At 58.2% G+C, this 54,957-nt stretch carries 60 protein-coding genes, 1 tRNA gene and 2 pseudogenes (1 of these 63 only partly in view); 38 read left to right on the plus strand and 25 right to left on the minus strand.

What is annotated here, in order from left to right:
* Positions 1–98 precede the first annotated feature (98 nt).
* From ACGLHT_RS23770 to ACGLHT_RS23785, 4 genes are all read left to right on the plus strand, one after another.
* Positions 99–1,253, plus strand: coding sequence for a tyrosine-type recombinase/integrase (locus ACGLHT_RS23770; protein ID WP_274120986.1), 1,155 nt, complete (start codon positions 99–101; stop codon positions 1,251–1,253).
* A 10-nt stretch (positions 1,254–1,263) separates the two neighbouring features.
* Entirely contained in the window at positions 1,264–2,871 is a 1,608-nt protein-coding gene (locus tag ACGLHT_RS23775; RefSeq protein WP_070087031.1) for a hypothetical protein, read from the plus strand.
* 98 nt (positions 2,872–2,969) lie between these two features.
* Positions 2,970–4,709 (plus strand): tyrosine-type recombinase/integrase, encoded by a 1,740-nt coding sequence (locus ACGLHT_RS23780; protein ID WP_223271185.1) that lies wholly within the window; start codon positions 2,970–2,972, stop codon positions 4,707–4,709.
* Complete coding sequence (locus tag ACGLHT_RS23785; protein ID WP_079384160.1) at positions 4,702–5,118, plus strand: TetR family transcriptional regulator; 417 nt, start codon at positions 4,702–4,704, stop codon at positions 5,116–5,118. Before ACGLHT_RS23780 ends, ACGLHT_RS23785 begins: the two co-directional genes overlap by 8 nt.
* Before the next feature lie 89 nt (positions 5,119–5,207).
* Here ACGLHT_RS23785 and ACGLHT_RS23790 read toward each other — a convergent pair whose 3' ends face one another.
* From ACGLHT_RS23790 to ACGLHT_RS23805, 4 genes are read right to left on the minus strand one after another with little or no spacing between them, the layout of a single operon-like run.
* Entirely contained in the window at positions 5,208–6,170 is a 963-nt protein-coding gene (locus tag ACGLHT_RS23790; protein ID WP_028692954.1) for an SdiA-regulated domain-containing protein, read from the minus strand.
* 45 nt (positions 6,171–6,215) lie between these two features.
* Positions 6,216–6,569 carry a TraR/DksA C4-type zinc finger protein gene (locus tag ACGLHT_RS23795; protein ID WP_028692953.1) on the minus strand — a complete coding sequence of 118 codons (354 nt, stop codon included), beginning with the start codon at positions 6,567–6,569 and terminating at the stop codon, positions 6,216–6,218.
* 5 nt (positions 6,570–6,574) lie between these two features.
* A complete protein-coding gene (locus ACGLHT_RS23800; RefSeq protein ID WP_028692952.1) occupies positions 6,575–7,426 on the minus strand; it encodes a universal stress protein in 852 nt (283 codons plus the stop codon).
* Between the two features lie 14 nt (positions 7,427–7,440).
* On the minus strand, positions 7,441–8,928 hold the full coding sequence (locus ACGLHT_RS23805) for a SulP family inorganic anion transporter (RefSeq protein WP_028692951.1): 1,488 nt from the start codon (positions 8,926–8,928) through the stop codon (positions 7,441–7,443).
* Between the two features lie 448 nt (positions 8,929–9,376).
* Between ACGLHT_RS23805 and umuC the strand changes: the two are divergent.
* From umuC to ACGLHT_RS23920, 23 genes and pseudogenes are all read left to right on the plus strand, one after another.
* Positions 9,377–10,544 (plus strand): annotated as a pseudogene (umuC, locus tag ACGLHT_RS23810) (translesion error-prone DNA polymerase V subunit UmuC); the annotation flags it as partial.
* 121 nt (positions 10,545–10,665) lie between these two features.
* A pseudogene (locus tag ACGLHT_RS23815) lies at positions 10,666–10,755 on the plus strand (SEC-C metal-binding domain-containing protein); the annotation flags it as partial.
* Between the two features lie 1,292 nt (positions 10,756–12,047).
* Entirely contained in the window at positions 12,048–12,743 is a 696-nt protein-coding gene (locus ACGLHT_RS23820; protein ID WP_028690565.1) for a hypothetical protein, read from the plus strand.
* Positions 12,744–12,753: 10 nt separating this feature from the next.
* Complete coding sequence (locus ACGLHT_RS23825) at positions 12,754–13,512, plus strand: TIGR03759 family integrating conjugative element protein (RefSeq protein WP_023628657.1); 759 nt, start codon at positions 12,754–12,756, stop codon at positions 13,510–13,512.
* On the plus strand, positions 13,497–14,057 hold the full coding sequence (locus ACGLHT_RS23830) for a hypothetical protein (protein WP_023628658.1): 561 nt from the start codon (positions 13,497–13,499) through the stop codon (positions 14,055–14,057). The genes ACGLHT_RS23825 and ACGLHT_RS23830 overlap by 16 nt, the downstream gene beginning before the upstream one ends.
* Positions 14,054–14,584 carry an integrating conjugative element protein gene (locus ACGLHT_RS23835; RefSeq protein WP_051555665.1) on the plus strand — a complete coding sequence of 177 codons (531 nt, stop codon included), beginning with the start codon at positions 14,054–14,056 and terminating at the stop codon, positions 14,582–14,584. The genes ACGLHT_RS23830 and ACGLHT_RS23835 overlap by 4 nt, the downstream gene beginning before the upstream one ends.
* A gap of 83 nt (positions 14,585–14,667) precedes the next feature.
* The gene (locus tag ACGLHT_RS23840) at positions 14,668–14,838 is read left to right on the plus strand and encodes a hypothetical protein (RefSeq protein WP_152955717.1); all 171 of its coding nucleotides are present in this window, start codon (positions 14,668–14,670) and stop codon (positions 14,836–14,838) included.
* Position 14,839: 1 nt separating this feature from the next.
* Entirely contained in the window at positions 14,840–17,056 is a 2,217-nt protein-coding gene (traD, locus tag ACGLHT_RS23845; RefSeq protein ID WP_028690567.1) for a type IV conjugative transfer system coupling protein TraD, read from the plus strand.
* Positions 17,057–17,066: 10 nt separating this feature from the next.
* On the plus strand, positions 17,067–17,816 hold the full coding sequence (locus ACGLHT_RS23850) for a TIGR03747 family integrating conjugative element membrane protein (protein WP_023628661.1): 750 nt from the start codon (positions 17,067–17,069) through the stop codon (positions 17,814–17,816).
* A gap of 11 nt (positions 17,817–17,827) precedes the next feature.
* Positions 17,828–19,297: a UvrD-helicase domain-containing protein gene (locus ACGLHT_RS23855; RefSeq protein ID WP_023628662.1), complete on the plus strand. Its 1,470-nt coding sequence runs from the start codon at positions 17,828–17,830 to the stop codon at positions 19,295–19,297.
* 18 nt (positions 19,298–19,315) lie between these two features.
* Entirely contained in the window at positions 19,316–19,624 is a 309-nt protein-coding gene (locus tag ACGLHT_RS23860) for a hypothetical protein (RefSeq protein ID WP_023628663.1), read from the plus strand.
* Positions 19,625–20,127: 503 nt separating this feature from the next.
* Positions 20,128–20,445, plus strand: coding sequence for an RAQPRD family integrative conjugative element protein (locus ACGLHT_RS23865; RefSeq protein ID WP_028690570.1), 318 nt, complete (start codon positions 20,128–20,130; stop codon positions 20,443–20,445).
* 2 nt (positions 20,446–20,447) lie between these two features.
* On the plus strand, positions 20,448–20,681 hold the full coding sequence (locus tag ACGLHT_RS23870) for a TIGR03758 family integrating conjugative element protein (protein ID WP_371040110.1): 234 nt from the start codon (positions 20,448–20,450) through the stop codon (positions 20,679–20,681).
* Positions 20,682–20,747: 66 nt separating this feature from the next.
* The gene (locus ACGLHT_RS23875) at positions 20,748–21,047 is read left to right on the plus strand and encodes a TIGR03745 family integrating conjugative element membrane protein (RefSeq protein WP_230852930.1); all 300 of its coding nucleotides are present in this window, start codon (positions 20,748–20,750) and stop codon (positions 21,045–21,047) included.
* 13 nt (positions 21,048–21,060) lie between these two features.
* Complete coding sequence (locus ACGLHT_RS23880) at positions 21,061–21,444, plus strand: TIGR03750 family conjugal transfer protein (protein WP_023628668.1); 384 nt, start codon at positions 21,061–21,063, stop codon at positions 21,442–21,444.
* Positions 21,445–21,452: 8 nt separating this feature from the next.
* Entirely contained in the window at positions 21,453–22,103 is a 651-nt protein-coding gene (locus tag ACGLHT_RS23885) for a PFL_4703 family integrating conjugative element protein (protein ID WP_023628669.1), read from the plus strand.
* Entirely contained in the window at positions 22,100–22,996 is an 897-nt protein-coding gene (locus ACGLHT_RS23890) for a TIGR03749 family integrating conjugative element protein (protein WP_023628670.1), read from the plus strand. The genes ACGLHT_RS23885 and ACGLHT_RS23890 overlap by 4 nt, the downstream gene beginning before the upstream one ends.
* The gene (locus ACGLHT_RS23895; RefSeq protein WP_023628671.1) at positions 22,977–24,476 is read left to right on the plus strand and encodes a TIGR03752 family integrating conjugative element protein; all 1,500 of its coding nucleotides are present in this window, start codon (positions 22,977–22,979) and stop codon (positions 24,474–24,476) included. The genes ACGLHT_RS23890 and ACGLHT_RS23895 overlap by 20 nt, the downstream gene beginning before the upstream one ends.
* Entirely contained in the window at positions 24,454–24,903 is a 450-nt protein-coding gene (locus ACGLHT_RS23900; RefSeq protein ID WP_023628672.1) for a TIGR03751 family conjugal transfer lipoprotein, read from the plus strand. The genes ACGLHT_RS23895 and ACGLHT_RS23900 overlap by 23 nt, the downstream gene beginning before the upstream one ends.
* Positions 24,903–27,896: a conjugative transfer ATPase gene (locus ACGLHT_RS23905; RefSeq protein ID WP_371858383.1), complete on the plus strand. Its 2,994-nt coding sequence runs from the start codon at positions 24,903–24,905 to the stop codon at positions 27,894–27,896. The genes ACGLHT_RS23900 and ACGLHT_RS23905 overlap by 1 nt, the downstream gene beginning before the upstream one ends.
* Entirely contained in the window at positions 27,893–28,198 is a 306-nt protein-coding gene (locus tag ACGLHT_RS23910; RefSeq protein WP_023628673.1) for a hypothetical protein, read from the plus strand. The genes ACGLHT_RS23905 and ACGLHT_RS23910 overlap by 4 nt, the downstream gene beginning before the upstream one ends.
* Positions 28,191–28,835 carry a thioredoxin domain-containing protein gene (locus ACGLHT_RS23915; RefSeq protein WP_052062247.1) on the plus strand — a complete coding sequence of 215 codons (645 nt, stop codon included), beginning with the start codon at positions 28,191–28,193 and terminating at the stop codon, positions 28,833–28,835. The genes ACGLHT_RS23910 and ACGLHT_RS23915 overlap by 8 nt, the downstream gene beginning before the upstream one ends.
* A gap of 8 nt (positions 28,836–28,843) precedes the next feature.
* Positions 28,844–29,167 carry a hypothetical protein gene (locus ACGLHT_RS23920; protein WP_023628675.1) on the plus strand — a complete coding sequence of 108 codons (324 nt, stop codon included), beginning with the start codon at positions 28,844–28,846 and terminating at the stop codon, positions 29,165–29,167.
* Positions 29,168–29,483: 316 nt separating this feature from the next.
* On the opposite strand, the gene ACGLHT_RS23925 is transcribed toward ACGLHT_RS23920, so the two are convergent.
* Positions 29,484–29,708, minus strand: a complete 225-nt coding sequence (locus tag ACGLHT_RS23925; protein WP_038705586.1) for a hypothetical protein — start codon at positions 29,706–29,708, stop codon at positions 29,484–29,486.
* 67 nt (positions 29,709–29,775) lie between these two features.
* A complete protein-coding gene (locus tag ACGLHT_RS23930; RefSeq protein ID WP_023628677.1) occupies positions 29,776–30,057 on the minus strand; it encodes a hypothetical protein in 282 nt (93 codons plus the stop codon).
* A 192-nt stretch (positions 30,058–30,249) separates the two neighbouring features.
* Between ACGLHT_RS23930 and ACGLHT_RS23935 the strand changes: the two genes are divergently transcribed.
* From ACGLHT_RS23935 to ACGLHT_RS23955, 5 genes are read left to right on the plus strand one after another with little or no spacing between them, the layout of a single operon-like run.
* Entirely contained in the window at positions 30,250–30,669 is a 420-nt protein-coding gene (locus ACGLHT_RS23935) for a TIGR03757 family integrating conjugative element protein (protein ID WP_023628678.1), read from the plus strand.
* Positions 30,669–31,604, plus strand: coding sequence for a TIGR03756 family integrating conjugative element protein (locus ACGLHT_RS23940; protein ID WP_038707443.1), 936 nt, complete (start codon positions 30,669–30,671; stop codon positions 31,602–31,604). Before ACGLHT_RS23935 ends, ACGLHT_RS23940 begins: the two co-directional genes overlap by 1 nt.
* Positions 31,605–31,624: 20 nt before the next feature.
* Positions 31,625–32,986 carry an integrating conjugative element protein gene (locus ACGLHT_RS23945; RefSeq protein ID WP_023628680.1) on the plus strand — a complete coding sequence of 454 codons (1,362 nt, stop codon included), beginning with the start codon at positions 31,625–31,627 and terminating at the stop codon, positions 32,984–32,986.
* Positions 32,987–32,988: 2 nt separating this feature from the next.
* Positions 32,989–33,345: a hypothetical protein gene (locus ACGLHT_RS23950; RefSeq protein WP_023628681.1), complete on the plus strand. Its 357-nt coding sequence runs from the start codon at positions 32,989–32,991 to the stop codon at positions 33,343–33,345.
* Positions 33,342–34,871, plus strand: a complete 1,530-nt coding sequence (locus tag ACGLHT_RS23955) for a conjugal transfer protein TraG N-terminal domain-containing protein (RefSeq protein ID WP_023628682.1) — start codon at positions 33,342–33,344, stop codon at positions 34,869–34,871. Before ACGLHT_RS23950 ends, ACGLHT_RS23955 begins: the two co-directional genes overlap by 4 nt.
* 39 nt (positions 34,872–34,910) lie before the next feature.
* On the opposite strand, the gene ACGLHT_RS23960 is transcribed toward ACGLHT_RS23955, so the two are convergent.
* On the minus strand, positions 34,911–35,261 hold the full coding sequence (locus ACGLHT_RS23960; protein WP_023628683.1) for a hypothetical protein: 351 nt from the start codon (positions 35,259–35,261) through the stop codon (positions 34,911–34,913).
* A gap of 113 nt (positions 35,262–35,374) precedes the next feature.
* Between ACGLHT_RS23960 and ACGLHT_RS23965 the strand changes: the two genes are divergently transcribed.
* From ACGLHT_RS23965 to xerC, 5 genes are all read left to right on the plus strand, one after another.
* Complete coding sequence (locus tag ACGLHT_RS23965; protein WP_070086529.1) at positions 35,375–35,656, plus strand: type II toxin-antitoxin system ParD family antitoxin; 282 nt, start codon at positions 35,375–35,377, stop codon at positions 35,654–35,656.
* Positions 35,657–35,660: 4 nt separating this feature from the next.
* On the plus strand, positions 35,661–36,014 hold the full coding sequence (locus ACGLHT_RS23970; RefSeq protein WP_023628685.1) for a type II toxin-antitoxin system RelE/ParE family toxin: 354 nt from the start codon (positions 35,661–35,663) through the stop codon (positions 36,012–36,014).
* A 113-nt stretch (positions 36,015–36,127) separates the two neighbouring features.
* A complete protein-coding gene (locus tag ACGLHT_RS23975) occupies positions 36,128–37,075 on the plus strand; it encodes a hypothetical protein (protein WP_023628686.1) in 948 nt (315 codons plus the stop codon).
* Positions 37,076–37,169: 94 nt separating this feature from the next.
* The gene (gene mobH / locus ACGLHT_RS23980) at positions 37,170–39,065 is read left to right on the plus strand and encodes a MobH family relaxase (RefSeq protein WP_028690576.1); all 1,896 of its coding nucleotides are present in this window, start codon (positions 37,170–37,172) and stop codon (positions 39,063–39,065) included.
* The gene (gene xerC, locus ACGLHT_RS23985; RefSeq protein ID WP_023628688.1) at positions 39,062–40,315 is read left to right on the plus strand and encodes a tyrosine recombinase XerC; all 1,254 of its coding nucleotides are present in this window, start codon (positions 39,062–39,064) and stop codon (positions 40,313–40,315) included. The genes mobH and xerC overlap by 4 nt, the downstream gene beginning before the upstream one ends.
* 338 nt (positions 40,316–40,653) lie before the next feature.
* Here xerC and ACGLHT_RS23990 read toward each other — a convergent pair.
* From ACGLHT_RS23990 to ACGLHT_RS24075, 18 genes are all read right to left on the minus strand, one after another.
* Positions 40,654–40,729 (minus strand) — tRNA-Lys (locus ACGLHT_RS23990).
* A gap of 60 nt (positions 40,730–40,789) precedes the next feature.
* The gene (queC, locus tag ACGLHT_RS23995; RefSeq protein ID WP_013973801.1) at positions 40,790–41,464 is read right to left on the minus strand and encodes a 7-cyano-7-deazaguanine synthase QueC; all 675 of its coding nucleotides are present in this window, start codon (positions 41,462–41,464) and stop codon (positions 40,790–40,792) included.
* A 17-nt stretch (positions 41,465–41,481) separates the two neighbouring features.
* Positions 41,482–42,129: a 7-carboxy-7-deazaguanine synthase QueE gene (gene queE, locus ACGLHT_RS24000; protein ID WP_015271468.1), complete on the minus strand. Its 648-nt coding sequence runs from the start codon at positions 42,127–42,129 to the stop codon at positions 41,482–41,484.
* A gap of 160 nt (positions 42,130–42,289) precedes the next feature.
* Positions 42,290–43,096, minus strand: a complete 807-nt coding sequence (gene ybgF, locus ACGLHT_RS24005) for a tol-pal system protein YbgF (RefSeq protein ID WP_004375252.1) — start codon at positions 43,094–43,096, stop codon at positions 42,290–42,292.
* A 6-nt stretch (positions 43,097–43,102) separates the two neighbouring features.
* Positions 43,103–43,603 (minus strand): peptidoglycan-associated lipoprotein Pal, encoded by a 501-nt coding sequence (gene pal, locus ACGLHT_RS24010; RefSeq protein WP_003254755.1) that lies wholly within the window; start codon positions 43,601–43,603, stop codon positions 43,103–43,105.
* Between the two features lie 53 nt (positions 43,604–43,656).
* Entirely contained in the window at positions 43,657–44,928 is a 1,272-nt protein-coding gene (gene tolB / locus ACGLHT_RS24015) for a Tol-Pal system beta propeller repeat protein TolB (RefSeq protein ID WP_038408273.1), read from the minus strand.
* 26 nt (positions 44,929–44,954) lie between these two features.
* Entirely contained in the window at positions 44,955–46,052 is a 1,098-nt protein-coding gene (gene tolA / locus ACGLHT_RS24020; RefSeq protein WP_038408274.1) for a cell envelope integrity protein TolA, read from the minus strand.
* The gene (gene tolR, locus ACGLHT_RS24025; protein ID WP_003254760.1) at positions 46,052–46,504 is read right to left on the minus strand and encodes a protein TolR; all 453 of its coding nucleotides are present in this window, start codon (positions 46,502–46,504) and stop codon (positions 46,052–46,054) included. The genes tolA and tolR overlap by 1 nt, the downstream gene beginning before the upstream one ends.
* Before the next feature lie 14 nt (positions 46,505–46,518).
* The gene (gene tolQ / locus ACGLHT_RS24030; protein WP_015271471.1) at positions 46,519–47,214 is read right to left on the minus strand and encodes a protein TolQ; all 696 of its coding nucleotides are present in this window, start codon (positions 47,212–47,214) and stop codon (positions 46,519–46,521) included.
* Positions 47,215–47,216: 2 nt separating this feature from the next.
* Complete coding sequence (gene ybgC, locus ACGLHT_RS24035; protein ID WP_015271472.1) at positions 47,217–47,669, minus strand: tol-pal system-associated acyl-CoA thioesterase; 453 nt, start codon at positions 47,667–47,669, stop codon at positions 47,217–47,219.
* Between the two features lie 125 nt (positions 47,670–47,794).
* Complete coding sequence (ruvB, locus tag ACGLHT_RS24040; RefSeq protein ID WP_137164654.1) at positions 47,795–48,841, minus strand: Holliday junction branch migration DNA helicase RuvB; 1,047 nt, start codon at positions 48,839–48,841, stop codon at positions 47,795–47,797.
* Positions 48,838–49,455 carry a Holliday junction branch migration protein RuvA gene (gene ruvA / locus ACGLHT_RS24045; protein WP_015271473.1) on the minus strand — a complete coding sequence of 206 codons (618 nt, stop codon included), beginning with the start codon at positions 49,453–49,455 and terminating at the stop codon, positions 48,838–48,840. The genes ruvB and ruvA overlap by 4 nt, the downstream gene beginning before the upstream one ends.
* 109 nt (positions 49,456–49,564) lie before the next feature.
* Complete coding sequence (ruvC, locus tag ACGLHT_RS24050) at positions 49,565–50,089, minus strand: crossover junction endodeoxyribonuclease RuvC (protein ID WP_274120980.1); 525 nt, start codon at positions 50,087–50,089, stop codon at positions 49,565–49,567.
* A gap of 185 nt (positions 50,090–50,274) precedes the next feature.
* Positions 50,275–51,021, minus strand: a complete 747-nt coding sequence (locus tag ACGLHT_RS24055) for a YebC/PmpR family DNA-binding transcriptional regulator (RefSeq protein WP_013973810.1) — start codon at positions 51,019–51,021, stop codon at positions 50,275–50,277.
* 114 nt (positions 51,022–51,135) lie between these two features.
* A complete protein-coding gene (gene aspS / locus ACGLHT_RS24060; RefSeq protein WP_025340263.1) occupies positions 51,136–52,911 on the minus strand; it encodes an aspartate--tRNA ligase in 1,776 nt (591 codons plus the stop codon).
* Positions 52,912–53,006: 95 nt separating this feature from the next.
* The gene (locus ACGLHT_RS24065) at positions 53,007–53,228 is read right to left on the minus strand and encodes an FmdB family zinc ribbon protein (protein ID WP_003254776.1); all 222 of its coding nucleotides are present in this window, start codon (positions 53,226–53,228) and stop codon (positions 53,007–53,009) included.
* Between the two features lie 92 nt (positions 53,229–53,320).
* The gene (locus ACGLHT_RS24070; protein WP_274120979.1) at positions 53,321–53,650 is read right to left on the minus strand and encodes a ribbon-helix-helix domain-containing protein; all 330 of its coding nucleotides are present in this window, start codon (positions 53,648–53,650) and stop codon (positions 53,321–53,323) included.
* A 239-nt stretch (positions 53,651–53,889) separates the two neighbouring features.
* Entirely contained in the window at positions 53,890–54,363 is a 474-nt protein-coding gene (locus tag ACGLHT_RS24075; protein ID WP_025340264.1) for a Dps family protein, read from the minus strand.
* 279 nt (positions 54,364–54,642) lie between these two features.
* Between ACGLHT_RS24075 and ACGLHT_RS24080 the strand changes: the two genes are divergently transcribed.
* A protein-coding gene (locus ACGLHT_RS24080; RefSeq protein WP_025340265.1) for a cold shock domain-containing protein crosses the window boundary here: on the plus strand, positions 54,643–54,957 show its 5' portion. The gene runs 279 nt beyond the window's last position; only the first 315 of its 594 coding nucleotides appear in the window; its start codon is at positions 54,643–54,645; its stop codon lies beyond the right edge, outside the window.

A 54,957-nucleotide genomic window follows, 5' to 3' on the forward strand; every position in this document is an offset into this window, starting at 1 on the left:
GCTCGCGGCGGCCAAAAACGGAGAACTGAGCGGGTTACCTGGTCGATTTTGATCGACGGCCCGCTTTCAAAAGCAGCGAGGGCTGAAGTCGACCGGAAATACAGGGTTACTTCAGACCTTCCCTAGCATTAGCAGGTCGATCCTTTGAAGGCTTTCCGTTGCTGATTGGGTCAGAGGGATGGCCAGTCGAGCCAGCTCAATCCTTCCTTTGGCACACGCTTATCGAGTCAGGTGAGGCCCTAAGCGATTTGACTTGGGAAGCCTATGGACGGCGTCTGTATGATTACTTTGCCTTCCTGGAAGCCAATGGATTGGGCTGGGACGAGGAAAGCCCGGCTCACGGTCTGAGTGCTCTGTCGAGGTACAGGGATTGGTCGAGCGGAGAATTAGCACTTGATCCCGGCACGGTGAACAATCGTCTGGCCTTGATCGTGAGGTTCTACCGATGGGCTAAGCAGCGCAACCTGATAACTGTGCTGCCCTTCGGTGAGAAAAGGGTAAGAGTTGCCCAACATTCCGGTCTTCTCAGTCATATCGCTCTGCCCGGAGCCGAGAGCACGAAAGTTTCGGTGATGGTTCGCGACCGAAAGCGCTTGACCAAATTCCTGACCAAGGATCAAGTCAAGGTATGCCTTGCCCTGGATACCGATCCAAGCCACCAGATATTGTTCCACCTCATGGTGCGTACCGGCCTTCGCTCCTGTGAAGCGAGGTCTTTTCCTCTCAAATATGTGTTCAACCCCAGGTTGAAGAAGGGACTGCGCCCAAGGCAAATGATCAGTGTTGCTCTTGATCCTTCAGACATGCATATCAAGTACGACCGGCCTAGAACTATCGACGTGCCATGGTCGTTGATGGAGAGCATGTGGTCTTACTCCCTTCACCAACGAGAGGTTCGTAAGTCCAATGGTGATGGACGTGTTACCGCGCTGCTGCTGACTAATGAAGGCAGGCATTATTCAAAAGATTCCGTAGTGGACGTTATGAAGTCCTATGAAAGAAAGTGCGGTTTCTATGTTCGGGCCCACATGCTACGCCACACCTATGGGACTTATACCTTGCTTGCTCTTCGAAAAAGCAAAGAGTTTGAAGGTGAGCCATTGTTGTATGTCCGAGATAGGCTGGGGCATTCAGATGTGCAAACAACTATGATCTATTTGCATCTCATAAACCAGCTTGAAGCCCAATCCGTCCTTGCTCACGAGGACGAAATTGACATGATGTTTATGACTGATTCGGTTTCGCGTATTTGAGGTAGCACCATTGGCTCGGCAAAAAAGCTACAAGGCGGTTATGCGGTCGGTTACAAAAGGATTCGAGGCTGTCGAAGATGATATCAAGATTGACCTGCCGAGAAACCCGAGAAACCACAGGCAACTCGATCATACGAAATATTTAGGCTTGGGCTTCGACGCTTGGGCAATTCAAAGTCTTCACGTTATCAAAGCTTTGCTACAAGGAGGAAACTTCTCAGTGACGACCTTGATTGGTTACTCTACGAACGGGCTGAGATTTTTTATAAATTTCTTGAGTGGAGGTTCGGTCAAGTCGCCACCTGCAACGCCAAACAGTCTTACCAAAAGCCACTTGGATCGATACATCTCTTGGCTGAGGCTAAAATACCCTAACGGCTCGACAGCCAAGAATTACTATACTAGCTTCAAGTCGTTAGTTGTTGTTTTGGCTGAATATGGATTTATTGAAGTTAATCTTGACGATCTTTTGCCCCTCAATCCATTTCCTAATAATTCGCAGAGCACTAAAGATGCAGATCCGCTCACCTTGGGTGAAATGCAAAGGCTGATTGGCGCTTTGAAGTCAGATCTTATTGCCATCCATAAGGGTACATTCCTTGGAAATGGCGCGGAGGCGATGGCTGTATTGCTACTAATTACTGCGGCAAGGTCTGGAATCAATACTACGCCGCTCTTGGAGATGAAAAGGGATGCCCTACAGCCTCACCCATTTATTCCTAATCTCAGGTTGATTACTACCGTCAAACGTCGAGGTAAAGGCGCACAGAGCAAAACAATCCGTCAGACTAATCTGCTAGATGAGTACAGTGCTATTCCCCTGGATGGGGTGGCAGTCCTCAATAAGGCGCTGGAGATTTCTAAGCCACTCGTAGCACTGGCACCTGATGAAATATCTTCATGTGTGTGGTTATATCGCTCGGGCCAGCCTGGCCGCTCGAACGACATCGTTACCCTTACACCCGGTGCTTTATATGTCACGGCAAAAAGCATTTGTGAGCGTCATGCGCTTCAGGATGATCAAGGCAATCGGCTAAATGTCACGCTTAGTCGGCTGCGAAAGACTATGGAAAGCCGTTTGTGGAAACTGAGCGGTGGCGACATTATAGAAGTTTCCTCCGTTATGGGTCATACCCCTGGTGTCGCCGATAATCACTATTTGAAAATCAACGATGAGATCAAGGTCGACGGGGCGACATTTGTTGGGGAGGCTTTTCCGGACAAACTACGTGGCATAAACGTTATACCAACCCCACCAGGCGGCTGCAAAGATAGCCTTTACGGTAGTCTGGCACCAAAGGATGGCGTCAATCATTGTTCTGAATTCATCCACTGCCTCGGTTGCCCTAGCTATGCAATTGTAGGCACCTTGGAGGACTTATACCGGCTGTTCAGCTACCAACAATTCTTGTATGCAGAAGTCGAATACTTTCTCACGGACGAGTGGGGCGCATGGCGCAAGCGTCAGTTTGACTATATTCGATTGATAGATGATTTCACCCAGAAGTTTGATCTTGCATTGGTTTCGCAAGCAAGGGCTCAGGCTGAGTCATCTCCGCACTTGTTCTGGGCTAAAAAAATCGAGTTCATGAAGAAAAAATTGGGCGGCGAAATTTGAGCATAAGAACCACGAATGCGGTGTTAAAGGCATATGATGTCCTCATCGCACAGCCAGTTTCAGCGAATGGTCTAAGTCCCGCAGAGCGGGATGCAATCGTGATCAGCGCTATCGTTAATGAAGATGGAGAAACCTTCGTTCTTAGCAGGTTTGGCGATGCACAGTGGGATCTTCGCCCGTTTTTTGATCAGGCCAATATTGCTCATTCTTATAAATTCATCAACTGGGATATGGGCATGCCTCGGGCGCTTATTGATGACTGCAAAGCTGTTGCTTATGCTTGGTTTAAAAGAGGAATGCCTAGATCCAAACCTCCTATCGCACGGGGCATTACTACTTTCGCCGTCGTCAGCGTGATGCCTTTTGTTCGCTGGTTAAACAATCTAGGAGTTTCAAGCTTTGCAGATGTCCGTCCGATCCATGTCAGCAATTACGTTCATCATTGCAAATATGAATTGAAGTTAAGGCCTCTCCCGCTGTATGGGCGATTACGGGTTATTGATTTTCTTTGGGTGTTTTCTGTCGACACGATGTTTCCCATTCAGAGTTATCCTTGGGGTAATTCGACATTGTGGCGGATTTGTGGGGTCGCGAATGTAAAAGGGTTGGGTGCTGCCACTAAAAACGTCGGGCGAACAGATATCATTCCTCATGATGAACAATCTAGGATTTTCAACTATTGCGAAAGCATTGTCCGGGAGATGAAGGCCGAATTGGCAGTCAATGGTATTGGATATCATCCTAGTGATGAACGGATGGCAATTCGTTGCAGAGATGCTGTTCTGTATATAGTTTCAATCACTAGCGGCATGCGCAATGACGAGGCAATTGGAATTGAGGTTGGCGCTTGGCGCAAAGAGTTAAGAAATGGAATTAATTTTTGCTGGGTGACCACAGTCGAGCACAAGACAGGTAAAGGCCAAGTCGAATATCTTGTGCCAGAACTAACGATTGAAGCTTTAAGTCTTTTGGCAAAATATTCAGCACCCATCAGAAAAGAGCTGGATGAAGAGATTAGACAGCTTGCAAGCAATCGGGATTTTTCGTATTCAACTGAACATCTCCTTAGGCTCGAAAAAGCCCGAAAAGACGCGAATAAACTATTTTTGGGACGAAACACACAAGGAGGGAAAGTTCAGGAAAGCCATCATGTTGAGGCTCTCAGCGGGCAAGCATCCAATGCTGCGTTTGACCGTATAGCTAAAGCCGCTGGAAGCGATTGGCCGTTGAGGACGCATCAATGCAGGCGAACATATGCAAGATGCTTTGTAGAATCCCGTATGGGCCGCACTTCATTGATCTACCTCAAATGGCAGTTCAAACACAGCAGCATGAGTATGACCCAACTCTATGCATCCAATCCGCAGCAAGACCTGACTCTCTTTGATGAGATCTTCCAGCAGATGACAGAGTTTAAAATTGACCTGATCGAATCATGGCTCGATGATCAGCCACTGGCAGGGGGCGCTGGCGAAAAGATTGTGGAATTGCGGGCAATTCCAATCAAGGATAGAGCTGCTTTGCTTGCCCAGACCGCCCCACATGCCAACATTCGTGCGACTGGACACGGCTGGTGCATCGCCACAGAGCGGGGCTGCGGAGGTGCTGGTCTATACGAAGCCACACGGTGTCCAGGGTGCAAAAATTCGGTGATCGATGAAGTCTTCGCCAGCACTTGGCAGGACATCTACATTCAACAGCGAGAGCTGATAAAAATTGAGGATGCAGGCCCGGCTGTTAGGCAGCGCGCAGAACGCGACTTGCAGGTTGCACTAGATGTAATTACCAGCCTTGGCCTTTCTCCAGTTGAGGAAATGGAGGAGGCGGCAAATGACTAGACAGGCGGTGGGCCCTGACTCTCCTATTCGCTCCAGGTCGAAGACACTCGCCGCGCTCAACAAGGTCGTCGACGATCTCATTGCTGGTGACGGAAAGCTTTCCATCACATCCGTTGCCCGTGCCGCAGGTGTGACTCCGGGACTCATCCATAACACTTACCCAAGCATAGCGGAAAGGATTCGCAACATCGTTGGCAAGTCGGTGCGAGCCCAGCGAGACTCTAAGCATCAAGCGTTGATGAGCGAGAAAGAAAAGAACAGGGTGCTCCGTGCAGAGAATGATCAGCTTTTAGCGGAGGTAGCTCGGCTGGCTTCGGTTAACCAGCGACTAATATTCGAGATGATTCAGCTGAAGGCGGTTGCCAACGGTAAGGTCACCGCACTCCCTCTGAAACCAGGGCCCAACTAGGCCCTGATGGGGAACCCGCAGAATTCGTAAAAATCGCACGCTAACAGTTCAAGCGTCCCGGCCACGCCTGACTGTAGCTTGTTGACTGGTCAGTCTGTCTCGCGGGTAAAGCGATAGAACAAGTTCGGCTCGCTGACCACGTACAAATACCCTTCATCGTCGATGGTTACGCCTTCGGCTTGGGGTATGCCTTTCAGCAAACCAGCAAACCCCCTCGCCAAGGAGCGGAAACTCACCACCTTGCCCTCATCGGTGATTTCAATCAGCAGTTTCGACTCGTCGCTGAGCAATATCAGGTGGCCACTCTGTTGATCGAAGACGACCGAAGACAAGTCAGTGGCAAATACCTTGTCCTTTACCAAGTTGGACAGGTCGCGCACGTGCAGGGAAAAACCTCCTGCCAGGCTGGCACGAAGGCCGCCCACTTCCAGCAATTGGCGAGGGTCACGCTCCTTGGTCACAAACAAGCGATCACCTTTCAGGTCGTAGGCGAGCCCTTCAAGGCCTTTGTTGTCCGCCTTGCCAAGTGCCAAGGTCAGAGCTGGATACTGGTCTCGGCTCAATGAGCGACCGGGAGAAAGCTTACTGCCTTCGGCGAGGGGGACATCCACGATAACAAGGCTCTGCCGGCGCTCCTCGGCGATTACCAGTTGGCCGTTGCCGGCATAGGACACCGCCTCCACATCGTGGAAACCGTCCAGGCTATAGCGCCTTTCCACGTCACCGTCACGACTGAGGGCCAATAGTTCGTTTGGGCCGTTGGTAACCGCCCATAGCAGGTTCAGGTCAGGGTCGAAGGTCAGGCCCGAAAGGTTGTTGTCCACACCGGGAACCGGCTTAGCATCGAGCTCAACCCGATAGTCAGGCAGCCACACAGAGCGCTCCTGCCAATCGTCGGTGTGCCAGTGGGTCTTGATCCAGAAGTACAACCGATCATCAAGGTGATGGGTGCGGACTTGGAATACGGTAAGCAATACAAAGCACAGCAGTGCCCACATCCAGGCACTTGTTTTCTGTGTTCGGCCCAACCAGTTTTTAGCCATCAAATACATTAGAAGCCTCGTTAATTGGGACTGACGTCACGAGCTGTCATGGTTTCAATCCGACTCGGCGCGGCTCGCACAGGTGATGCACAACGGCGTGGCCGGATCGAATTCCAGGCGGCCCGAGGCGATCAACTCGCCGCATTGGTTACACCAGCCATACTCGCCCTCGTGCCAACGCTTGAGGGCCAGCTGGAGGCGGACGCGTTCATGCTGCGCCCGACTGCGGATGGCATCGTTCATCGCTTGCTGCTGGAGTGCGTCCATCCTCGACAGACGCCCTACCTTGCTTTGATCCAACTCCACCGATTGCGAGCGAGACTCAGCGTCTTCCAGCAACCGATCCAGCTCGGCAGCCCGCTGTTCCAGTAGGGTCTTGAAATGGGCAAGATCGAGGGCGTCGTCCATGGCCGTTAGCGCAGCAGCAACAGTGGGCCAGTGGTGGTGCGCAGCATGCTGGTCGTGGTGCTGCCGACCAGAAACTGACGGATGCGCGAATGACCGTAGGCCCCCATCACCAGCAGGTCGATGCCGTGCTCTTTCTGATAGGCGTGCAAGGTAGGCTCTATCTCGCCGTTCAGGGTCTCGGCGCGAACAGTGAATCCGACGTTGAGCAGCACTTTCTGCGCCCAGTCCAGCTGCGCGGACGATTCGTCGTTCACTGGCCCAACCATCACCAGGTGGATCGGCAGCCCCTTCAGCAGGGGGCTGGCCGCCAGCATCTCCACACCCTTGCGGGTAGTAGCGCTGCCATCGAAGGCCAGCATCGCGCTCTCGGGCTTTTGGAAGTTGGCCGGGGTGACCAGGATTGGCCGGTGCATGATACGAATCACGCTCTCCAGCTGGCTTCCGACATGCTGACTCAGACCGCCGCTAGACTCGCCTTGGCGACCGATGACCAATAGGCGCGTTTCGCTTTCCAGCTCTTGCAGGTTTTCCAGCAGATCGCCATGACGTTGCTTGGACTCCGGCGCGGTCACACCATCCGTCATGGCCCGCTCTTTCGCGGCCGTTAACATGATCCGCCCCTGCTCCAGGGCCAACTTACCGCGCTGTTCATCCAGGGAAGCAAGCTCATCGAGCAGATGCTCGCGGCTGCCAAGGCCGATATTGCCACTCAAGTCGGCCGCAACTGGGTACTGGCGCTGATCCAGCACATGCAAGAAGGTCAGCGGGGCTTCCAGGCTCAGACTGGCCCAGGCTGCGTAGTCGCACACAGCTGGAGCCGAGGTGGAACCGTCGATACAGGCAATTACTTGGGTCATCGTTGTTCTCCTTCTCAGTGGCCCATGAGTTGATCAATGGCGTCGGGTTTATCGTGAACTCCGAATCGATCCACGATAGTGGCGCTCGCTTCGTTGAGACCTAACACTTCAACTTCGGTGCCTTCGCGGCGGAACTTGATAACCACCTTGTCCAGGGCAGCAACTGCGGTGATATCCCAGAAGTGGGCGCGATTCAGGTCGATGGTTACCTTGTTCAGGGCTTCTTTGAAGTCGAAGGCCGCGACGAACTTGTCTGCCGAGCTGAAGAACACCTGGCCAGTGACGTTATAGCTACGATGCTCGCCGGATTCGTCCAGCGAAGAACTGATCGCCATGTAATGGCCAACCTTGTTGGCGAAGAACATCGCGGCCAGCAGCACGCCGGCCAACACGCCGAAGGCAAGGTTGTGGGTGGCCACCACGACCACAACGGTGACGACCATGACAATGTTGGTCGACAACGGGTGCTTCTTCAGGTTGCGCAGCGAATCCCAACTGAAGGTGCCGATGGACACCATGATCATCACTGCCACCAGCGCAGCCATCGGGATCTGCTTCAGCCAGTCGCCGAGGAACACCACCATCAGCAGCAGGAATACACCTGCGGCCAGGGAGGACAGACGAGAACGACCGCCGGATTTCACGTTGATGATCGACTGACCAATCATCGCGCAGCCGGCCATACCGCCGATCAGACCCGAAGCAATGTTGGCCACGCCCTGGCCCTTGCACTCGCGGTTCTTGTCGCTGGGGGTGTCGGTCAGGTCGTCGACAATAGTCGCGGTCATCATCGACTCCAGCAGACCGACCACGGCCAGCGCTGCCGAGTAAGGGAAGATGATGGCCAACGTCTCGAACGTCAGCGGCACGTCAGGCCAGAGAAAGATTGGCAGCGTATCCGGCAGTTCCCCCATATCACCGACCGTGCGGATATCCAGCCCAACCGACATGGCGACTGCGGTCAGCACGATGATGCACACCAGTGGCGATGGGATGAGCTTGCCGATCCTGGGGATATAGGGAAATAGGTAGATGATGCCGAGGCCTGCGGCTGTCATGGCGTAGACGTGCCAGGTGACATTGGTCAGCTCGGGCAGCTGAGCCATGAAAATCAGGATCGCCAGTGCATTGACGAAGCCGGTCACCACCGAGCGCGAAACGAAGCGCATCAGCGAGCCGAGCTTCAGGTAGCCAGCACCAATTTGCAACACGCCACACAGCAGCGTGGCGGCCAGCAGATATTCAAGACCATGGTTCTTGACCAGGGTCACCATCAGCAGTGCCATGGCCCCTGTCGCGGCTGAAATCATGCCTGGGCGGCCACCGACAAAGGCGATCACCACGGCGATACAGAATGAGGCGTAGAGACCAACTTTGGGGTCGACGCCCGCAATGATAGAGAAAGCGATGGCTTCAGGGATCAGCGCAAGTGCGACGACGATCCCCGCGAGCACGTCGCCACGGACGTTGGAAAACCACGTTTGTTTGAGTGTTTGTAGCATCAGAATATCCAAAGCAATGCACCGCACGCATGCCAGGAAAATGGCGAGCGCGTCGATACGAATTCAAATTGTGAGGATTATTTTGCTGTGCGCTTTGGGTGTAAGAACCGGGCATACAGCAGTACGCAGCCGCCAGCGAAACTGGCGGAGGCGAGGTTGTTGCGAGGGGGCGTAGCGCTAAGGCGGCGTAGGCTGCCAGTAGAGCGTTTGGAGTACAGTCATGCTGGTGTTCCTGTAGCTCAAGGGGTATGCGGAGCCAAAAGTATACAGTGAAGCTATCGTCGATTGCGATCCGCCGCCCTGCTTTGCGAAGCCACGTCTGAAATAGGCTTAGTCGAGGAGTATCGCCATCAGGAACGAAGGAAAATAATCAAAAAAATGTTAGGGAGTTAATTTGCTTATAAATCAATATCTTACACTCAACTAACTGTTAGGGTCATTCAGATATAACGACGGCTGTGTAATCGCCAGGTCATACGACGCCAAGCCGTACGTGAAGATGGGCGAGCCCTATTTCCAGGCCAAGGAGAAGTTGCGGCGGCATGGCATCGTGGCATTTTCGTCCAACTATGCGCTGTATGGCGACATGAGCGAGCGGGTTATGTCGCTGATCGAATCGATGGTGCCTGCGGCCGAGGTCTACTCGATCGATAAAATGCTTCGCTGATCTCACTGGCGTGCAGGGGAGTCTGACCCAATTCGGCCGGGAGGTACGCGCCAAGGTGCTGCGCTGCACTGGCATCCCTGTCGGTGTGGGGATCGCCCGAACCAAGACTCTGGCGAAGCTCGCCAACCACACCGCGAAGCGGCTGCAGGCGCATACGGGTGGGGTGGTCGACATCACTGATGATTTCAAGCGCGACTGGGTACTGCGCAACACTGAGGTGAAAGAGGTCTGGGGCATTGGCCGGCGGATGACGGCACACCTCGAGGCGATGGGCATCTGCAGGGCCATGGACCTAGCGAAGGCAGATCCGCGGATGCTGCGTGACAAGTTCAGCGTGGTGGTGGAAAAGACAGCGCGCGAGCTCGCCGGCACGCCGTGCCTCGAACTGGATGAGGCTGATCCGCCGAAGAAGGAGATCTGCTGCAGCCGGATGTTCGGTAAGAAAATGACCGAACTGACACCAATCAAGCAGGCGGTAGCGACCTATGCAGCGCGAGCAGCCGAAAAGCTGCGCGCCCAGGGATCGGTGTGCAAGCGCATGCGAGTGTCGATCCGCACAGGCATGTTCAATCCCAACGAACTGCATTTGGCGAAAGGGGCGCTGGTTGAACTGCCTTACCCCACGAGCGACACTCTATTGCTCACGCGGGCAGCGACTGAGGCTGTGGAGAAGGTCTACCAGGACGGGTACCGCTACAGCAAAGCCGAGGTGCTGCTGCTCGATCTACGGCAACCAGGTGAATTCACTGACGATCTGTTCGCGTCAACGCAGCCAGTTGCCTGCGATCGCCTGATGTCGGTTATGGATGGCATAAACCTTCGGTACGGCAAAGGCACACTGAGGTCTGCCAACGTCCCCCGAAGCCCAGAGTGGGGTATGCGTCGAGAGCTCTTGAGCCAGTCGTTCACAACAAGGTTGGATGAGCTGTGGCGGGTTTACTGTAAGTGAATAACTAGTTAAGGTCTGGGAGAGCACACGCGCATACTTAATTGGCATTGCCAACTGGATAAATTAGCATCCAGTGTATATGCTCTCAAAAAATTCATCACCAACACGGCATACTAGATCAATAAGGAACTCCATGAAACTTCCAGGGCGAAATGAACGTTGCTGGTGCAAATCTGGGAAGAAGTTTAAACACTGCCACCTAGACATTGATCGCCAACCACCTGTAGCAGCACACACTGTCTTGCAAACCCTTGGCTCTTTCAAGAAAAATAAAAAATGTAGCGTACCGCAATCATTGCAGCACGAGTGCTCAGGCGGGATAATAAATGCCCACACCGTCTCAAAAAGCTCATCTCTGAAGGCGATAGCTAGAAACGGGCACGTATTAAAAATATCGATAGAACTAAAAGTTAATATCCCGCCAAAAATAAAATTGAGCGAGGTGGGTATAAATAGCGCCTCGACTTTTACAGGCTTCTGTGCCAGCCATGATAAAAAATTATTCTCAACAATCGAAGACCAACCGTTCAAGCCTGTACCATCACACTGCTTCCTGATTATGTACAGAGGCATTTCCAGAGAGATCTTCAGCAAAGAGTACGCCTCAAAAACCTTTGATTTCATGAGGATCCTAGACAGGGGAAAGAGCCTGGCTGAACAGGTCGTAATCCAGAATGCATCAGCCTTACTCGGGAATAATAACTCCTTAACAACAAGCGACCTAAAACACATAAAATCAAAGCTAGACACTATGTTAGTCACGGGCGACTACAGCGACTTAAACTACGCCGTATTCACACTTGAATCCCCACCACCGATAATGGGAAGTGCTATAGTTGGCCCGACATTCGACTTTGATGGATATGAAGCCCAGAAGATAACAAGCATTCCTGGCGACATGCCGGACTACATGACCATTAATTCATTCGCTAGTGACGGCAAAGGCTTCATTGTTTTATCCTGGCTTTCAGAACACTCTTTGACCTGCAACAAACTGATAAGACAATTCTTGGACAAGAAACTAACAGCCGACAGCCTGGCGGCCTTTATGGTGTTACTAATAGAGAACTTCTACATTTCACCAAGCTGGTGGGAATCACTGGATAACGGCACACAAGCCCTGATAAAAAATATGTACTCGCAAGGTGTAGAAACCCACACCGATGGCAACTCGATAAACATCGACCGCCCACTGCACTTCCCTGCAATAATAAATGTATCAATGAACCCCACGCTTTAGATCCAGCCATCATAAACTGAGCAGATGGAACCCGCGGCTGCCAGGACTTTGAAGGATCGGCGTATTCCATGATGCTCATTGTGAGCGCACGAGGGCGGCAGAGGGCGCTGGACTGTACGAGGGGCTTTTCAGTCCCGGCGCTCGCCAACAGAGGGTTTGCCCTTCGACATCGATCGAGAAATTCCACGCCGGCGGGCTAAGTATTTTCTGCTGAATCAGGATCATGGTTGCGCGAGGGTGTACTCGGCTTCGAGAGGACACCCATGAAACTGCCGATCCGAAAACACCTGCCCCTTGCTATGGGCCTGCTCATCCTGGGCGCCATCATCGCGTTCCAGCAGTACCAGCTGTCGACTCTGTCTCGCGCCGTGAATGGAGCAGCAGAAAAAGTCTCGATCGATGCACTCCAGAACAGGGTGAGCGCGATCGACGATCGGCTCGACAATGTGTCAGGCAAACCCCTGGTCACGATGGAAGACTTCCGTATAAGCCAGCAAGCGCTCTCGAGCCGGATCGATGCTGTGCAGGCCACAGCATCGCAGGCCCACGAGGCTGCAGCTGAAGCCACTCGCTCTTCCGCGACTGCGGGCGATCTCCTAGTACTGAAAGCCGACCTTGAGTCGCTCGACGGCAAACTGCAGAAAATGAGCAAGCCTCAGGCTCAGGCGACTGCACCAGCCCCCAAAACCTCCTCCAAACCGAAGGCGAAGCCCGCACCGGTTAAAGCCCCACCAATCCCGCAAGATCCTCCGCCCTTTCAGATGGTCGGCCTCGAATACCGAGGCGGAGAGCGTTTCCTGTCTGTTGCCCCCACTGGTAGCACGCGGCTGAGCCAGATCTACCTGATTCGGCCTGGCGAAGTGGTCAGCGGCAGCAACTGGCGCCTCAGGGCTGTAGATGAACGGACCGCAACCTTCGACGCCGGCGGAACAACCCGAACCCTGAGCATCCAGCCATGAGTAAAGCACCATGAATCTACCGATCGTTCGAGCCATCGCCTGCGCCTGCGCGTTTACCGCAATTGGCATTGAGGCCGCGCCGCTTCCTTCCGCCGCTGGAGGGGCCGCCTCCAGTGTTCAACAGCTCACCAGCGAAAGCACCCTGTCCCAGAACAAGCTCGATGATAGAGCCGCGCAGGAGTGGGGACTGACCCCCAAGGAGTACGAACGATATCAAGAGGTAATGCAGGGACCCCGGGGGGTGTATTCGCCAGGGCTTGACCCTCTCACCGCGCTGGGAATCGAGGCCCGATCAGAGAGCGAACGACGCCGGTTCGCCGAGCTGCAGGTCCAAGCAGAGCGCCAACGAGTCGATCGGGAGCTCGCCTACCAGCGAGCCTACGACGAGGCGTACCAGCGCATGTTCCCAGGCATCAAAGCCATTGAGATTTCGACCACCCCTTCGGGCCAGGCCGGATCCGGGAGCGGCCCAGCTCTGGAGGGCAACGGGCGCATGGCACTCTTCGTCAAAGACGACTGCCTACCCTGTATCAACCAGGTCAAACGGCTGCAGGCGTCACAGACGCCGTTTGATCTGTATTTCGTCGGCAGCCAGCAAGACGATGAAAGGATCCGCCGCTGGGCAATTCTCGCGGGTATTGACCCGTCCAGCGTTAAAAGCCGTCTGATCACACTGAATCATGACCAGGGCCGCTGGGTTCGCCTCGGGCTCGGTGGCTCGCTGCCAGCCGCCGTAACACAGGTGAATGGATCATGGCGTCGTCAGTGAGCGGGTGGCGGCTCTACGTTCTGTCGGTGGTTCTGCTCGCCGGCAACGCATGGGGTGTAGAAGATCCGCCAGCAGCTTACAAGGCGATCGGCATCAGACACGGGGTCCCGCCCGTTGTGCTCTATTCGGTGGCACTGCAGGAAAGCGGGACGCGATTGCGCGGGCAGCTTGTGCCGTGGCCCTGGACGTTGAATGTTGCCGGAACCGGCTACCGCTTCGCCACACGAGCAGACGCTTGCCAAGCTCTGATGATAGCGATTGTTAAGGCTGGACCCGCTCGAGTCGACGTGGGGCTGGGACAAACAAATATTCGCTTCAACGGGCATCGCTACCGCTATCCCTGCGAAGGCCTGGATCCATACAAGAACCTGGCGGTGACCGCTCAGATCCTGGCTGAACAAAAGGCTAAGGGTGGAACCTGGATCGATGCTGCGGGGCGGTATCACCGCCCTGCCGGGGGGGCGCCGGCCGCGAAGTACCGTAGCTATTTCACGAAACATCTTAGCCGGGTCACCGGCATCAAATTCGAGGTAGTGACCCCATGACATATCCCCACGCCCGGCGATCACACGCCGTGCAGGCCCTGGCCCTCGCGATCGTGAGCAGCCTGGCTCTGCCCTGCAATGCTGATCAGCAAGCGGTGCTCACCGTGGTGGAGGACCGTGGCGGCTCATCCGCACTGTCCTACTACCAAGACATTGATCCCGAGCCTACGCACACCACCCCAGTTGTGACTGGCGTCCGGGCGGGCGGGGCATTTCCGGTGTCGACTCCAGAACTGAGCCCCGGCCCAGTACATGGACGAGTGATCAACGCAGCAGGTCTGCAGCCGATGTTCATCGTTGGGGATGATCCAACGTCGCAGGCCTGGCTCAAGCAGAAGCTGTCGGCACTTCAAGGCCTGCAGGCAGTAGGCCTTGCTGTGAATGTCAGCAACGCTGCACGACTGCAAGAGATCCGCCGCTGGGCACCTGGGTTGCAGGTGATGCCTGTACCTGCCAGCGATATTGCTGGTCGCCTGGGGCTGCAGCACTACCCGGTGCTGATCACAGCTACAACCCTTCAGCAGTGAGAACCGGGATGCGCCCAACACGACTATCGCCAGTGTTCACACTGATCATCAGCCATCCCCTACACCGGCCCGGCCGGGAGCAAATGATTGAGCAGGTTCGCCATGTGAGCGAGCTGTACGGTGCTCGCTTGACAGGAATCTCCGAGCTCAACGAACACGCATTCGCCCAGCGCCTGGCCGAACGGCTGACACCGGACCAGGTTGAGCAAGCGCGTGCGGAAGTCGACGCCATGACATACACCGCGAGGACCTGAGATGGCGACATACACCCTTGAATCTCTGCTCCGGCCGCCGGTAGAGCTTTTCACTACTGCGGTCTGCTATGTGGCAGCTTCGCTTTGCATTTGCGCGCCCTGGGCTTTTGCGCTGACCCCACTATTTGGAATTGTCGCCGCGCTGGGTTTTATCTACCTGGGCACCATTCGGCTGCTGCAGGCGCGGAGGGTCCTAAGGTATCAGGCGAACCTCAGGCGACTTCCCCACTACACCATGACCAGCGCTGAAATGCCGATCAGCAACGAGCGCCTGTTCATCGGACGCGGGTTCCGGTGGACTCAGAAGCACACACAGCGCCTGGCCGACACCTACCTCCCTCAGTTCGCGGCATACGTCGAACCGACGAACCTTTATGAACGGGCGCGCTGGCTGGAGGAACGCCTAGAGTTCGCCCCCTTCCCACTGAAACTGATCACAAAACTCACTGGTTGGGATTCCAACTGGAACCCCGCTCGGCCTCTCCCACCAGTGGGTGGCCTGCCCAGATTGCACGGGATCGAACCAGATGAGCAGAATGTCAGTCTCCCTCTGGGTGAGCGCGTGGGCCACACACTGGTCCTGGGCACCACACGGGTAGGCAAGACTCGCCTGGCGGAAGTGTTCATCACCCAGGACATTCGCCGAACGCATCGCCGCGGGCCGCGAGTCCGCATGGGGCGACGGAGCCAAACCTCCCATCGATGGAGCCGGCGCCGGCGAGTAGAGGAACAGGCCGACCACGAGGTCGTGATCGTTTTCGATCCGAAGGGCGATGCCGACCTGCTCAAGCGCATGTACGTCGAGTGCAAGCGCGCCGGGCGCCTCGACGAGTTCTACGTGTTTCATCTGGGATGGCCGGATATCTCCGCTCGCTACAACGCCATCGGCCGCTTCGGCCGAATCAGCGAGGTGGCCACTCGCATCGCTGGTCAGCTCTCCGGCGAGGGTAACTCTGCAGCATTTCGGGAGTTCGCTTGGCGGTTCGTCAATATCATCGCCCAGTCGCTTGTCGCGCTCGGCCGTCGCCCTGACTACGAGCAGATCCGCCGGCACGTCATCAATATCGACGAGCTGTTCATTGAGTACGCACAGAAGTACTTCGCTGAACATGATCCGAAGGCCTGGCAAACCATTGTCGAGCTTGAAGGCAAGATCGATCGCAAGAACCTGTCTTTCGCCATGAAAGACCGCCCGCTGCGCGTGGTGGCCATCGACATGTACCTGACCCAGAAGCGCATCAACGATTCGGTTATGGATGGCCTGCGCAGCGCTGTCCGCTACGACAAGACCTATTTCGACAAGATCGTCGCATCGTTGCTGCCACTCCTGGAAAAGCTCACCACTGGGCGTATCGCTGAACTGCTTGCCCCCGACTACCTGGACCTCGCCGATGAGCGTCCCATCTTCGACTGGATGCAAGTGATCCGAAAACGCGCCGTGGTATATGTTGGCCTCGATGCACTATCCGACACCGAAGTCAGTGCGGCCGTGGGCAACTCGATGTTCAGTGACTTGGTCTCTGTTGCAGGCCACATTTACAAGCACGGCATCGACGACGGCCTGCCGGGGCATATGGCTGGGGGCAAGGTACGCATCAACCTCCACGCTGACGAGTTCAACGAGCTCATCGGGGACGAATTCATCCCGATGGTGAATAAGGCCGGTGGTGCCGGCATCCAGGTCACCGCCTACACCCAGACGATGAGTGACATCGAAGCGAAGATCGGCTCGAAGGCGAAAGCCGGCCAGGTGATCGGTAACTTCAACAACCTATTCATGTTGCGTGTTCGAGAAACCGCGACCGCTGAGCTGCTGACCAACCAGCTACCAAAAGTGCAGATCTACAACAGCACGCCGGCGAGCAGCGCGAACGACTCGGTCAACGGCAAAACCGCGTTCACCTCAAGCTCGCACGACCAGGTGCAGCTGGCGAGTGTGCCGATGATTGAGCCGGCCCACGTGGTGGGACTGCCGAAGGGACAGGCCTTCGCGCTCATCGAAGGTGGGAATCTGTGGAAAATCCGCATGCCGCTCCCCGCGAACGACCCAGATGAGGTCATGCCCGGCAACCTGCAGGAGCTGGCCGCCGGCATGCGGCGATCGGCAGCGTCCTCGAACGATTGGTGGGAAGCCCCTGGCTATCAAGAGCTGAAATCAGCTTTGCCCGAAGACCTGGTTGAAGATTTCCGCCAGGTGGCCACCGATGATGCAGCTTGAGGTGTAGCCAATGGCAGATGACGTATCAAAGAAGGCCGAACAGCAGCAAGAGCGACAGGAATCGCTGTTCAGCAAGATCTTCTGGTTCCCGATTACCTTCATCGGCGTAATGTTCAGCTCGCTGTTCCTCGCCATCGTGGTCGACTGGGTATGCCTGTACTTCTTCTGGCCAGAGGCCGGGTGGCGGCACGGTCAGCAAATGCTGGTCAGCGAGGTCGGCTGGTTGTCCAAGGGGCTGGTCCATAGCGCTGTCGTCCAAGAACCCGGGCGCACCGCGACCTGGCTGGTCACTGAAGCTTACGACTGGCTGGTCGTGAAGACCGGGATGCTTAGCTGGGTCCAGAGCATGGAGTCGATCGCTCAAGCCGGTCCCCGTAACGAGCTGGACATGCGCTATTGGGCCGCGCAGAGCGTCACAACGGTACAGAACTATGCCCTGGCTGCCCTCTTTACCGTCCTGGTGTTTTGCGTCCGCCTGGTCGTGCTGCTGATGACGGTACCGCTTTTTGCCATGGCTGCACTCACAGGCCTGGTCGACGGGCTGGTGCGGCGAGACCTCCGTAAATTTGGTGCCGGCCGAGAGTCCAGCTACCTGTACCACAAGGCCCGGGCAACGATGTTGCCGTTGGCCATTTTCCCCTGGACTTTCTACTTGGCGCTCCCGATCAGCATCAGCCCACTGCTGGTACTACTCCCCTGCGCTGCCTTACTCGGGGTGTCCGTGAGCATTACGGCCGCGAGCTTCAAGAAGTATTTGTGAGGAAGAGAACGATGCAATGGACACACGAGCAGTCGCCAATCATCCAGTCGGAAGCCCCGAAACTCCTTATCCAGGCCGGCGCTGGCAGTGGCAAGACCACAACGCTGGTGGGCTACGCGCAACACCACACCCGTCTGCGGATTCTCTATCTCTGTTACAACAAGTCGGTCGAGATCGCCGCGCGTGGCCGATTTCCGCGCAACGTGGTGAACAAAACTGCGCACGGCCTGGCCTACGCCGTCTATGGCACACAGTTCAGCCATAAGCAGACCAACAACTTGCGACTGACCGATATCGCCCGAGCGCTTGATACGCAGGACTGGGAGCTGGTCAGGGACGTGCTAACCACCCTCAACAACTATATGGCCAGCGCCGACGACCTGATCGAGCGCTGCCACTTTCCACGGTTCCGTGACCGCCCGATGCTTACCTCCGCCCAGGAGCGCTACCTGAACCAGGCGCTGGTAGCAGCGATGAGCATCTGGAAGCGCATGACTGACCTGCAGGACACAGCGGTGCAGATCACGCATGACGGATACCTGAAGCTGTACCAGTTGAGCAAACCCGACCTGAGCCAGCGCTTCGACTGTGTCCTGCTCGATGAGGGACAGGACGTAAACCCCGTCATCGCTGACATTGTGCGCATTCAGCGTATTCGCAAGGTGGCCGTGGGTGATCGTCATCAGCAGATCTATCGCTTTCGAGGGGCGGAAGACGCTCTAAATGCCAGCTGGATGGCCGGGGCGGAGAAGCACTACCTGACCCAGAGCTTCAGATTTGGGCCTGCAGTCGCCCATGTCGCCAACATCATCCTGTCCTACAAGGGAGAAACCAGGAAGCTGCAGGGACTGGGCGAGAAGACATTGGTGAAGAAGGCGTTGCCGGCCGGGCTGCCGCACAGGACATACATTCATCGGACCGTTATCGGGGTGATTGAAAACGCACTGTGCCTGGTCACCGAGAAGCCCAAAATCTACTGGGTTGGCGGCATTGACAGCTATTCAGTACGCGACCTCGAGGATCTGTTCTATTTCAGTCGCCAACAGCGCGATCTGGTCCAGAACAAAAAGCTGCTCCGTGACTACCGAGACTATGGCCAGTACGTGGAAATCGCCGAGGTTAGCCAGGACAGCGAGATGATCCGGTCCATCAAGATCATCAACATGTATCCGGATCTGCCTCAGCGAATCTTGGCCCTGCGCTCATGCACCGTGGACCAAGAGCTGGATGCAACTATCACCCTCACCTCTGCCCACAAGTCGAAAGGCCTGGAGTGGGACTTCGTCGGGCTCTTCGACGACTTCACGTCGGACCCGCTCTCACCTGACATCGATCCAGGTCGACGAGATGATGAGTTGAACCTCCTGTACGTTGCCGTCACCCGGGCGATGAAGATCCTCGCCATCAACAGTCTGGTGCTGTCCATCATGGAACGCTACGTGGACGCTCTCGCCCCAGGAGCGCGTCAAGCGCGCGGCTGATTAAATAAAGGAGTCACTATGAGCAAGAAATTCGAACACCGCGCTGACTATGTCGCTATTCCATTCAAAAACGCGACTAGCGGCGCTTGGATATTTAAGAGCACAGAACAGACGCTTGAGCCCGATGTTGCGTCTCTTTTGGCAGAAGAGGAGCAACTGCAGAAGAAGATGCTCGAGCTCGGAGCCCAAGGCTGGGAACTCGTCAGCACCCAGCCAGTGTGCCGGGGCGAGATCAAAGTGGGCAATCAAAATGCCCAGGCCTGGTCCTACGGGTTCCCAATGCCGGTCGGATATCTGCTCTTTTTCAAGCGCGAGTCAGTAGCCTGACCAATCAGGCGCTTTAGGCTTCATGATCATGCCCTGGAAGGAGGGCCAACATGGCGTTGGCCCTCCTGACCATCTCGACCAGCTCCACTGAGCTCACCTCTCGTCGGTGCTGAAGCATCTCGGCGGCCAAAACCGCTTTGTCGTAGCAACCTTCATCTCGGAAACGGGCACCCAGAAAGTCCGATACCCAAGCTTCAAACACCGGCGAGTTGGTGGTTTTCCGCGGCATAAGACTCCCCCACAGATCAGTTTTTCCCGTATGCCTACTCCTTGGCTTAACTTCGGCTCATTGTAATCGGTCTGGGCCGTTCAATCGCCCTACCAAAGTGGATCAATCCACTTCACCAAAGCGTGACCGGCTTAGAGAAAAAATTCTACGGACCTCAGATAAGTATTTCTTGAGGCGCCCCTCCACCTGGTCTCGGCATTCTGACGCCCACAGTCAGTTGCCCCAGAGCCCAGCCGTGAACAAGCCATCCCTCCTCCTTGTATCTCCTCGCCGAATCCTGCTTGGCGCGCTGATCAGCGTCAGCGGCGGCTTTTCACTAATACCGAGCGCTCAGGCGGCCGGTGCATCAGAACAGGCCAACATCGAGGTGATGATCCGGCAGCTGAACGCGCTGGAGGACTCGGCGCGGCGCAGCGCCACGATCGCCAGCGAACCTGGCCAGCGCTACTACTTCGACTATGAACGTCTGGCTGGCGACATCCAGCGCGTTCGCCAGGGCCTGCAAGAATACCTGACCCCAAGTCGCGCACAGCCGCGAGATCCGGCAGAGCTGGCTGGGAAATACACCCTCACCGGCGGGCGGATGCCATGAGCATGAGCGGCACTCAAGTCGCAGCTTTCAACGCTGCAAGCGGGGTCACCCCCCAGGCCAGCACCGTGCTGTTCGTAGGCACCGTCATCGCACTGTCGACCCTGTGGGGTGCCTGGGCGCTGTACAGCATCTACCGGGGCTGGGCGACTCAGAACATCGACAGAAACATTGCAGCCGCGTCGACCGTCAAGGTCATCGTCCTGCTGCTGATCCTCGCCACACTCGTTCTCAGCTAGCCAAGGAGCTAACCGATGTCTATCCGCACCATCACCAAGTCACTCACCGGCGCCGCCGCATTGATTATGGGCCTGCACCCAATCATTGCCGCTGCCGCATTACCAGGAGCACAAGCCCCAACACGCGGCGAGGGAACCAGCTGGCTGCAAACCATCCAGAACTACGGTTACGACGGTTTCATGCTGATCGGTCTCTTCCTGCTCGGAGCCATGATGGTGGGGGTCGCCTCCCATGCCTACGGCGTTTACCACGATATCCATGAGGGCAAGAAAAAGTGGCGAGACCTGGGGCTCACCGCTGTGGTCGGGATCTGCCTGATCGGCGTCGGCATCTTCATGGTCACCAAAGCTACTGGCGTCCTCTAACTGGTGATGCGATATGGCTGAGACCACTTACCTGAAGGATGGAACGCTCGATTTCCTTCCCCACAACCTTAATAGGCAGCCCATCGTCATGGGAGGTCTCACTGCGGATGAAATGTGGGGAACGGTCGGTGCTTGTGGAGGGGCCGGCGTGATTCTGGGCATCCCCGTGTCGTTCTTGTTCGGCAACCCAGCTCTCTTCATCGCTTGCGCTCTTGTAGGTGGAGCTCTGGGCTTGACCGTGGCAAGCCGGATCCTCCGGAAGATGAAACGCGGCCGCCCGGATACATGGTTTTACCGCCAGCTCCAGTTCTACAAGGCTCAACACCTCCCCTTCCTCGGTGGCCCCCAGTTGGTCATCCGGAAGGGAGCGTGGACATGCCGTCGTACAGGAAAGTAGGAATCTTCATGAGTTTTCGAAAACGAGTGGATGCTCAGCAAGCACACATTCTCAGCTTGCGAATCGCGGTAATTGTGCTGGGCGCAGTCAGCCTGTTCGCGTTTTACGGCTGGCACAAAGCCCCCGAAGACCTGACCGTGCATGTGCCGCCGGACCTCCGCTCCGGCAGTACTCGCAAATGGTGGGAGGTGCCACCAGAAAACGTGTATGCCTTCGGGTTCTATATCTTCCAGCAGATGCAGCGCTGGGAGAAGAACGGGGACGACGACTACCAAGACAACATCGAGCGTCTGGCGTCCTACGTGACCCCTGGCTGCAAGGAGTACCTGCAGAAAGACTACGAGATGCGCCGTAACGCCGGTGAGCTGCGCCGCCGTGAACGGAATGTCTCAGAAATCCCGGGCCACGGGTTGACCGACCCTGGCGTGCTACGCGTGGAAGAAATCGGAATCAACGATTGGACAGTCAATCTGGATCTACTCGCTGACGAGTCGGTGAACGGCGAGCGGGTCAAGCGTGCAATGACGCGTTATCCACTGTCCATCGTCCGGGCCGACGTCAATCCAGAGAAAAATCCGTTCGGGTTGATGTGGAACTGCTATGCGTCCAACCCGCAGCGCATCGAGGTTGATCTGCAAGCAGCCGGGGTGAAACCATGAATCTGCGCGCGTGCCTCCTTGTTCTGGGCCTCTCTGCAGTTGCCAATGTGAAAGCGGTAGAGCTGCTGCTGTGGGACCGTATCCCCATGGCAATCCCGCTAATTGTCGGTCAAGAGCGCATTGTGTTCGTCGACCAGAACGTGCGGGTAGGCATGCCTCCGCAGCTTGTTGGCCAACTGCGGGTCCAGAGCACTGGCGGCGCCGTCTACCTGCTGGCCAGCCAAGAAATTCCACCGACCAGGCTGCAACTGCAGAATGTGGCCACTGGCGAGATCATGCTGGTGGATATTGCCGCGACACCAGCGGCAGAGGGCCAAGCCAAGCTCGAACCCGCGAAGATCGTCGCCGGCGCGGCCCCTTCTACCTACTACGGCGATACCACCTCGACGCGAGCTCCGACGAAGCGATCCGCGACGTCGGAGGAGGAGGAGGAGGATGTTCCGCCGGCACCGCGACATGAGACACCTGCGCCGGTGGCCCTGACCCGCTATGCGGCGCAAATGCTGTACGCCCCACTCCGGACCGTTGAGCCTGTCGCCGGCATCAGCCAGGTGCGTGTTGATCGAGCCCTGGACCTCAGCACCTTGTTGCCGGTATTACCGGTGGAAGCATCGGTGCTGGGGGCTTGGCGCCTCGACAACAGCTATGTCACGGCAGTCAAACTCAGAAACCTGAGTGCCCAGCAGTTGACGATGAATGCAACAGAGCTGATGGGCAACTTCTCCACGGCGACATTCCAGCACCCGTACCTCGGAGCTCGTGGAAATGCCAGCGATACCACCACGCTTTACCTGGTCACACAAGGAAAGGGGCTGAAAGAGGCCCTGCTGCCGTCTTCGGTCAGCCAAATTGATCCGAAAGCAGGAGGGCGCCGTGGGCAGTCTGAAAAGTAATCCACTCCTCAAGTACCTGCTCATCCCCGTGCTGATCGGCGCGCTCATCATCGTGTTCAAGGGGGGGAGTAAAAAAGAGGAGCCGAAGGCTCCTGAAGATAAACCGATCATCATCGGAGGCGACACCGCACGCAAGCTAGGGGTGGACGGTGATACTCCGGCCGACACCCTCCGCACGGTGGTCGCTGAAAGTCGGGAGGTGAAAGACCAGATCGCGAAGGTGCTGACCGACAACAAGGAACTGAAGGACCAGAATGCAGAGCTCCAGCTCCGGCTTTCGCGCATAGATCAGAATGTCGACAACAAGCTGAATGATGCGAAGGGCGAGCTGCAGGAGCAGGTGAAGAACCAAAGCGTGGGCCTGTTGGACCAGTTCCAGCGTCAGTTGGATAACCTATCGCAGAACCCAAATGCCGCTGGGCAGGACCTCCCCATTGGGCTCGGAGTGATGCCAGGTGACGGCGCGGGTTTCGACAAAGGGACGAAGTCCAATGGACTCGTATGGGTTGAACCCACCGATGCCACTGCCTTGGACGCTAGCGGTAAACCCCTTCAGCCCGGCTCCGCCCAGACGGCCAGTAGCTTCAATTTTCCCACCAGCTTTGGGAGCACCCTGGACAAAGGCCAAACAGTTCTCAGCGCGACGGCCCAGAACGTCGGCGCTGATTTGTCTCCCCAGGATGCCCGCAAGCAAGTACGCAAAGCCTATACCTTGCCCCAGAACTCGACCTTGATGGGGTCGGTGGCCATGTCGGCGCTCATTGGCCGCGTACCGATCGATGGAACAGTCAATGATCCCTTCCCTTTCAAGGTCCTGATCGGTCCGGACAACCTCACCGCAAACGGCATCGAGATACCTGACGTCGTCGGTGCTGTTGCCAGCGGTACCGCATCAGGCGACTGGACATTGTCCTGCGTGCGCGGGCAAGTCCGGAGCCTGACGTTCGTCTTCGCAGATGGCACGGTCCGATCGTTCCCTGCCCCGGCAGAAGAGGCCAACGGCAGCCAGAACAACAACCAGAACAGCAGCAACGGTAACGGGCAGCCAGCGATCCAGGGCGGACTCGGCTGGATCAGCGACTCCTACGGCATTCCTTGCATCTCCGGCGAGCGCCGATCCAACGCCAAGGAGTACTTGACCAACCAGTCCCTGGTGACGGCCGCGGGCGCCGGCATCGCCAAACTGTTGAAGGCTGATGAGCAAAATAGCTCCACTACCTTCAGCAGCGGAGGAACTTCATTCGGGACCACGGGCTCCTCGGGGAACTCCGCCATGGGCGCGATTCTGACCGGTGGGGTCAGCGACATCCGCTCCTGGATGAACAAGCTCTACGGCGAAGCTTTCGCCGCCGTGTACGTACAGCCCGGGGCGAAGGTCGCCGTCCACTTGGACCAGCAGCTCGCCATCGACTACGAGATCAAAGGCCGCAAGGTCGATTACAACGCCGGAGCCAACCATGTATCCGCAAACCTTGACTAAGCCCCGCCTGCAGGCCGGCGCCTGGCTCGTGCTCGCCCTCATTCTAGGCGGATGCACGACTGACAAAGACGAGCTGCTCCCCCACGGGGAAGCCAACATGATGGACGTGTGGCAACACGGCACGTCTGGCGGGAGCTCTGGCAGTTCCAACAGCAGAATGTTGCTGGATGCGCGCCAAGAGCTGCGCCGACCGCTCGATGAGGCTCAGGTGGCCCGCCAACAGGCAAGTGCTGACGCCTTCAACCGCACGCCCCAGAACGAAATTTACAGCCAGTTCAAGCGCCTCCCGAACCCTGATCTGGTGATGTACGTGTTCCCACACCTGGCTGGTACGGATCCAGTCCCAGTCCCGGGGTACACCACGGTGTTCCCGATGTATCAACGCGTGCAGTACGCCATGCCAGGCGAGCGGACGGAGGAGTACTGATGCAGTTCATAAGCAAATTGCTGGGCAAAGGCCCTGCAACGCCTATCGAGCCCGTGCTCGGCCAGCCGACAACCGATACCGACCTTGTCGACGACTATCCCGCAACAGCCAGTACTGTCATCAACGAAGAAGACCGCCAGGCTGCGAATGACCGGTACATAGCTCGCCTGGAGTCCATGGGCATCCCTTCACCCATCGACTGGCAAAACCCTAAACGTCGGCCGGCGACAAAAACTGACGTGGCGAGGATATACGAGGTCAACCCGTCGTTCGTGGACATGCTGCCATGGGCAGAATACCTGCCCGAGGAAGAGGCCATGCTCCTCGAGGATGGCATTTCCAGGGCGGCGTTTTTCGAGTTGATCCCGATCGGGACCGAGGGACGCTCCGACGACTGGCTTCAACAAGCTCGCGATGCGTTGCAAGGTGTCCTGCAGGACAGTTTCGACGAACTCGAGAGCTCTCACTGGGTAGTGCAGCTTTATGCCCAGGACGAAACGGACTGGACCGACTACCTGCAAAAACTCCAGGCCTACGTCCAGCCCCGGGCTGAGAACACGGATTTCACCAAGCTCTACCTCGCGCTGTTCCGCCACCACCTCGAGTCTATCTCCAAGCCAGGTGGATTGTTCGTCGACACGGCAGTCAGCAACCTCCCGTGGCGTGGTCAGACACGGAAAGTCCGCCTGGTGGTGTATCGCCGAGTAAAGAAACAGGACGTCGTGGTGCGCGGCCAGGAGCCTGCCGCCTACCTCAAAGCGATCTGCGACCGTCTTAAAGGATCCCTGGCCAACGCCGGCGTGACAACCAAACGCATGGATGGCCATGCGATCAAGCGTTGGCTCGTAGGCTGGTTCAATCCACACCCAGATCACCTGGGGTCGACTGAGCGCGATATCCGACGTTTCTACGAAGAGGTGTGCCAGCCAGCCCGCGAGTTGCAAGAGGGTGAGCTGCCGGTGGCGAGCGGCACCGACTTCTCGGAGAACTTGTTCTACAGAGAACCGCGCTCGGATATCGACAGCGGTCTCTGGTCGTTCGACGGCATGCCGCACCGGGTTGTGATGCTGGATCGCCTGAAAAATGCCCCCCTCACTGGGCATCTGACCGGTGAGACCAAGCAGGCCGACTCATTGAACTCGCTGTTCGACCGGCTGCCGGAGGATACCGTGTTGTGCATCACCATGGTGCCGACCCCGCAGGATCTGCTGGAAGGGCATCTCGAACAGCTATCCAGGAAGGCTATCGGGGATACCCAGGCGTCCAGTCACACCCGGGATGACGTTGAAACGGCGCGGTCCCTTCTCGGACGAAAGCACAAGCTCTACCGGGGAAGTGTCGCGTTTTTCCTCCGTGGTCAGAATAAAGCCGTGCTCGAGGAGCGCACGACTAGCTTGTGCAACGTGCTCCTCGGCGCCGGCATGCAACCAGTCCAGTCACAGGACGAGGTAGCTCCTCTAAACAGCTACCTGCGCTGGTTGCCATGCAACTTCGACCCGAATGAAAACCGCGCCTTGGATTGGTACACCCAGCTTATGTTCACCCAGCACATCGCCAATCTGGCTCCAGTCTGGGGGCGCTCCACTGGCACAGGTAACCCGGGCTTCACCCTTTCCAATCGAGGGGGGGCAGCGCTGACCTTCGATCCGCTGAACAAGCTCGACCGACAAATGAACGCGCACTTGTTCTTGTTCGGCCCCACCGGCGCGGGTAAATCTGCCACAGCCAACTACCTGATCATGCAGGCCATTGCGCTCTACCGCCCTCGACTCTTCATCATCGAGGCCGGCAACAGCTTCGGCCTGCTGGGCGATTTCGCCAAGCGGCTTGGCCTGACCGTCAACCGGGTACGGCTCGCTCCGGGTAGCGGCGTGAGCCTCGCCCCGTTCGTCGACGCCGTGCAGCTCGTAAAAAACAAGGACCAGGTCAAGGTCTTGGATGCCTCGGACGTGGATGCATCGGACCAGCACCTGACCGACGCACTGGCGGGGATGGAGGACGAACAGAGGGACATCCTGGGCGAGCTGGAGATCACAGCCCGCCTGATGATCACTGGCGGCGAATCGAAGGAGGATGCGCGACTCACTCGGGCCGACCGCAGTGCCATCCGGCAGTGCATCATCAACGCCGCCGAGCTGTGCGTAAGTAAAAACCGTCCGGTGTTGACTGAAGACATCAGCGCAGCGCTGCAGGCGATGGCCAGCGACGACAAGCTCCCTGAAAGCCGGCGCAACCGGTTCATGGAGATGGCCGAGGCCATGGGGATGTTCACCATGGGCACCGAGGCTGAGATGTTCAACCGTCCTGGTACCGCCTGGCCGGAAGCTGACATCACAATCGTCGACTTGGCCACCTACGCTCGTGAGGGCTATCAAGCCCAGATGGCCATCGCCTACATCTCCCTGCTGAACACCATCAACAACATCGCAGAGCGGGACCAGTTCAAAGGCCGACCACTCATTGCCTTCACCGACGAAGGCCACATCCCATTGAAGGTGCCACTGCTCTCCCCGTATTCGGTGAAGATCACCAAGATGTGGCGAAAACTAGGTGCCTGGTACTGGATGGCAACCCAGAACGTTGACGACATCCCTCCAGAAGCATCCGCCCTGCTGAACATGATCGAGTGGTGGATCTGCTTGAACATGCCGCCTGACGAGGTGGAGAAAATCGCGCGTTTTCGTGAGCTCACGCCGGCGCAGAAGACGATGATGCTCTCGGCACGAAAGGAAAACGGCAAGTTCACCGAGGGCATCGTCCTGGCCAAGCGGATCGAGATGCTGTTCCGTGTGGTGCCACCCAGCCTGTGCCTTGCTCTGGCCATGACCGAGCCAGAAGAAAAGCGGCAGCGTTACGAAACCATGCAGGCGCTCGGCTGCGATGAGCTACACGCAGCACTGCAGGTGGCCGCGGACCTGGACCACAAACGCGGTATCACTCCCTATCCCATCACCTTACCCGAATCAAAGAAGGCCGTGGAGCGCGTGGCATGAGAGTCATGAATACCCTGACCCAGAACATCATTGATAGCCTGACCCAGCTGCTCAAAGAGCCCGGGCACGACACACTCCAGTCATTGTCGGTTTGCGCACCAGTGCTCATTGACGAGCTGCAACAGATCAAAAATAACGCCCTCGATCGTCGCGACATCATTCCGCTGGTTCAGTCCGTGTTGGATGAGTGGCTGAAGGAGCACCCTCAGCCTGACGGAGCCATTCACGATCTACAGGCCGCCCTGCAGAAGCTCGGCCAGCCTGAGGTCCCCCCTCATGCTCGGGGGGATGAGCATGCGTAAGAACAGGCTCAAACTCATCGTGGTCGGCATCATCGCGATCACTGGCCTCGGCGCTGGCTGGCTGCTGGCAAAGAACAACAGCGCACGCCCCGCCGATGAGACCTGGTATTTCGGTCCGTCCAGTGCCCGCTGGGTGATCACGGAGTACGCCGATCTGGAATGCCCATACTGCAGGGCATACACGCCACAACTGAAGCGATGGGTGAGCGAGCAAGAGAACGTGAAGCTCGCTTGGCATCACTTCCCTCTCGATAGTCATGGCCCTGCAGCAGTATCAGAGGCAAGGCTCGTTCAATGCGCGGGTTCATTGGGCGGGGCTTCGGCGTTCTGGGAAGCGATCGACCAGGTCCTGCTGCGCACACGTGGCAATGGCCAGGGGCTCGCTGATGAGTTGGAGGTACCTGGCATCTCTGCAGAAGGTCTTTCCACTTGCGCGAGGACAAGACTGGATATCCGAGCAGCCATTGAACAGCAATTGGCTGTGGCCAAGGGCCGGGGCATTGCCGCTACCCCTACGATCGAGGTCACCGACAGTTTGACGGGGCACAGCATGCGCCTGGAAGGTCCCGTGGATAGCGCCACACTGCTGTCGGTCGTGGATGACCTCGCAGCCCAGGCCACTGCGAGCAAGGAGTAGCCAGGGTAATGATCAAGATCACGGTCTCCCGCATCGACAATAATGACGAAGAAAGCAATCTACCAAGCAGGTTCTTCCCAAGCGCAGGCTCTGGCCATGGATGGTTTCAGCTTGAGTCGACCGGGGAAGAATTCCCCTCACACGATGAGCTGAGCTGGGCTCTCCAGGAGTGGAACGACGACTGCGTGCTCATGGACTATGACGCGACCACAGGCAAAGGTCGGTTCGTAATAGTCGACTGGTATGCCCCAGCGCCCGGGACCGTGATCGAGCTGCAGCTCGATATGAACCTGGAAGAACTTGATCCAGGTGACGAGGAATGGTTCGACTAGTTCACATTCTTGTAACGACCTGAGATCCGAGGGGAACGGACTTCCCTTCGCCCAGTCTCTGTCGGTGTGATTGTGGAGGTGAACGGGATGATGGAACTACAAGGTTTCGCCAGTAGACACAGCTTTTTGAGTGTTCAACTTGAAAAGCTCTATCAGCAGCTATCCGACTCACACGATGCCGTCGGCTTGTCGGCCTCCGTGACGCAACTCAACAACGATATTTGTGAACTGCAGCGGGATGTCATGGAGGCAGTAATACTTCGAAACCGATCATCCGCCGCAGTGACTTGGGCATCAGCGACCGGATACCCACAACTCACTCACGCTCTCGACGATCATGAGGATCTGGAGGAAGTGTGATGGTCAGCGTGAAACTACCGGTGAGACCCTGACGCAGTTCCTGAGGCATCCAATAGGCAAACTGCACCAGCCACGCGCCATCCTGCAGGCGATGGGTCTCCTGCCGAAACTTCTCAACCGATGCCTCATCAATCCCAAGAATGGCCGCCACTTCTTGGTTGGTGGGTATGGCGTCCTTCACCAGCCTGCCTCCTTGCGTCAAACCGGTATAGAAAATACTCCAGTGCCACCTGAGCGCCATCAACCGCTTATCGGTTGGCGAGTTTATCGCTCTCAATCCAAGAATGAGCGCGTTTAAGGGCCCAGGTCATCGCAGCCGTCATAGTCTGCCCTTTGCAGTCCATATGGCCCTCTTCGAGCAAAAGCTTTCCATCCAGAGCATAGATACCGAGAAATAGCTGAGTCAGGTGCTCGCGAGAGACCCGCACCTGAATGTTAATGAGGGAGCCGTCGGCCATCCGCTCATCGAAGTTCCTGAAGTGCAGATCGGGATCCGCCCACTCCCAGAATACTTGTCCTCTTTTGCGCATGTCCGTTCCAGTGTAAGTGCTGATCCGGGCAGTATGGAGTCACCTCAACGAGTCTGCCAGACCGAAAACGCCTCGCTTACGCCCGTGTGGGGATTCACCGAGAAATCCAAGTACCGTCAGATATCTATTTCCTACTGCGCCTGGCGGGCCGATCCGTTTTCCTGTACCCGTCCCCACTTCAGGTGCAGCCTCATGTTCAATATCCCCCCGCCTTCATCGCGAGTGATCCCGTTGTTCGTCGCCGCGCTGGCCACCGGTACCGCGCATGCCGAGACCTGGGCCATCACAGACGCGGCGCACCCACTCACCTCCGTACCGGCAGATGTGCGTGTCATCAAGCTCGATGATCAACAGCGCATCGAGGAGCAGTTGTCCAGGAAGCTACCACCCAACCCGCACCAAGCCGCGCTCGCCGCTAGGCAACTAATGGGCACGCCGGCCGGAGCTGCCCTTATGCAACAGCTAGCTGCCGCTCAGCAGGGCAATGCCGATGCCTGGAGTGTTGGGGTCTCGAAGGTGCCGGCAGTCGTTGTCGATCGCCGGTTTGTGATCTACGGCCAACCCGACGTGGCTGCTGCCATTCAGGCAATCAACCAGGCAAGGGGACGATGATGAGACGAATCTCGCGACTCACCTTGGCTGGGCTTCTAACCTCGGCGCTACCTTTCTCAGCCTACGCGGCCATCAGCTCAGCGGCGATTCTCGCCTCCACCACCTCGCCTACCTGCTTGGAATACAAAGTAGTCGGCATCTGCTACTGGCTGCTCTGCACACCCGTTGGCTGCACGGTCAAAACCTCAACCAAAGTCCGGCACTACATTCCGGACGCAGTGGTATCCGCCTATGCCAACACAGGGGGGAATCCGTGGACAGAGGTAAGCCCCATGGGGGCGCCGAATGCGACGGCGCAAGCCGGTAATGATGGGACTACCAACCACAACGCCGAGAACAACATCACCAAGTTCAAGGAGGCTGACGTCATCGGCCACCCTGGAGCTGCGGTATTCAGCCGATTTGTAAGCTCTTTTGGCTATTCCTGCCACGGCGCGACGACCCCCTACGTGCCCTACATGCTCAGCACCCTGGACACCCTCGCATGGCGGTACGGGGTTCCCGAATCCGTCTATCCAGAGGCCCTGATCCCCGGCATGCGGGAGGTCGGTGGACTTCTCTCGGCCGACATGTGGGGGAGCGTCTACCCACGGAGCGGGTTCATCCACCAGGTCGACGACTTCAAGGCCGGTGCAGTCATCGCCCAGCGTGCCGGTGACATCACGACGCGGGTAGGACAACCCCACGTATACCTGCCTATGCGCTCCCTGCCGGAGCCTGGCTACTGGCCTGCCGGGGAACTGAAAGAAGGTGATGCCAGCACAGGCAAGTGGCAGGAGCTGACGCCAACCATCAGCCCTACCTGCGCCGTGTTCCCCTCCCCTGGCCCGAATGCCGATGCAGTCGACGAAGCCTATGCCTGGGCCCTGTGGCGGCCCTATTCATGCTGCCAGCGCAAAGGCCAGACCTTCCTGGGAAGCACTGACTTCCAATGAGATAAGACCTGGAGAGCTATATGAACAAATTTACCATCGCCATCATTCTCGCTACTGGCATGGGCAGTACCTGGTGTATGGCTGAGGCCGCCGACCCAATCAAGGTGGAGTCCCAGGGCAGCGTGATCGGGGACGACGTGCTCTACAGTATCGGCGGCGGCAGCGCTGTCCAGATGGGCAGCGCTGGCCAGATGGAAAGCATCACCGTCGGCGCCGGCTGGCAGAACAACCTGGTCTGCGGAAACATGGACCTCAGCAACACCCTGCAGAACCAGCTGAACGGCGCAACACAGGGCTTCCAACAGATCATGGGCAGCGTCATCCAGAACGCGACCGGCGCTGTCACGTCGTTGCCGGCACTGATCCTGCAGCGGGCAAATCCCGCCCTCTACAACCTGCTGACCAACGGGATCCTGCAGGCGCGCCTCGACTACGACCGATCGAAGGGAACCTGCAGGGCGATGGCCGAACGGATGGCCGACATTGCCGGCGGCCAGATGGGGTGGGGCAAGGTTGCCGAAGGTCAGAAGATGGGGCAAGCCCTGGCATCGAGCAACGATGCCGTGGCAGTGGTCGACAAGGTCGAGCAAGCACCAGGATCGAACGGCGTGACTTGGGTCGGCGGTAAACAGGCCGGTGGCAATGGGCAGCAGCCCATCAAAGTGGTTGGGGATGTTGCCAAAGCAGGCTACAACCTCCTCAACAATCGCGCAGCTCAGGACACCTCGAGCATCCCGCAGTCCAGCTGCTCCAATGGACTGGTATGCGGCAGTTGGGAGTCTCCGGCCGAAGCCGCCCAGTTCGCAAACCGGGTCCTGGGTGAACAGCAGCTACAGACCTGTGAAGGATGCACGACTACATCGACTCCGGGTGTGGGCTTGACCCCGCTGATCCAGGAAACATACGACAAGAAGCTCGCGGCCCTGCAGGAGCTCTTGAAGCCCGGGACCCAGATCACCTCCGAGAAGCTGCGTGAAGCAAGCAGTGACTCCCTCCCCATTACCCGCGGCGTAGTTACTGCCCTTCGTGACGAGCGGGATCAGGCGGTGTTGGCCTCCCGCCTGGCATCCGAGGTCGCCTTGGCTGATGTCCTGGAGAAAGGTCTGCTGCTGCAGCGCATGCTGATTACAGGCAGCAAGGAACCCAACGTGAATGCGAACAAGCTCGCCGTTGAGGCCACACTCGGCCAGGTCGACACGCTTCAGCAACTCATCACCAACCTCAAGACCGAGCTCGACATGCGGCAGCAGCTCGCCAACAACTCTCCGATGAAGATCATCGAGCGCAGCAAGTCGCGCGCCGAAAGTTCCCGCTCGATCTACGAAGCGGCGCCTGAACAGGATCGCCTGATTCAGCTGCAGAAGCCTGCCGGCAAGGAGTGACCATGGCGGAAGATGTCGAGAAAAAAGCCCACCCCCTCAAAGTCCTCCTGGGAGGCGTGTTATTGAGCGTGGTGATGCTGTTGCTGAGCGTGTTGCTCGGCGTCATCGCGGTCAATCATCTGGGCGTGTTCGACACCTGGTTGAAGTGGCGTGAGGGCAATTACCTGCCACTGTTGCTATGGCGACTCGCCCTCTATGGCAGCATCGTCTTCGCGTGGGTGAAGCTCAAGGCGCGTCTGCCTGGGAGCGACGAAGATCAGTCGTCCAAGGGGGTTCAGCGGATCGAGTTCCTGGTACTCCTGTTGTTCGTGATCATCGAGATCTCGAAGGCGCCAATCACCTGGTCGGAGGTCCTATGACGCTCTATACGAACGACTACCTCGAGTATTACCTCACCCTGGTAGGGTGGATCATCAACAACGGGATCTGGGACATGATTTCGGACACGGGCCTTTTCGCCCTGCCCTTTATCATCATCGTGGCCCGTGAGTGGATCAAAGTCCGAGGAGAAGGCGCTGACGAGGGCAACAAGGGGGTGCTGTCCCTGGCTCGCATTGAAACCCAGCTGTACGTTGGGTATGTGGTTGTTTCACTGTGTGCTGTGCCAGCCATCTCCGTGGGATTTGACACTCTGCAGTTCGACCAGGCGCGAGGGAAGCAGTGCCAGGTACTGACGCCGGCGCCCTCGGAGACAGGCTGGAACACCACCTTCAGCTCGTTGGCCGGCAAGAGCGCGAAGGTGCCGGTGTGGTGGGCGCTCGTACACGCGCTGTCCAAGGGGTTGAATAGCGGCGCTGTTGCAGCAATCCCCTGCGGTACAGATCTCAGGCAAATGCGCATGGAGGTCGACGCGATGAGGATCGGCAATCCTCTGCTCGCGCAGGAGGTGGCAGACTTCACCCATGATTGCTTCGGCCCTTCCCGCGCGCGCCTGTTCATGCGTCAGCCCGACATTGGGTCGATCGCCAAAGACCAGAAGGCCCTACAGGACCTGAACTGGATCGGGTCCCACTACCTGCTGAACACGGCTGGTTACTACGACACGGATTACTCCAGAACACCCCGTACATCCTGGCCGTATGACACGAAACGAGATGATGGCATGCCCCAGGTTACCGGTGGTGGTGGGTATCCCACTTGCAAACAGTGGTGGTCTGACGGGAACATCGGCCTGCGGGACCGACTGAAAGCCCAAGTCGATCCTAGTTTGCTGAACCAGTTCCTCGGGTGGGCAAAGTGGCTGTCCCAGGAGGAAGTCACCGACTCGATGATTCGCCAGCTCGTGTCGCCTTCTAGCCAGGTCAACGGCGACGTCTACACCGATTATGGTGGACAGGTCGATGGAACCGTCTGGAACGGCCTTGCACGTGCAGGCGGAACATTGGGGGTCGCCGTCGGGTCGCTGGCCTTCTTCCCGGCGATGGACATGGTGCGCCAAGCCTTACCGATGGTAGTGGCCTTCCTCAAGATGGCCATGGTCATCAGCATTCCACTGGTGCTGATAATCGGTGCGTATCAACTGAAAGTTGCCATGACCATGTCAGTAACAATGTTCGCGTTAATATTTGTAGACTTTTGGTTCCAACTGGCAAGATGGGTCGACAGCACAATCATCGACGTTTTGTATGGTTCGGGCTCACCACACCTATCCTTTGATCCAGTGATGGGCTTGAACACCACCACTCAAGACGCGATTCTGAACTTCGTCATGGGTTCGATGTTCATCATCCTCCCGACCTTCTGGATAGTTGCTCTCGGCTGGGCTGGAGTGCAAACAGGGACGATCCTTAACGGTCTAACCAAAGGAACCGACGCTGTAGGAAAAGCTGGCAGCGAAGGGGGACAAATGGCTCAGAAGGCAGTGAAGTCAATCGGTGGGCAGTAGCGTTGATAAAAGCTTGGTCCTTTACTGAGACCAAGCTTTTCAAGGAAGATCCCGATCAAGACCGTCAGTACGCTCGCCCCACATATTGAGAGGGCAGCCCATAACTCCGTCCCGACCATAGGGGGCTTCTTTATCCTCGGAGAACATATCAACCTTATCCAGGTCAGCTTTGGAAAGTGCGTACAGGCCGAGAGCAAGTGAAATGACCGTCAGCAGCACCGACATAAGCCAGCTTATCGAGTTGGCTAAAATGAGCGCAATTACCATGGCGAGGACTACCCGCTTAACCCAACGGACTGTCGGATTCAAGTCATGCATGCAGAAGCGCGCCACACCTCCCAGGGCCCGGCCTAAGCGGAAGGCAATCGAGTGTTTGGCGGCTGCAGTCATGATTCAATCTCCTTGCCCTATGAGAGCATCTTGCCATCAGATATACGACAGCTTTGGCATTTTCGCAAGGGGTATGGCATAAAACGCCATCACCACTCATCAGGTTCACATCCATGGCCACCCACAATGTCGTCGTTCCACAGCCAATGGAGCAGTCCATTGATGACCTAGTCAGCACGGGTCGTTACCAGAACTTCAGCGAGGTCGTGCGTGCAGGCATCCGGATGCTGCTTGAGCATGAAGCAGCTGAGGCAGCCAGACTCGAAGCGCTGCGCAACGCAACATCAGTGGGCATCATGCAGGTCGAAGCAGGCCAATACGATGAAATCGATCCGGCCAATCTGGCAGCCTACCTCAATAATCTTGGAAGACTGGCGGGCGAAAAGCATGAGTAGGGCCATGGTTCGCATGTCCCCCCAGGCATGCATCGACATCGCCGATACGCTTCGCTTCACTGAGGTGAGGCTCGGTCAGTCCGTCAGGAGTCGGTATCAAGACCTGCTACAGCAGACGTTCCTCGCCCTAGCTGAACAGCCGACGCCGGTAGACAGCAAAATGCGTGATGAGCTTTCCCCGGGCCTTCGTAGCCTGCATCTGTCATTCAACGTGCTGCAGATGACTGACGGCCGCGTGATTAGACCTCGACATATCGTGTTCTACCGAGCTGGGACAGATCAAATCGTTGAGATACTACGAGTCCTCCACGATGCTATGGAGGTCGCACAGAATTTGAAACACCTGCATCAGCAGTAAAGGGTAAATGGCTCAACAGAAAATGGGCTTGAATGGATAATGGAATGGATCACAAGGGTAAAAGCCTTACCTGAAAGGGCCCAAAAACTGAAAGGGCGTCAAGGAGTTAGTCGATGAGTTTCTTAGGGAAAATGGTCCGCCTTGCGACGGTACACCCCCCGTTCATAAACAGCATGAGCAAGGACTTTAGAGACGAAGCAAATGCAGCTTTCGCCGCAAAGCTTAAACGTAGCAAGTTATACATGATCGGGGCTAGGCCACGGACAGAGTTTGGCGATGTACGAATCGTCGACACAGTAAATGACATTGCCCGGATAGAAATTAAGTTAGCAGGAGAGACAGTTGACTGGGGCTATATTAATCTGCAAGCAAATGTACCCCTTGGGGGAGCGGTACATGCGGCCTGGGACGACCAAATAATTCAGATCGGACACAACCGTCCAGGTCCTGGTGAGAAGATGCACTCACACACCTGGTATACCCCCGATTCAGTATACTGGGAAAAATCTAGGGGGAACCCAAACTTACAAGGATTCAACAATCACGCCATTGTTTGCAACTACGACCTACTTTATGTTGGGATAGCAAACAAGCAGGATAGTTTCGAGCGACTGCTAAATAAAGCTCATCAAGGTCGTGTTGAGATCCTTACAGAAGAACAGATTCGCTACCCAACCCCATCGAATCGAGTTTCAGACGAAATCGTATTATTCTTCTTCGACATTGATCCACTTATTATTCAGACATGGGCGCCTGAGGATGAAATGGATGACATGGTTTTGGATATTAATAGCTCGCGCACTATAGCAGATGCCGAAAAAGCATTTGTTAGCCTACTGAAACCCGAGTACAACAATGTTCAATTCAAAGAGTATCCAAGAGGAAAGGATGGCCTTTACGGTTCGGGCTTCAACGTCTATCAATACGTAATATTTGAAAATTTCACTTTTAACACACCATCTGGAACGTTTAATGGCTCAAGAAACGAATTTGGGCTGGGTAGCTCCGGGCACACCATCGTCGTAGAGGGGGACAACGTGACCCTCTACCCTCCCGAATGATGGCCATCTGCCAAGAAATCCGTTCCCCTCGGAATTCGCTTTACCGTTGATGCCATCTTGGCATTAAGAGAAAAGCCCGCTCCATGCACACCCCATGGAGCACCCTATGCAACTCCTCTCCTGGTTGAGCCGCAAACCGGCTAAACCAACACCAGAAGCCTCACCACAGGGCTTCCATCTGCCGGCGAAGGCTACTGCTCTCCTGCAGAGCCCACTCCGTCAGCAGCTCCTGGAGAACATCTGGCGCCGGGCTTCGCTCTCACGAGCTCAGTTCAATACCCTCTACCTTAAACCGCTCGAGCGCTACGCTGAGCTGGTGCAGCTGCTCCCTGCCTCTGAAAACCATCACCATGCCCACCTTGGCGGACTCCTGGACCACGGCCTGGAGATCGTGGCCTATGCCCTAAAGATCCGGCAGACGCACCTTCTGCCAATAGGCGCTCCACCGGAGTCCCAATCCGCTCAAGCAGAAGCCTGGACTGCAGCGGCCGCCTACGGCGCGTTGCTACACGACTTGGGGAAGATCGCTGTTGACCTCCGCGTCGAGCTCGAAGATGGCCGCGCATGGCACCCATGGCACGGCCCGATCAACCGCCCCTACCGGTTCAAGTATGTGAAAGGTAGGGAGTACCAACTGCACGGGGCTGCTTCAGCTCTTGTGTACATGCAAGTCCTGGACACCGGAATCCTGGACTGGCTCAGCGGTTTCCCTGAATTATGGAAGCAACTGATCTACCTTCTCGCCGGCCAGTACGAGCACGCCGGCATCCTCGGCGAAATGGTGATCCAGGCGGATAAAGCTTCCGTTGCCCAGCAACTGGGAGGCAATCCTGAACGCGCGCTGGCGGCCCCAAAGCAATCGCTGCAGCGACAACTGGCCGACGGTCTGCGATTCCTGGTGCGAGAAAAACTCAAGCTCAATCAGCCAGATGGACCGGCAGATGGTTGGCTGACGCAAGATGCGCTTTGGCTGGTGAGTAAGCCAGCAGCAGACCAGCTCCGGGCATACTTGCTGACCCAGGGTATTGAGGGAGTGCCAACCTCCAATGCTCCGTTCTTCAACATGCTGCAGGACCAGGCAATCATCCAGACCAATGCCCAGGATAAGGCGATCTGGAAAGCCACCATCGATAACGGCCGCGGTTGGAAGAACAGCTTCACCTTCTTAAAGGTCTCGCCGGTACTCGTCTGGCCGAATCCGGACGAACGCCCCCCTCTATACGGTGGCAGCCTCACCCTGGACCAGGAACCGGAGACAGTCGCGCAGGCGGGCACCAGTGCGGAAACCGTCTGTGCGGTACCGGATGAGCCAGTCGCCCCCTCGGGCGATGCAACTCAACCGCCGGCACGACCTCGAGCCCTAGTCCAGCCAACTCCAACCGAAGGGATCCGATCATCTGAGCGCGAAGAATTACTGTCACTGTATAGTAATATCACTGCGCCATCAGAAGAGCTAAGTGCTAGCCCAGGCTCAGCAGCCGCCTCCCCTCCTCAGCAAGGACTCGAAGAGGTAGAGCCGGCTGACGATTCTCTAGCAGCCACAGCAAGGAATGCTGCAATAAAAGATGTCACCACCATGCCTACGAGTAGTTCGCTGGGAGGAGCTTTCATCGCCTGGCTCAAAGCCGGGGTCGCCTCCCACAAATTGATCATCAACGATACCAAGGCCCTGATTCACACCGTCGACGACACAGCAATGCTCGTTACCCCTGGGATCTTCAAGCGATATGTGCTTGAGCACCCGGAGCTTGAGAGGATCGTCGGTAAACCGGGGACAGCGGCCTGGCAGCATGTACAACGCGCATTTGAGAAAGAGAAGAGCCACCAGAAAACCAGCAAGCAGCTGAACATCTGGACCTACGATGTAGTAGGCCCACGGAAGACCACGCAGCTGAGGGGCTACTTGCTTCTTGATCCGAAGCTGATCTTTGCTGAGCAGCCCCTGAACAACCCAAGCTTGCGACGAGTGACGGAAGGGGCCGCTGAATGACGCCCCAGAAATTGCTCCGGGAATACCTCGTCGATCACGACCTCCGGCCTGCCAGCGCGAAAATCTACGGCGCGGCAATGAAGAAGCTGGAAAAGAACTTCGGTAACGCTGTTGATGTGGAGACCATCGATCGACGGGACGTCCTTGCCTTAAGGAACAAGCTGATTGAAGGAGGTCTGTCGAAGCGCAGCTGGAACACTTACTCCAATCACCTCCGAACAATATGGGGGTACGGCATCGAGTACGGGATTCTTCCCAACACCGATGTGAACCCATTCAAGAAGACGACGGTAATTGCACCGAAGCGACAGAGCAAAATCATTGCCGGCGAAGCGATCGTCCGTGCAAGGCGGTGGCTCAGAAGTCTTGCTGACCAGGAGGAGTCGACTGGGGACCGGGCCAGAATCACACCAGCGTGGTTCTGGCTGGCAACTTTCGAGATGTTCTACTACACCGGCATACGGCTGAATGCACTGCTATGCATCCGGCTCAAGGATGTGGACTGGGATCGACGGCTGGTTCTCGTCCGCGGCGAAACCGAAAAAACACACCGCGAGTTTCGCATTCCCATCATGGATGGGCTAGCGCCGCACATTCAGCGCCTCGTCGATGAAGCTCGTCGAGCGGGCTTTGCCGCCGATGACCAGCTGTTCAACGTCAATCGTTTCTCCCGCCATTACAAGCGGCATGAAATGAACTCGGACCAGGTCGAGGCGATGTACAAGAAGCTGATCATCAGGCTCGGGGTGCGGATGACTCCGCACCGGTTCAGGCACACGCTTGCAACCGATCTGATGAAGCAGCCGGAAAGAAACATCCACCTGACCAAGAACCTGCTGAACCATTCGAACATCGCAACCACTATGAGCTACATCGAAGCCGACTATGACCACATGCGAGACGTACTGCACGAGCGCAGCATGCAGCAGGGGGCATTGAGGCTTGTACGTCGGGTGGATGAATGTAGTGCACCAAATTCGCGTCCTGGTGAAAGCGGTACCCGCACAGAGCCTGGTCGACGAATAACGATCGAAGAAGATGATCAAGGAGGTGGCTGCTCGGCACCAGAACGTCTGCTGATTGAGTTCAGGCAGAGCTGTGCCAGTGCTTTGCTACCGCCCGAAGATCTCTTTCAACCAAGCCTTCTGTTCAGCCTGATGGCATCGACAACAGGGTCTACACCTTTTGCTCGATCTCATTCTGCTGTCGCAGGCACTGTGTACAACGCCCGTGCCTCCCCGAAGTTCTGAACCGACGAATGGCAATGAGCCACTACATGGTTAGCTGAAGCAGGGCAGATAGCACATAACTGTTCCAGGTCACTGGTGCTAGGAAACTGGCGCCATGCCTTTGGCTGCGCGTGTTTTGGAGACGTCGCGAAGCGAGGTTTCGCGGAGGTGAGCAGCCCGCAAATCCCCTAAGTCATTGAGTTTTTTGGCCCAGGAACGAAAAAGCCCGCCATAAGTGGCGGGCTATTCCATATTGACATCACGCCGAAGCGAGCCTAAGGTTCGCTCCAGACGGCTGCAAGACTAGACATGGCTGTGGCAAGCCCCCCTCTCTAGCACTCACGAACCGCTGTGAATAATGGTGGGTCGTGTAGGATTCGAACCTACGACCAATTGGTTAAAAGCCAACTGCTCTACCAACTGAGCTAACGACCCGTTGGATGGCGCGTATAATACTGATTTCTAACGGGAAATCAACACCCCATCAAACTTTTTTCAAAAATACCGCGTCGGATCTTCGACTCCGGCGGCCTTGAAGCCGTCGGCACGCAGGCGGCAGCTGTCGCATTTGCCGCAGGCACGGCCGTCATCGTCGGCCTGGTAGCAGGAAACGGTCAGGCTGTAATCCACGCCGCGAGCCATACCGGCCTGCACGATCTGCGCCTTGCTCATGTTCTGCAGCGGCGCCTGGATGCGGAAGCCCTGCCCTTCGACGCCAGCCTTGGTCGCCAGGTTGGCCATGCGCTCGAAGGCTTCGACGAACTCAGGGCGGCAATCGGGGTAGCCGGAGTAATCCACGGCATTCACACCAATGAAGATGTCACGGGCTTCCAGCACCTCTGCCCAGCCCAGGGCCAGGGACAGGAACACGGTGTTGCGCGCTGGCACATAGGTGACCGGGATGCCTTCACCCGGGGTTTCCGGCACGTCGATGCTGCTGTCGGTCAATGCCGAGCCGCCGATGCCATCCAGGTTCAGGCCAATAACCTTGTGCTCGACCACGCCCAGGTCGCGGGCAACGCGGGCGGCGGCGTTCAGTTCGGCGCGGTGGCGCTGGCCGTAGTCGAAACTCATGGTGTAGCAGCTGTAGCCTTCGGCCTTGGCCATGGCAACCACGGTGGCCGAGTCCAGGCCGCCGGACAGCAGGATTACTGCGCGTTTGTCGGTCATGTGTGCTTGCTCCTCAATCAACGTCCGGGTTCGTCGTTCCACAGCAGCTTGTGCAGCTGCAGCTGGAAGCGTACGGGCAGGTTGTCGGCAACGATCCAGTCCGCCAGCTCGCTGGCGTTCACCTGGTGGTGGCTGGGCGAGAACAGCACTTCGCCGGCACGCTCGGCCAGGTTGTACTGGATCAGCTTGGAGACCGCCCAGTCGTAGTCCTCGCGGGAACAGATGACGAACTTGACCTGGTCGTTGCGGGTCAGCTGCTCGATGTTCTCGTAGCGGTTACGGTGCGACTCTTCGGAGCCAGGGGTCTTCAGGTCGACCACGCGGCTGACGCGGGTGTCGGTGCCGGCAATATCCAGCGCGCCGCTGGTTTCCAGCGACACCTCGTAACCGGCGTCACACAGGCGCTGCAACAGCGGCAAGGCGTTGGGCTGGGCCAATGGCTCGCCACCGGTGACGCAGACGTAGCGCGGCTTGAAGCCGGCGACCTGCTCAAGGATCGAATCGAGGGTGCGTACGGTACCGCCACTGAAGGCATAGGCACTGTCACAGTACTGGCAGCGCAGGGGGCAACCGGTGAGGCGCACGAATACCGTGGGCAACCCAGCCGTTCGCGTTTCACCCTGCAAGGAGTAAAAGACTTCGGTGATGCGTAATGTGTCTTGCATGCTCGCCACGGGCGTGACAGCTAAACAGGCTGCCCGCCTCCGTCAGGCACTGTCGCGGACTCGACATAGCGTTATCCGCAGCAGCGTGTTTACGAAAAAAGGGCAGTGATTCTAACGAAAAAACCCGCGACAAGCGCGGGTTTCTTTCAAGCGGTACTGCTTAGAGCTTCTGCAGGTCACGCTGGGCCAGTTGCGCGGCCGAGGTGCCGGGGTACTGGGTGATGACCTGCTGCAGGATACCCTTGACCTTGTCGGTGTGGCCCATGCGGCGCTCGACGTCGGCCAGCTTGTACAGCGAATCCGGCACCTTGCTGTGCTTCGGATACTTCTGGCTGACCTGGGCGAAGGCCTGGCTGGCAGCCGGCAGGTCGCCCTTGGCCAGGTTCACTTCACCCAGCCAGTACTGGGCATTGCCGGCGTACTGGCTGTTGGGGTACTTGCGCAGGAAGGCGTTGAACGCCTGGCTGGCCTTGTCGAAGTCTTTCTGCTTGATCAGGTCGAAAGCGGCATCGTAGTAGAGCTTTTCTTTCGCCGGATCACCGGGCTCGCTACTGGCGGCCGGTTGTTGAGCAGCAGCACCTGCTGCTGCATCGGGGGCGGCATTGGATGCACCACCACCGGAGGAATTGTCAGGGGTCGCGGCAGGCGCGGCGCCACTGTTGATGCGACGGTCCAGGTCCTGGTAACGCTCCAGGTTTTCCTGCTTCATGCGCGACACATCGTTCTGCAGCTCTTCGATGATGCCTTGCTGGCGGGAAAGCTGATCCTGCATCTGTTGCAGCTGCATGAACAGCTGGCCCTGTGCAGAGGCAGGGGCCGAAGCCCCTGACCCGGCATAGGCGCCGCTCGTGCCATAACCCGCAGGCGGATAGCTGCCTGCGTTGTCATCAACTACAGGGACCTCAGCCCAGGCCGCGAGCGGCAGGCTGAGTGCGAGGACGGTTACTACACGGCGGCACATACGCATAAGAACTTACTTACGCAGTTCTACGCGACGGTTCTGAGCCCAGGACTGCTCGTCGTTGCCAGTGGCAACCGGACGCTCTTCACCGTAGGAGACCAGTTCCAGCTGAGCAGGGGAAACGCCCTGCAGAACCAGGTAGCGCTGGACGGCCTTGGCACGACGCTCACCCAGAGCCATGTTGTACTCGCGGGTGCCGCGCTCGTCGGTGTTGCCTTCCAGGACAACGCGGTTGCCGTTGGCTTTCAGGTCCTTGGCGTGAACGTCCAGAGCGCGCATGGCTTCTGGCTTCAGGTCCGAGCTGTCGTATTCGAAGTAGAAGGTGGTGATTGCGCGCAGGGCAGCTTCTTCGCTCAGGGAGCCGTCAACAGCGCCAGTGTTGGCACCGTAGCCAGCGTTCGGATCTACGGCAGCGCCTTCGCCTGCGTTGTCACCGCCCTTCGAGGAGCAACCTACAGCTACGGCCATGGCCAGAGCCAGCGCAGCAAATTTACCAAACTTCAGCATTTCCATCGTGAAACTCCTAATGAAACCCCAGTGTGTTAAGCAAAAGTATTACGCCGCAATCAGTTCAGGTAAGGGGACCAGGACGGTTCTCTGACTTCGCCTTGAGCGGTAGGAAGTGGGAGCCTCACGCGGCCATTAAGCGACACGAGCATCAAGACTCCCCGGCCCTGCTGGCGGGTGGCGTAGATTAGCATGGTGCCGTTTGGCGCAACAGTGGGAGACTCATCAAGACTCGTTTCCGAGAGAATCTTTACACTTCCGCGTTGCAAATCCTGGGCCGCAACTTTGAAGTTGGTGAAGCCCTGCTGGCGATGGATCATCACCAGGGTCTTTTCGTCCGCCGACAGTTTCGGGTTGGCGTTGTAGTTACCCACGAAAGTTACACGCTCGGCACCACCGCCACCGACCGACTGCTTGTAGATCTGCGGCTTGCCGCCACGGTCGGAGGTGAAGTACAGGGTGTTGCCATCCTTGCCCCAGAACGGCTCGGTGTTGATGCCCGGGCCGGCGGTGACACGGCTGATCTGGCGCGAAGCCACGTTCATCACGTAGATGTCCGGGTTGCCGTCCTTCGACAGCACGAACGCCAGGCGCGTACCGTCCGGCGACCAGGCTGGCGCACCGTTCAGGCCTTCGAAGTTGGTGACCTGCTCGCGGCGACCGGTATCGATGTGCTGGACGAAGATGCGCGGGCGCTTCTGCTCGAACGAAACATAGGCGATGCGCTTGCCATCCGGAGCAAAGCGTGGCGACAGGATCGGTTCACGCGATTGCAGCAGGGTAACCGCACGTGCGCCGTCGTAGTCCGAACGCTGCAGGGTATAGCGGGTGTTGTTGGTGGAGAAGCGCTCGGCCGTCACGTACAGCATGCGGGTGGAGAACGCACCCTTGATGCCGGTGAGCTTCTCGAACGACTGGTCGGCAATGTAGTGCGCCATGTCGCGCAGCTGGTCGACGCTGCCCGCCACGCTACCGGTCAGCACCTGCTGCTCGGTGGCGACGTTGAACAGCGCGTACTGTACCTGGAGGCGACCGCCCGACGGCACGATGCTGCCGACCATCACGTACTGCGCGCCCAGCGCTTTCCAGTCACGGAAGATCACTTCGCTGGCCTGCGACGGCTGGCTGATCATGTTCTGCCGCGGAATCGGCGAGTAGTAGCCGGAGTTGCGCAGGTCGTTGCCGATGATGTCGGCCATGTCTTCCGGCAGCACGCTGCCGCCCTGCAGACCGAACGGCACTACCGCGATGGGCGTGGCCCGGTCGCTGCCGCTGGTGACCAGGATGTTCTTTTCCTCTGCCACGGCCATGCCTGCCACGCAGCACAGCATGACCAGCAGTCCTCTCAGACGTTTAATCACAACGCTAGATCCTCAGGTGTAAATGTCATCTTGAACGAACGATATTGGTTGAAATCGCTCGGCTTCATACCCTGCATCTCGGTCAGACGACCGATGTTCTTCACTGCTGCCACCGCCGAGCTGTCGTACGGGCCGTCACCACTGGACCGGGCCACGCTGACGCTGGTGATGGTACCGTCCGGCAACATGTTGATCTGCAGGACCACCGTCATGCCCTTGCGCGCGGAAGGCGGACGTGCCCAGCCCTCGGCCGCGCGCATGCGGATCAGGTCGTCGAAGTCGCCGGCCACCTGGTCACCCTGCTCGTCGGCCAGCGCCTGCTGCCGTTCGGTAGTGTCGGACAACAGCTCGGCCAGGGCCTGGGCTTTCTTGTCTTCCGCCGCCTTGCGGGCCGCTTCCTGTGCCTTTTTCTTCTGGGCATCTGCAGCGGCCTTTTTCTTGGCCTCTTCAGCTGCCTTCTTCTTCGCTTCCTCGGCTACCGCTTTCTTCTTGGCGTCCTCGGCTGCTTTCTTCTTGGCCTCTTCGGCCGCCTTTTTCTTGGCGTCCTCGGCGGCTTGTTTCTTCGCCTCTTCAGCGGCCTCTTTCTTGGCCTCTTCTTCGGCTTTTTTCTTTTCTTCCTCGGCCTTCTTCTTGGCGATGTCGGCCTGCTGCTTCTCGGCAGCCTTCTTCGCCTCTTCGGCCTTCTTGGCTTCGGCGGCTTTCTTGGCCTCGGCGGCTTCGGCAGCTGCCTCGGCTTTCTTGGCTTCGGCGGCCTCGCGAGCCTCTTCGGCCTTTTGAGCGGCGTCGGCTTTCTTTTGTTCCGCGGCCTTCACGGCCTCCTGCTCGACCTTCTTCTGTTCCAGCTGCTCGACCTCGGTCTGGCGCGAAGCGGTTTTCTTCGCTTCCCCGGCAATCTTCTGATTGGTCTGGGTGGTCGCCTGGCTCTTGGACTTGAGCTGGTACAGGGTAGCCTGGACGATCGGCTTGGATGGCGGCAGCTCAGGCGTCATGGCAAAACTGACGAACAGCAGGGCGAACACCAGCACATGCAGGCCGATGGCCCAGATACTGGGCCAGAAGTAGCTTTCCGAGGCGGATGGCTCTCGCTGTTGCATCAGGGCGCCTCGGTAATCAGGCCAACGTTACCGACACCGGCCTTCTGCAACCCGCCCATGGCACCCATGACCGCGCCATAGTCGACAGCCTTGTCGCCACGAATGAACACCTGGGTCTGCTTGCCCTGGTCACGGCCGGCGGCAATGATCTTGGTCACCGCGTCGGTCATGGCAGGCAAGGTCATGGCCTTGTCCATCTGCTTGTCGGTATCGACTTCGCTGCCGAGGTTCCAGTAGTAGGTCTTGTCGGCCTTGATGGAGATGGTGAGGATCTGGACGTTGTTGTCCTGCGGCAAGGCTTCACTGGAAACCTTGGGCAGGTCTACCTTCACGCCCTGGTTGAGCATGGGCGCCGTCACCATGAAGATGACCAGCAGTACCAGCATCACGTCGATGTAGGGCACCACGTTCATCTCGGCGACGGGCTTGCGTTTGTGGCGAACTCGGGCCATGGGCTTCTACCTGATTACTCTTCGCTGGTGTGCACTTTGCGGTGCAGGATCGCCTGGAACTCGTCGGCGAAGGTGTAGTAACGGCCGATCAGCACTTCGCTGCGGGCCGAGAAGCGGTTGTAGGCGATAACCGCCGGGATTGCCGCGAACAGGCCGATGGCGGTGGCGATCAGCGCTTCGGCGATACCCGGGGCGACCGTGGCCAGGGTGGCCTGCTGGGCGCTGGCCAGGCCGCGGAAGGAGTTCATGATGCCCCATACGGTACCGAACAGGCCGATGTAGGGGCTGGTCGAACCGACGGTGGCCAGGAACGGCAGGCTCTGCTCGAGTTTTTCTTCCTCGCGCGAGATGGCTACGCGCATGGCACGGGCAACACCCTCCATGACCGCGTCCGGGTCAACGCCCGGCTGCTGGCGCAGGCGCGAGAATTCTTTGAAGCCGGCACGGAAGACCTGCTCGACACCGGAATCCGGGTCTGGGTTGCTGCCTGCCTGGCGGTACAGCTTGGACAGGTCGATGCCCGACCAGAAGCGCTCCTCGAAGGCATCCAGCGCACGACGACCGGCGCGCAGCATGGTGCTGCGCTGGAAGATCATGACCCATGAGGTGACCGAGGCGGCCACCAGGGTCAGCATTACCAGCTGTACCAGCACACTGGCATTGCTGACCAGACTCCACATGGAGGTATGGTCGACGACGTTAGCTTCCACGCTTATTCTCCTGCATTCGATTGAGTACCCGAGCCGTCCGCCGCAAAGGCGTCACGCAGCTCCGGGGGTATGGCTCGGGGTTTGAAAGTGTCGGCGCGCACGGCGGCCACCAGGAACTGCCCTTCGCAGAGCAGCGTTTCATCCTTTTCCCGCCAGACCTGCTGCACGAAGCGCAGGCTGGCGCGATTGAGTTCAAGTACTTGCGCGGTGACCCGCAGCTCGTCGTCCAGCCGCGCCGGCGCGTGATAGCGCGCTTCGCTGGAGTGGACCACGAACAGCAGGTTGTCTTCGGCCAGCTGCGCCTGGGAAAAGCCCAGGTGCCGCAGCCGCTCGGTACGCGCGCGCTCCATGAATTTCAGGTAATTGACGTAATACACCACGCCACCGGCATCGGTATCTTCGTAATAGACGCGACAACGGTGTGCGAACGGTTCCAGGCCATTTTGCGCGCGCATACTCTAGTGCTTACTCCTCAGCTTGCCAATCCGCTGTGGCAACTGTTTTTTCTTCATTAATGTCTTATTGCCAGCGCACCCTCGGCATGCCAGCGGTAGGACCACGAAAAGCCGTTTTCGATCTGTCACTCATCGCCCGTTTCGGAAAAATCCCCACCCTCCCCCAGGCGCACGGGCACGTTCAGGCCAAAGTGCAGGTAGGCATGCCGGGTGACCACGCGGCCGCGCGGCGTGCGCATGATGTAGCCTTGCTGGATCAGGTACGGCTCGAGCACGTCCTCGATGGTGTGACGCTCTTCACTGATGGCCGCGGCCAGGTTGTCCACGCCGACCGGGCCACCGTCGAACTTCTCGATCATGGTCAGCAGCAGGCGGCGGTCGGAGTGGTCGAAACCGCGCTCGTCGACGTCCAGCAGGTTGAGCGCCATGTCGGCCACGGCCTTGGTGATCTGGCCCTTGCCGCGCACTTCGGCGTAGTCGCGCACGCGGCGCAGCAGGCGGTTGGCGATACGTGGCGTGCCACGGGCGCGGCGGGCGATCTCGTAGGCACCCTGGTCTTCGATGGCCAGGCCGAGGATGCCGGCGGAACGGCTGACGATGGTGGCCAGGTCCTTGTCGCTGTAGAACTCCAGACGCTGGACGATACCGAAACGGTCGCGCAGCGGGTTGGTGAGCATGCCGGCACGGGTGGTGGCACCGACCAGGGTGAACGGCGGCAGGTCGAGCTTGATCGAACGGGCCGCTGGCCCTTCGCCGATCATGATGTCGAGCTGGAAGTCCTCCATCGCCGGGTACAGCACCTCTTCGACGACCGGTGACAACCGATGGATCTCGTCGATGAACAGCACATCGTGCGGTTCGAGGTTGGTCAGCATGGCCGCGAGGTCGCCCGGGCGCTCGAGGATGGGCCCCGAGGTACTCTTGACCGACACGCCCATTTCCTGGGCGATGATGTTGGCCAGGGTGGTCTTGCCCAGGCCGGGCGGGCCGAAGATCAGCGTATGGTCGAGCGACTCGCTGCGGCCACGGGCGGCCTGGATGAACAGCGCCATCTGCTCGCGCACCACCGGCTGGCCGATGTACTCGTCCAGCCGCAGCGGACGGATCGCACGGTCCTGGACTTCTTCACGGTCGCGGCCACTGGCGGCGATCAGGCGGTCGGCTTCGATCACTTGGTAATCATCCCTTTCAGGCTGCGGCGGATCAGCTCCTCACTGCTCAGGCCGGCCTTGTCCTTGATCGCGGCGATCGCCTTGCTGGCTTCCTGCGGCTTGTAGCCCAGCGAAACCAGGGCGCTGACGGCATCGGCTTCGGCCGTGGATGCGCTGGCGACCGGCAGCGGCCCGTCGGAGACCAGGGTGAACATGGCCGGGGACGTTTCCCAAGCCTTGAAGCGGTCCTTGAGCTCGACCAGCAGGCGTTCGGCGGTTTTCTTGCCAACACCGGGCACGCGCACCAGGGCCGAGGTGTCCTGAGCCTGCACGCAGCGCACCAGCTCGTCCACTTCCAGCCCGGACATCAGCGCCAGGGCCAGCTTCGGCCCTACGCCATTCAGGCGGATGAGTTCGCGGAACAGTTCGCGCTCGCGCTTTTCGGCAAAACCGTAGAGCAAGTGAGCATCCTCGCGCACCACCAGGTGGGTGTGCACGGTTACGGGTTCGCCCACCTTGGGCAGACGGTACAGCGTGGTCATGGGAACTTCCAGTTCGTAACCTACGCCGTTGACGTCGATAATCAGGTGCGGCGGCTGTTTTTCCGCCAGGGTGCCGCGCAAACGTCCAATCACGTTCCGATCCTTCCTCTCGGGTAGCCGGTCAAAGACCGCTCAACCCTATCAGCAAATGCAGCGGGTGAACGCATCACCCGAACAAAATGTGTATCAGCGCATGAAGCGCCTACAGACGCAAGCGCCCGCCGCGTCGCCTTGCCGTGGCCAGGCCATGCGGCACCAGGCTGGAGCGGGTATGGGCATGGCACAGGGCGATGGCCAGGGCGTCGGAGGCGTCGACCTGCGGCTTTTGCGTCAGTTTCAGCAGGTGCATGACCATCATCATCACCTGCTCCTTGTTGGCCCCACCGGTACCGGCTACCGCCTGCTTGACCTGGGTGGCGCTGTATTCGGCGATTTCCAGGCCGGCTTCGGCGGCGGCGACGATGGCCGCGCCACGGGCCTGGCCGAGCTTGAGCGCCGAGTCGGCGTTACGGGCCATGAACACCCGTTCGATGCCCATGGTTACCGGGCCGTGCTGGGCGATGATTTCACCCACGCCACGAAAAACGATCTGCAACCGCTCGTGCAGCTCGCCGCTGCCGGTGCGGATGCAGCCCGACGCCACGTACTCGCAACCACGGGCGGTCTGGCGTACCACGCCATAGCCGGTGATGCGCGAGCCGGGGTCGATACCAAGAATCAGAGTCATAGTGCCTGTCGAAAAATTGATGCATCTCTGCAAACTGTACCGGCCCTTTCGCGGGTAAACCCGCTCCCACAGGTACTGCACCGACTCTGAATGTGGTGCAGTACCTGTGGGAGCGGGTTTACCCGCGAAAGGGCCGGTACAGGCGCTGACAAACTTGAAGAACTGGCATGGATCGCCAGGACACCTTAGCCGAGGTTTTCCATGATCTCATCGGAAATCTGGGCATTGGAGTAGACGTTCTGCACGTCATCCAGGTCTTCGAGCATGTCGATCAGCTTGAGTACTTTCTCGGCACCGTCCTGGTCGAGTTCGGCGCTGGTGGTCGGCTGCATGACGATTTCCGCGTCAGCGGCCTTGAAGCCCGCCTCTTCCAGGGCATTGCGCACGGCGTAGAAGCTGTTGAACGAGGTGAACACGTCGAACGAGCCGTCGTCGTTGGCCACCACGTCATCGGCATCGGCTTCCATCGCCGCTTCCATCAGCGCGTCTTCTTCCACGCCCGGGGCAAAGCTGATCTGCCCCTTGCGCTCGAACAGGTAGGCCACCGAACCGTCGGTACCCAGGTTGCCACCACACTTGGTGAAGGCATGACGCACGGCAGCGGCGGTACGGTTGCGGTTGTCGGTCATGGCCTCGACCATGATCGCCACGCCACCCGGGCCGTAACCTTCGTAGCTGAGCTCTTCGACGTTGTCGCTTTCGTTGGTGCCGGCACCACGGGCCACGGCACGATCGATGATGTCGCGGCTCATGTTGGCGCCCAGGGCCTTGTCCAGCGCCAAACGCAGGCGCGGGTTGGATGCCGGGTCAGCACCACCCTGCTTGGCAGCGACCGTCAGTTCGCGGATCCACTTGGTGAAGATCTTGCCTCTCTTGGCATCCTGGCGCTCTTTGCGGTGCTTGATGTTCGCCCACTTGGAATGACCAGCCATAACGACTCCGAATCCTTTGAATCACAAACAGCCCCGCCCCTGTACGGGGCGGGACGGGAAATTGCCTGCGCCGAAACGCAAAGGCGCATCCATGTGGATGCGCCCGGGGACTGCTTACTCGACCTTGGTCTGTTCGCGCAGTCGGATGTGCAGCTCGCGCAGGGCCTTGGCGTCGACCATGCCAGGGGCCTGGGTCATGACGCACGCGGCGCTCTGGGTTTTCGGGAAGGCGATCACTTCACGGATCGACTGGGCGCCGGTCATCAGCATGACCAGGCGGTCCAGGCCGAAGGCCAGGCCACCGTGAGGCGGTGCACCGAACTTCAGGGCGTCGAGCAGGAAGCCGAACTTCTCTTCCTGTTCTGCCGCCTCGATGCCCAGCAGGCGGAACACGGCCTGCTGCATCTCTTTACGGTGGATACGGATCGAACCACCACCCAGTTCGGTACCGTTCAGGACCATGTCGTAGGCACGGGACAGGGCCACGGCCGGGTTGGCCTCGAGCTCTTCCGGGGTGCACTTCGGCGCGGTGAACGGGTGGTGCAGCGCGGTGAAGCTGCCGTCTTCGTTCTCTTCGAACATCGGGAAGTCGACCACCCACATCGGTGCCCACTCGCAGGTCAGCAGCTCGAAGTCGTGGCCCAGGCGGATACGCAGCGCGCCCAGGGCTTCGCTGACCACCTTGAACTTGTCGGCACCGAAGAACACGATGTCGCCGTCAACGGCGCCAACGCGGTCGAGGATGGTGTTGAGGTTGGCCTCGGGGATGTTCTTGACGATCGGCGACTGCAGGCCTTCGACGCCCTTGGCGCGCTCGTTGACCTTGATGTAGGCCAGGCCCTTGGCACCGTAGATGCCGACGAACTTGGTGTACTCGTCGATCTTGCTGCGCGGCATGCTGGCGCCGCCTGGCAGGCGCAGGGCGGTAACGCGGCACTTCGGATCGTTGGCCGGGCCGGCGAACACCTTGAAGTCGACGTCCTTGAGCTGGTCGGCAACGTCGACCAGTTCCAGCGGAATACGCAGGTCCGGCTTGTCGGAGCCGTAGCGGCGCATGGCCTCTTCGAAGGTCATGTGCGGGAATTCGCCGAATTCCAGGTCCAGCACTTCCTTGAACAGCTTGCGGATCATGCTTTCGGTCAGGCCCATGATCTCGCTTTCATCGAGGAAGCTGGTCTCGATGTCGATCTGGGTGAATTCCGGCTGGCGGTCGGCACGCAGGTCTTCGTCACGGAAGCACTTGGCGATCTGGTAGTAGCGGTCGAAGCCGGCGACCATCAACAGCTGCTTGAACAGCTGCGGCGACTGCGGCAGGGCGAAGAAGCTACCGGCGTGGGTACGGCTAGGCACCAGGTAGTCACGGGCGCCTTCCGGGGTGGCACGGGTCAGGATCGGCGTCTCGACGTCGAGGAAGCCGTTCTCGTCGAGGAAGCGACGGATGCTGCTGGTGATGCGCGAACGCAGGCGCAGCTTGTCGGCCATTTCCGGGCGACGCAGGTCGATGAAGCGGTAGCGCAGGCGGGTTTCCTCGCCGACGTCGGAGTATTCGTTCAGCGGGAACGGCGGGGTTTCCGCTTCGTTGAGCACGTTCAGCTGGTAGCCGAGGATCTCGATGGCGCCGGAAGCCATGTTGGCATTCACCGCACCTTCAGGGCGCTTGCGGACCTTGCCGGTGATCTGCACGACGTATTCGCTGCGCACGCGGTCGGCAGCGGCGAAGGTTTCGGCGCGATCCGGGTCGAACACGACCTGGGCCATGCCTTCGCGGTCACGGATGTCGAGGAAGATCACCCCGCCGTGGTCGCGGCGACGATGGACCCAGCCGCAAAGGGTGACTTCCTGGCCGTCCAGGCTCTCGTTCAGTTGGCCGCAATAATGGCTGCGCATCATGATGGTGGTTTCGCTTCTCGTGATTCGTGTATTCGGTGGAGGCCTTGGCCGCCCGCAGAGGGCTAATACTGCAAGACCCGGTCACAGCATTCAACTCAGTCGGCCTTGTCGCCGCCTGCCAGATTCTTTTTCGCCCCGGTCTTGAAGTCGGTTTCGTACCAACCGTTACCGCTCAGGCGGAAGCCTGGCACCGACAGCAGCTTTTTCAGCGCCGGCGCCTGGCAGGCCGGGCAATCGGTCAGCGGCGCGGCGCTGATCTTCTGCAGCACTTCCATGCGGTGCTCGCAGGATGCACATTGATAGTCATAAAGGGGCATGGGTGTCTCTCGTCAACCACAACGCTGGCTGCCGGGGCAGCAAAAAGCGGGATTATATATGGTTAGCAAGCACTGCGCAGCCCGCCAGGCGATCAGCGCACACTTGGCGGGTCCAGCAGCCAGGCGACGCAGATCACCCTGATCAGCCCGCTGAAGTTGCGCACCCCACCCTGGCGCAGGTGAACCTCGCGGTCCACGTAGGACAGCACCGCGCTGACCGAGCAGCGGTTGGCCGCGGCGATGCGCTCCAGGATGCCCCAGTAGACGGCCTCCAGCCGCAGGCAGGTGGAAAAGCCGTTGAGCCGCACCGAGCGTGACACCGGCTGGATCTGCAACATGTCGAAATCCGCCTTGAACGGGTCGATGCACTGTTTACCCGGCCAACGCCCCTGGCCAGCCACACGTTTGCTTGCTTGCATCATGCGCCACACTTCCTCGTCACAGGTACCAGGTGGCCTATGAAGCGCTGATGGGCGAGCTTAAAGCAGCGGCAAAATCTTCCCGCACAAAATTGCGCAGGACCTGTAGGAGCGGCCTTGTGTCGCGATGGGCTGCGAAGCAGCCCCAGGGTTTGAGTGCAATTGCACAAATTGCCGGGGCTGCTTCGCAGCCCATCGCGACACAAGGCCGCTCCTACAAGGGCCGGTACAGCGCTGGGTATCTACTTGCCGTCGAGCAGCACCCGCAGCATCCAGGCGGTTTTCTCGTGCACCTGCATGCGCTGGGTCAGCAGGTCGGCGGTCGGCTCGTCACTGACCTTGTCCACCACCGGGAAGATGCTGCGCGCGGTACGCACCACGGCTTCCTGGCCCTGGACCAGCTGGCGGATCATCTCGTCGGCAGGCGGCACCCCTTCTTCCTCCTTGATCGAGGAGTGCCGCGCATAGAATGCATAAGCCCCCGGCGCCGGAAAGCCCAGGGCGCGAATGCGCTCGGCGATCGAGTCGACCGCCAGCGCCAGTTCGTTGTACTGCTCTTCGAACATCAGGTGCAGGGTGCGGAACGACGGACCGGTGACGTTCCAGTGGAAGTTATGGGTTTTCAGATACAGCACGTAGGTATCCGACAACAGGCGGGACAGCCCATCGACGATGGACTTGCGATCTTCTTCACTGATACCGATATCGATTGCCATGAAGTTCCCCTTTCCATAAGGCTTGAGACCCAAGCAGGTGACGACCACTGTAGCAACACTTGGTACACGCCGCATGTGACATGGCGCAACACATCGCCCGTCGCGGCCTGCGGTTTGAGTAGCCTGCGGCTTTACTGTTAAATAGGCATGGTGCCACCCGTGCGGATTGTCATTGCCGGGTGCATAGGCTGGCCTGCCACGTGTTCGCGCTCTACACCTCATGCGCACCGTGCTGCCAGCTCTTCCTGTGATCGGCCTTATCAACTGTGAGCCAACCCCATGTTCAAGATCGTCCATCTGGTGACGGGCGTGGCAGCCTTGCTGCTATCGCTCATACCCAGCCTGAAAACCGATGCGACCCCCTTCCTGCAACAACCCGACGCGGTCTACCTTGCCCTGCTCGGCCTGCTCAACCTGGTGCTGGCCCCGGTCGTGCCACTGTACTACCGCGGCGCGCGGCAGCAGTTGCAGCACCTGGCGTGCGCCCTGCTGGTGGTGGCCGTGGTGCTGCAGACCCTGACACTGCTGGCCCGCCCGGAAATGGGCAACCTGGCCGCACTGGTCTGCGCGGCGCTGGCCGTGGCCGTGCACCTG

Origin of the sequence: Pseudomonas sp. PsB (assembly GCF_043658375.1) — a bacterium.
Taxonomy (GTDB): domain Bacteria; phylum Pseudomonadota; class Gammaproteobacteria; order Pseudomonadales; family Pseudomonadaceae; genus Aquipseudomonas; species Aquipseudomonas putida_Z.

Bases quoted from the DNA above. Each gene is read 5' to 3' on its own strand.
- ACGLHT_RS23785 (WP_079384160.1), top strand. From the start codon at position 4,702: ATGACTAGACAGGCGGTGGGCCCTGACTCTCCTATTCGCTCCAGGTCG.
- ACGLHT_RS23790 (WP_028692954.1), bottom strand. From the start codon at position 6,170: ATGTATTTGATGGCTAAAAACTGGTTGGGCCGAACACAGAAAACAAGT.
- ACGLHT_RS23795 (WP_028692953.1), bottom strand. From the start codon at position 6,569: ATGGACGACGCCCTCGATCTTGCCCATTTCAAGACCCTACTGGAACAG.
- ACGLHT_RS23800 (WP_028692952.1), bottom strand. From the start codon at position 7,426: ATGACCCAAGTAATTGCCTGTATCGACGGTTCCACCTCGGCTCCAGCT.
- ACGLHT_RS23805 (WP_028692951.1), bottom strand. From the start codon at position 8,928: ATGCTACAAACACTCAAACAAACGTGGTTTTCCAACGTCCGTGGCGAC.
- ACGLHT_RS23820 (WP_028690565.1), top strand. From the start codon at position 12,048: ATGAAACTGCCGATCCGAAAACACCTGCCCCTTGCTATGGGCCTGCTC.
- ACGLHT_RS23825 (WP_023628657.1), top strand. From the start codon at position 12,754: ATGAATCTACCGATCGTTCGAGCCATCGCCTGCGCCTGCGCGTTTACC.
- ACGLHT_RS23830 (WP_023628658.1), top strand. From the start codon at position 13,497: ATGGCGTCGTCAGTGAGCGGGTGGCGGCTCTACGTTCTGTCGGTGGTT.
- ACGLHT_RS23835 (WP_051555665.1), top strand. From the start codon at position 14,054: ATGACATATCCCCACGCCCGGCGATCACACGCCGTGCAGGCCCTGGCC.
- ACGLHT_RS23840 (WP_152955717.1), top strand. From the start codon at position 14,668: ATGATTGAGCAGGTTCGCCATGTGAGCGAGCTGTACGGTGCTCGCTTG.
- traD (WP_028690567.1), top strand. From the start codon at position 14,840: ATGGCGACATACACCCTTGAATCTCTGCTCCGGCCGCCGGTAGAGCTT.
- ACGLHT_RS23850 (WP_023628661.1), top strand. From the start codon at position 17,067: ATGGCAGATGACGTATCAAAGAAGGCCGAACAGCAGCAAGAGCGACAG.
- ACGLHT_RS23855 (WP_023628662.1), top strand. From the start codon at position 17,828: ATGCAATGGACACACGAGCAGTCGCCAATCATCCAGTCGGAAGCCCCG.
- ACGLHT_RS23860 (WP_023628663.1), top strand. From the start codon at position 19,316: ATGAGCAAGAAATTCGAACACCGCGCTGACTATGTCGCTATTCCATTC.
- ACGLHT_RS23870 (WP_371040110.1), top strand. From the start codon at position 20,448: ATGAGCGGCACTCAAGTCGCAGCTTTCAACGCTGCAAGCGGGGTCACC.
- ACGLHT_RS23875 (WP_230852930.1), top strand. From the start codon at position 20,748: ATGGGCCTGCACCCAATCATTGCCGCTGCCGCATTACCAGGAGCACAA.
- ACGLHT_RS23880 (WP_023628668.1), top strand. From the start codon at position 21,061: ATGGCTGAGACCACTTACCTGAAGGATGGAACGCTCGATTTCCTTCCC.
- ACGLHT_RS23885 (WP_023628669.1), top strand. From the start codon at position 21,453: ATGAGTTTTCGAAAACGAGTGGATGCTCAGCAAGCACACATTCTCAGC.
- ACGLHT_RS23890 (WP_023628670.1), top strand. From the start codon at position 22,100: ATGAATCTGCGCGCGTGCCTCCTTGTTCTGGGCCTCTCTGCAGTTGCC.
- ACGLHT_RS23900 (WP_023628672.1), top strand. From the start codon at position 24,454: ATGTATCCGCAAACCTTGACTAAGCCCCGCCTGCAGGCCGGCGCCTGG.
- ACGLHT_RS23905 (WP_371858383.1), top strand. From the start codon at position 24,903: ATGCAGTTCATAAGCAAATTGCTGGGCAAAGGCCCTGCAACGCCTATC.
- ACGLHT_RS23910 (WP_023628673.1), top strand. From the start codon at position 27,893: ATGAGAGTCATGAATACCCTGACCCAGAACATCATTGATAGCCTGACC.
- ACGLHT_RS23915 (WP_052062247.1), top strand. From the start codon at position 28,191: ATGCGTAAGAACAGGCTCAAACTCATCGTGGTCGGCATCATCGCGATC.
- ACGLHT_RS23920 (WP_023628675.1), top strand. From the start codon at position 28,844: ATGATCAAGATCACGGTCTCCCGCATCGACAATAATGACGAAGAAAGC.
- ACGLHT_RS23930 (WP_023628677.1), bottom strand. From the start codon at position 30,057: ATGCGCAAAAGAGGACAAGTATTCTGGGAGTGGGCGGATCCCGATCTG.
- ACGLHT_RS23935 (WP_023628678.1), top strand. From the start codon at position 30,250: ATGTTCAATATCCCCCCGCCTTCATCGCGAGTGATCCCGTTGTTCGTC.
- ACGLHT_RS23940 (WP_038707443.1), top strand. From the start codon at position 30,669: ATGAGACGAATCTCGCGACTCACCTTGGCTGGGCTTCTAACCTCGGCG.
- ACGLHT_RS23945 (WP_023628680.1), top strand. From the start codon at position 31,625: ATGAACAAATTTACCATCGCCATCATTCTCGCTACTGGCATGGGCAGT.
- ACGLHT_RS23950 (WP_023628681.1), top strand. From the start codon at position 32,989: ATGGCGGAAGATGTCGAGAAAAAAGCCCACCCCCTCAAAGTCCTCCTG.
- ACGLHT_RS23955 (WP_023628682.1), top strand. From the start codon at position 33,342: ATGACGCTCTATACGAACGACTACCTCGAGTATTACCTCACCCTGGTA.
- ACGLHT_RS23960 (WP_023628683.1), bottom strand. From the start codon at position 35,261: ATGACTGCAGCCGCCAAACACTCGATTGCCTTCCGCTTAGGCCGGGCC.
- ACGLHT_RS23965 (WP_070086529.1), top strand. From the start codon at position 35,375: ATGGCCACCCACAATGTCGTCGTTCCACAGCCAATGGAGCAGTCCATT.
- ACGLHT_RS23970 (WP_023628685.1), top strand. From the start codon at position 35,661: ATGGTTCGCATGTCCCCCCAGGCATGCATCGACATCGCCGATACGCTT.
- ACGLHT_RS23975 (WP_023628686.1), top strand. From the start codon at position 36,128: ATGAGTTTCTTAGGGAAAATGGTCCGCCTTGCGACGGTACACCCCCCG.
- mobH (WP_028690576.1), top strand. From the start codon at position 37,170: ATGGAGCACCCTATGCAACTCCTCTCCTGGTTGAGCCGCAAACCGGCT.
- xerC (WP_023628688.1), top strand. From the start codon at position 39,062: ATGACGCCCCAGAAATTGCTCCGGGAATACCTCGTCGATCACGACCTC.
- queC (WP_013973801.1), bottom strand. From the start codon at position 41,464: ATGACCGACAAACGCGCAGTAATCCTGCTGTCCGGCGGCCTGGACTCG.
- queE (WP_015271468.1), bottom strand. From the start codon at position 42,129: ATGCAAGACACATTACGCATCACCGAAGTCTTTTACTCCTTGCAGGGT.
- ybgF (WP_004375252.1), bottom strand. From the start codon at position 43,096: ATGCGTATGTGCCGCCGTGTAGTAACCGTCCTCGCACTCAGCCTGCCG.
- pal (WP_003254755.1), bottom strand. From the start codon at position 43,603: ATGGAAATGCTGAAGTTTGGTAAATTTGCTGCGCTGGCTCTGGCCATG.
- tolB (WP_038408273.1), bottom strand. From the start codon at position 44,928: ATGCTGTGCTGCGTGGCAGGCATGGCCGTGGCAGAGGAAAAGAACATC.
- tolA (WP_038408274.1), bottom strand. From the start codon at position 46,052: ATGCAACAGCGAGAGCCATCCGCCTCGGAAAGCTACTTCTGGCCCAGT.
- tolR (WP_003254760.1), bottom strand. From the start codon at position 46,504: ATGGCCCGAGTTCGCCACAAACGCAAGCCCGTCGCCGAGATGAACGTG.
- ybgC (WP_015271472.1), bottom strand. From the start codon at position 47,669: ATGCGCGCGCAAAATGGCCTGGAACCGTTCGCACACCGTTGTCGCGTC.
- ruvC (WP_274120980.1), bottom strand. From the start codon at position 50,089: ATGACTCTGATTCTTGGTATCGACCCCGGCTCGCGCATCACCGGCTAT.
- ACGLHT_RS24055 (WP_013973810.1), bottom strand. From the start codon at position 51,021: ATGGCTGGTCATTCCAAGTGGGCGAACATCAAGCACCGCAAAGAGCGC.
- aspS (WP_025340263.1), bottom strand. From the start codon at position 52,911: ATGATGCGCAGCCATTATTGCGGCCAACTGAACGAGAGCCTGGACGGC.
- ACGLHT_RS24065 (WP_003254776.1), bottom strand. From the start codon at position 53,228: ATGCCCCTTTATGACTATCAATGTGCATCCTGCGAGCACCGCATGGAA.
- ACGLHT_RS24070 (WP_274120979.1), bottom strand. From the start codon at position 53,650: ATGATGCAAGCAAGCAAACGTGTGGCTGGCCAGGGGCGTTGGCCGGGT.
- ACGLHT_RS24075 (WP_025340264.1), bottom strand. From the start codon at position 54,363: ATGGCAATCGATATCGGTATCAGTGAAGAAGATCGCAAGTCCATCGTC.